General features: G+C 67.6%; 51 protein-coding genes and 1 pseudogene. 35 read left to right on the top strand and 17 right to left on the bottom strand.

The genetic code is table 11. The features are described from left to right. A partial coding sequence (locus tag M3B11_RS07715) for an IclR family transcriptional regulator (RefSeq protein WP_259876628.1) occupies positions 1-706 on the bottom strand: 706 nt, incomplete at its 3' end. A gap of 124 nt (positions 707-830) precedes the next feature. Between M3B11_RS07715 and leuC the strand changes: the two genes are divergently transcribed. The 7 genes from leuC (at position 831) to M3B11_RS07680 (ending at position 8,018) form a co-directional block, all read left to right on the top strand. Further along, the gene (leuC, locus tag M3B11_RS07710) at positions 831-2,261 is read left to right on the top strand and encodes a 3-isopropylmalate dehydratase large subunit (protein ID WP_259876626.1); all 1,431 of its coding nucleotides are present in this window, start codon (positions 831-833) and stop codon (positions 2,259-2,261) included. A gap of 10 nt (positions 2,262-2,271) precedes the next feature. Beyond that, positions 2,272-2,871: a 3-isopropylmalate dehydratase small subunit gene (gene leuD, locus M3B11_RS07705; RefSeq protein WP_259876616.1), complete on the top strand. Its 600-nt coding sequence runs from the start codon at positions 2,272-2,274 to the stop codon at positions 2,869-2,871. 174 nt (positions 2,872-3,045) lie between these two features. Beyond that, positions 3,046-4,365 carry a UDP-N-acetylglucosamine 1-carboxyvinyltransferase gene (gene murA / locus M3B11_RS07700; RefSeq protein ID WP_259876603.1) on the top strand — a complete coding sequence of 440 codons (1,320 nt, stop codon included), beginning with the start codon at positions 3,046-3,048 and terminating at the stop codon, positions 4,363-4,365. After that, the gene (locus tag M3B11_RS07695; RefSeq protein ID WP_259876596.1) at positions 4,362-5,213 is read left to right on the top strand and encodes a 1-acyl-sn-glycerol-3-phosphate acyltransferase; all 852 of its coding nucleotides are present in this window, start codon (positions 4,362-4,364) and stop codon (positions 5,211-5,213) included. The genes murA and M3B11_RS07695 overlap by 4 nt, the downstream gene beginning before the upstream one ends. Next, entirely contained in the window at positions 5,210-6,250 is a 1,041-nt protein-coding gene (locus M3B11_RS07690) for an NAD(P)H-dependent glycerol-3-phosphate dehydrogenase (protein ID WP_259876587.1), read from the top strand. Before M3B11_RS07695 ends, M3B11_RS07690 begins: the two co-directional genes overlap by 4 nt. Before the next feature lie 46 nt (positions 6,251-6,296). After that, on the top strand, positions 6,297-6,836 hold the full coding sequence (locus M3B11_RS07685) for a YbhB/YbcL family Raf kinase inhibitor-like protein (RefSeq protein WP_259876579.1): 540 nt from the start codon (positions 6,297-6,299) through the stop codon (positions 6,834-6,836). A 27-nt stretch (positions 6,837-6,863) separates the two neighbouring features. After that, the gene (locus M3B11_RS07680) at positions 6,864-8,018 is read left to right on the top strand and encodes a D-alanine--D-alanine ligase family protein (protein WP_259876577.1); all 1,155 of its coding nucleotides are present in this window, start codon (positions 6,864-6,866) and stop codon (positions 8,016-8,018) included. A gap of 6 nt (positions 8,019-8,024) precedes the next feature. Here M3B11_RS07680 and M3B11_RS07675 read toward each other — a convergent pair whose 3' ends face one another. Continuing rightward, a complete protein-coding gene (locus M3B11_RS07675) occupies positions 8,025-8,588 on the bottom strand; it encodes a DUF3515 domain-containing protein (RefSeq protein WP_259876576.1) in 564 nt (187 codons plus the stop codon). A 46-nt stretch (positions 8,589-8,634) separates the two neighbouring features. On the opposite strand from M3B11_RS07675, the gene thiL reads away from it, so the two are divergent. From thiL to rsmD (M3B11_RS07655), 4 genes are read left to right on the top strand one after another with little or no spacing between them, the layout of a single operon-like run. Then, a complete protein-coding gene (thiL, locus tag M3B11_RS07670) occupies positions 8,635-9,645 on the top strand; it encodes a thiamine-phosphate kinase (protein WP_259876574.1) in 1,011 nt (336 codons plus the stop codon). A gap of 39 nt (positions 9,646-9,684) precedes the next feature. Then, complete coding sequence (locus tag M3B11_RS07665; protein ID WP_259876567.1) at positions 9,685-11,373, top strand: DAK2 domain-containing protein; 1,689 nt, start codon at positions 9,685-9,687, stop codon at positions 11,371-11,373. A 9-nt stretch (positions 11,374-11,382) separates the two neighbouring features. After that, the gene (locus M3B11_RS07660; protein WP_259876546.1) at positions 11,383-13,569 is read left to right on the top strand and encodes an ATP-dependent DNA helicase RecG; all 2,187 of its coding nucleotides are present in this window, start codon (positions 11,383-11,385) and stop codon (positions 13,567-13,569) included. Positions 13,570-13,571: 2 nt separating this feature from the next. After that, positions 13,572-14,129 (top strand): 16S rRNA (guanine(966)-N(2))-methyltransferase RsmD, encoded by a 558-nt coding sequence (rsmD, locus tag M3B11_RS07655; protein ID WP_259876543.1) that lies wholly within the window; start codon positions 13,572-13,574, stop codon positions 14,127-14,129. A 359-nt stretch (positions 14,130-14,488) separates the two neighbouring features. Here the strand turns inward: rsmD (M3B11_RS07655) and M3B11_RS07650 are convergent. The 8 genes and pseudogenes from M3B11_RS07650 to M3B11_RS07615 form a co-directional block, all read right to left on the bottom strand. Continuing rightward, positions 14,489-15,187: pseudogene (locus M3B11_RS07650) on the bottom strand (transposase). A 108-nt stretch (positions 15,188-15,295) separates the two neighbouring features. Beyond that, on the bottom strand, positions 15,296-15,502 hold the full coding sequence (locus tag M3B11_RS07645; protein ID WP_259876537.1) for a hypothetical protein: 207 nt from the start codon (positions 15,500-15,502) through the stop codon (positions 15,296-15,298). A gap of 12 nt (positions 15,503-15,514) precedes the next feature. Next, positions 15,515-17,134 (bottom strand): NAD-dependent epimerase/dehydratase family protein, encoded by a 1,620-nt coding sequence (locus tag M3B11_RS07640; RefSeq protein ID WP_259876535.1) that lies wholly within the window; start codon positions 17,132-17,134, stop codon positions 15,515-15,517. Positions 17,135-17,217: 83 nt separating this feature from the next. Next, positions 17,218-17,502 carry a CDGSH iron-sulfur domain-containing protein gene (locus M3B11_RS07635; protein WP_175292892.1) on the bottom strand — a complete coding sequence of 95 codons (285 nt, stop codon included), beginning with the start codon at positions 17,500-17,502 and terminating at the stop codon, positions 17,218-17,220. Between the two features lie 752 nt (positions 17,503-18,254). Beyond that, complete coding sequence (locus M3B11_RS07630) at positions 18,255-18,767, bottom strand: iron-containing redox enzyme family protein (protein WP_259876527.1); 513 nt, start codon at positions 18,765-18,767, stop codon at positions 18,255-18,257. A 10-nt stretch (positions 18,768-18,777) separates the two neighbouring features. After that, positions 18,778-18,987 (bottom strand): hypothetical protein, encoded by a 210-nt coding sequence (locus tag M3B11_RS07625; RefSeq protein WP_259876525.1) that lies wholly within the window; start codon positions 18,985-18,987, stop codon positions 18,778-18,780. Between the two features lie 604 nt (positions 18,988-19,591). After that, on the bottom strand, positions 19,592-20,296 hold the full coding sequence (locus M3B11_RS07620) for a cation transporter (protein ID WP_311197735.1): 705 nt from the start codon (positions 20,294-20,296) through the stop codon (positions 19,592-19,594). Further along, the gene (locus M3B11_RS07615; protein ID WP_259876523.1) at positions 20,293-20,511 is read right to left on the bottom strand and encodes a hypothetical protein; all 219 of its coding nucleotides are present in this window, start codon (positions 20,509-20,511) and stop codon (positions 20,293-20,295) included. Before M3B11_RS07615 ends, M3B11_RS07620 begins: the two co-directional genes overlap by 4 nt. A 42-nt stretch (positions 20,512-20,553) precedes the next feature. Here M3B11_RS07615 and rsmD (M3B11_RS07610) point away from each other — a divergent pair, with 42 nt between their 5' ends. Beyond that, positions 20,554-21,120, top strand: a complete 567-nt coding sequence (gene rsmD / locus M3B11_RS07610; RefSeq protein WP_259876521.1) for a 16S rRNA (guanine(966)-N(2))-methyltransferase RsmD — start codon at positions 20,554-20,556, stop codon at positions 21,118-21,120. A 26-nt stretch (positions 21,121-21,146) separates the two neighbouring features. On the opposite strand, the gene M3B11_RS07605 is transcribed toward rsmD (M3B11_RS07610), so the two are convergent. From M3B11_RS07605 to ehuB, 4 genes are all read right to left on the bottom strand, one after another. Further along, positions 21,147-21,968 carry an amino acid ABC transporter ATP-binding protein gene (locus tag M3B11_RS07605; protein ID WP_311197734.1) on the bottom strand — a complete coding sequence of 274 codons (822 nt, stop codon included), beginning with the start codon at positions 21,966-21,968 and terminating at the stop codon, positions 21,147-21,149. Next, positions 21,955-22,611 carry an ectoine/hydroxyectoine ABC transporter permease subunit EhuD gene (gene ehuD / locus M3B11_RS07600; protein ID WP_259876514.1) on the bottom strand — a complete coding sequence of 219 codons (657 nt, stop codon included), beginning with the start codon at positions 22,609-22,611 and terminating at the stop codon, positions 21,955-21,957. The genes M3B11_RS07605 and ehuD overlap by 14 nt, the downstream gene beginning before the upstream one ends. After that, a complete protein-coding gene (gene ehuC / locus M3B11_RS07595) occupies positions 22,611-23,342 on the bottom strand; it encodes an ectoine/hydroxyectoine ABC transporter permease subunit EhuC (protein ID WP_259876511.1) in 732 nt (243 codons plus the stop codon). The genes ehuD and ehuC overlap by 1 nt, the downstream gene beginning before the upstream one ends. 119 nt (positions 23,343-23,461) lie before the next feature. Continuing rightward, positions 23,462-24,349 (bottom strand): ectoine/hydroxyectoine ABC transporter substrate-binding protein EhuB, encoded by an 888-nt coding sequence (gene ehuB, locus M3B11_RS07590; RefSeq protein ID WP_259876508.1) that lies wholly within the window; start codon positions 24,347-24,349, stop codon positions 23,462-23,464. Positions 24,350-24,567: 218 nt separating this feature from the next. On the opposite strand from ehuB, the gene coaD reads away from it, so the two are divergent. From coaD to mutM, 6 genes are all read left to right on the top strand, one after another. Then, the gene (gene coaD, locus M3B11_RS07585) at positions 24,568-25,065 is read left to right on the top strand and encodes a pantetheine-phosphate adenylyltransferase (RefSeq protein ID WP_259876503.1); all 498 of its coding nucleotides are present in this window, start codon (positions 24,568-24,570) and stop codon (positions 25,063-25,065) included. Between the two features lie 175 nt (positions 25,066-25,240). Beyond that, complete coding sequence (locus M3B11_RS07580) at positions 25,241-25,762, top strand: DUF177 domain-containing protein (RefSeq protein WP_259876496.1); 522 nt, start codon at positions 25,241-25,243, stop codon at positions 25,760-25,762. A 2-nt stretch (positions 25,763-25,764) separates the two neighbouring features. Next, positions 25,765-25,968, top strand: a complete 204-nt coding sequence (rpmF, locus tag M3B11_RS07575) for a 50S ribosomal protein L32 (protein WP_102162557.1) — start codon at positions 25,765-25,767, stop codon at positions 25,966-25,968. Between the two features lie 30 nt (positions 25,969-25,998). Continuing rightward, positions 25,999-26,709 carry a ribonuclease III gene (gene rnc / locus M3B11_RS07570; protein ID WP_259876490.1) on the top strand — a complete coding sequence of 237 codons (711 nt, stop codon included), beginning with the start codon at positions 25,999-26,001 and terminating at the stop codon, positions 26,707-26,709. 332 nt (positions 26,710-27,041) lie between these two features. After that, the gene (locus tag M3B11_RS07565) at positions 27,042-28,028 is read left to right on the top strand and encodes a DNA-formamidopyrimidine glycosylase family protein (RefSeq protein WP_259876487.1); all 987 of its coding nucleotides are present in this window, start codon (positions 27,042-27,044) and stop codon (positions 28,026-28,028) included. Then, a complete protein-coding gene (mutM, locus tag M3B11_RS07560; RefSeq protein ID WP_259876486.1) occupies positions 28,021-28,860 on the top strand; it encodes a bifunctional DNA-formamidopyrimidine glycosylase/DNA-(apurinic or apyrimidinic site) lyase in 840 nt (279 codons plus the stop codon). The genes M3B11_RS07565 and mutM overlap by 8 nt, the downstream gene beginning before the upstream one ends. 327 nt (positions 28,861-29,187) lie before the next feature. On the opposite strand, the gene M3B11_RS07555 is transcribed toward mutM, so the two are convergent. Then, positions 29,188-29,577 carry a heavy metal-responsive transcriptional regulator gene (locus tag M3B11_RS07555; protein ID WP_070436137.1) on the bottom strand — a complete coding sequence of 130 codons (390 nt, stop codon included), beginning with the start codon at positions 29,575-29,577 and terminating at the stop codon, positions 29,188-29,190. 104 nt (positions 29,578-29,681) lie between these two features. On the opposite strand from M3B11_RS07555, the gene merA reads away from it, so the two are divergent. The 6 genes from merA (at position 29,682) to M3B11_RS13305 (ending at position 34,308) form a co-directional block, all read left to right on the top strand. Continuing rightward, the gene (gene merA, locus M3B11_RS07550) at positions 29,682-31,103 is read left to right on the top strand and encodes a mercury(II) reductase (RefSeq protein ID WP_144588263.1); all 1,422 of its coding nucleotides are present in this window, start codon (positions 29,682-29,684) and stop codon (positions 31,101-31,103) included. Between the two features lie 49 nt (positions 31,104-31,152). Then, entirely contained in the window at positions 31,153-31,815 is a 663-nt protein-coding gene (gene merB, locus M3B11_RS07545; RefSeq protein WP_092107222.1) for an organomercurial lyase MerB, read from the top strand. A 29-nt stretch (positions 31,816-31,844) separates the two neighbouring features. After that, positions 31,845-32,141 carry a hypothetical protein gene (locus M3B11_RS07540; RefSeq protein WP_092107224.1) on the top strand — a complete coding sequence of 99 codons (297 nt, stop codon included), beginning with the start codon at positions 31,845-31,847 and terminating at the stop codon, positions 32,139-32,141. Further along, positions 32,138-32,665 carry a TlpA disulfide reductase family protein gene (locus tag M3B11_RS07535; RefSeq protein ID WP_259876478.1) on the top strand — a complete coding sequence of 176 codons (528 nt, stop codon included), beginning with the start codon at positions 32,138-32,140 and terminating at the stop codon, positions 32,663-32,665. Before M3B11_RS07540 ends, M3B11_RS07535 begins: the two co-directional genes overlap by 4 nt. A 3-nt stretch (positions 32,666-32,668) precedes the next feature. Beyond that, on the top strand, positions 32,669-33,586 hold the full coding sequence (locus M3B11_RS07530; RefSeq protein ID WP_259876476.1) for a cytochrome c biogenesis CcdA family protein: 918 nt from the start codon (positions 32,669-32,671) through the stop codon (positions 33,584-33,586). Between the two features lie 479 nt (positions 33,587-34,065). Beyond that, positions 34,066-34,308: a zinc finger domain-containing protein gene (locus tag M3B11_RS13305; RefSeq protein ID WP_311197733.1), complete on the top strand. Its 243-nt coding sequence runs from the start codon at positions 34,066-34,068 to the stop codon at positions 34,306-34,308. Positions 34,309-34,380: 72 nt separating this feature from the next. Here the strand turns inward: M3B11_RS13305 and M3B11_RS07525 are convergent, their stop codons facing one another. Next, positions 34,381-34,635, bottom strand: a complete 255-nt coding sequence (locus M3B11_RS07525; protein ID WP_170273404.1) for a Txe/YoeB family addiction module toxin — start codon at positions 34,633-34,635, stop codon at positions 34,381-34,383. Continuing rightward, positions 34,636-34,905: a type II toxin-antitoxin system Phd/YefM family antitoxin gene (locus tag M3B11_RS07520; protein WP_102162562.1), complete on the bottom strand. Its 270-nt coding sequence runs from the start codon at positions 34,903-34,905 to the stop codon at positions 34,636-34,638. A 404-nt stretch (positions 34,906-35,309) separates the two neighbouring features. Here M3B11_RS07520 and M3B11_RS07515 point away from each other — a divergent pair, with 404 nt between their 5' ends. The 11 genes from M3B11_RS07515 (at position 35,310) to rplS (ending at position 48,159) form a co-directional block, all read left to right on the top strand. Continuing rightward, positions 35,310-36,311 carry a hypothetical protein gene (locus M3B11_RS07515; protein ID WP_259876472.1) on the top strand — a complete coding sequence of 334 codons (1,002 nt, stop codon included), beginning with the start codon at positions 35,310-35,312 and terminating at the stop codon, positions 36,309-36,311. Between the two features lie 210 nt (positions 36,312-36,521). Beyond that, complete coding sequence (gene smc / locus M3B11_RS07510) at positions 36,522-40,112, top strand: chromosome segregation protein SMC (protein WP_259876471.1); 3,591 nt, start codon at positions 36,522-36,524, stop codon at positions 40,110-40,112. 130 nt (positions 40,113-40,242) lie between these two features. Continuing rightward, a complete protein-coding gene (locus M3B11_RS07505; protein ID WP_259876466.1) occupies positions 40,243-40,635 on the top strand; it encodes a hypothetical protein in 393 nt (130 codons plus the stop codon). A 146-nt stretch (positions 40,636-40,781) separates the two neighbouring features. Beyond that, positions 40,782-41,942, top strand: a complete 1,161-nt coding sequence (ftsY, locus tag M3B11_RS07500) for a signal recognition particle-docking protein FtsY (protein ID WP_259876464.1) — start codon at positions 40,782-40,784, stop codon at positions 41,940-41,942. A gap of 133 nt (positions 41,943-42,075) precedes the next feature. After that, a complete protein-coding gene (gene ffh / locus M3B11_RS07495) occupies positions 42,076-43,695 on the top strand; it encodes a signal recognition particle protein (RefSeq protein ID WP_102162566.1) in 1,620 nt (539 codons plus the stop codon). A 195-nt stretch (positions 43,696-43,890) separates the two neighbouring features. After that, positions 43,891-44,367, top strand: coding sequence for a 30S ribosomal protein S16 (gene rpsP / locus M3B11_RS07490; protein ID WP_259876456.1), 477 nt, complete (start codon positions 43,891-43,893; stop codon positions 44,365-44,367). Between the two features lie 2 nt (positions 44,368-44,369). Next, positions 44,370-44,600: an RNA-binding protein gene (locus M3B11_RS07485; RefSeq protein ID WP_102162568.1), complete on the top strand. Its 231-nt coding sequence runs from the start codon at positions 44,370-44,372 to the stop codon at positions 44,598-44,600. Positions 44,601-44,839: 239 nt separating this feature from the next. Next, positions 44,840-46,126, top strand: coding sequence for an amino acid permease (locus tag M3B11_RS07480; RefSeq protein ID WP_259876446.1), 1,287 nt, complete (start codon positions 44,840-44,842; stop codon positions 46,124-46,126). A gap of 23 nt (positions 46,127-46,149) precedes the next feature. Beyond that, positions 46,150-46,683, top strand: coding sequence for a ribosome maturation factor RimM (gene rimM, locus M3B11_RS07475; protein WP_259876444.1), 534 nt, complete (start codon positions 46,150-46,152; stop codon positions 46,681-46,683). Further along, positions 46,683-47,615 carry a tRNA (guanosine(37)-N1)-methyltransferase TrmD gene (trmD, locus tag M3B11_RS07470; protein ID WP_259876430.1) on the top strand — a complete coding sequence of 311 codons (933 nt, stop codon included), beginning with the start codon at positions 46,683-46,685 and terminating at the stop codon, positions 47,613-47,615. Before rimM ends, trmD begins: the two co-directional genes overlap by 1 nt. A gap of 202 nt (positions 47,616-47,817) precedes the next feature. Continuing rightward, positions 47,818-48,159: a 50S ribosomal protein L19 gene (rplS, locus tag M3B11_RS07465; RefSeq protein WP_175292871.1), complete on the top strand. Its 342-nt coding sequence runs from the start codon at positions 47,818-47,820 to the stop codon at positions 48,157-48,159. Positions 48,160-48,214: the final 55 nt, after the last annotated feature.

Below are 48,214 nucleotides of genomic sequence, written 5' to 3'. Positions count from 1 at the left end.
GCGCCTCGGTCAGGGCCTTGGCAGCTTCGAGGATCGACTGTGCGTGCAGCCGGCCGGGCTGGCGGGTCAGCCGTTCGACCGGCCCGGAGATCGACACAGCGGCCACCACCCGGTTGCTCGGACCGCGCACTGGGGCGGAGACGGAGGCGACTCCGCGCTCGCGTTCGGCGATCGACTGCGCCCAGCCGCGCCGACGCACACCGGAGAGCATCGTGGCGGTGAAGCGGGCGCCGCGCAGTCCCGAGTGCAGGCGGTCAGGCTCCTCCCAGGCGAGCAGCACCTGCGCGGCCGACCCGGCACGCATGCTCAGAGTGGCTCCGACCGGCACGGAGTCGCGCAGGCCCACCGGGCGCTCGGCTGCGGCCACACATAGGCGCAGATCACCTTGGCGACGGAACAGTTGAGAACTCTCACCGGTTCGGTCGCGCAGCTGGTTGAGGACCGGCCCGGCGGCTGCCAGCAGCCGGTCCTCCCCGGCAGCCGAGGACAGCTCCGCCAGGCGGGGGCCCAGCACGAACCGGCCCTGCAGATCGCGGCCGACGAAGCGGTGATACTCCAGGGCCACGGCCAGACGGTGTGCTGTCGGGCGGGCGAGGCCGGTGAGCGTGACGAGCTCGGCAAGGGAAGCAGGACCGGCTTCAAGTGCAGAAAGGACGAGGTCGGCCTTGTCGATGACCCCCACGCCGCTGCCAGTTTGAGTGCTCATGTTCAACATTCTGCAATCTCAAAAATCGAGATGCAAGTTCACCATGCAGAATGGAGCATTAACGTCGGTGGCCAACCCGCACCCGTGACCTGTCTCAGGCGCGAACCGCATATAGGAGGATCCAGTGGGCAAGACACTGGCCGAGAAAGTTTGGGCCGATCATGTCGTCGTACGCGGCGACGACGGCGCTCCCGACCTGCTCTATATCGATCTTCACCTCGTGCACGAGGTGACGAGCCCCCAGGCATTCGAAGGGCTCCGCCTCGCCGGCCGGCCGGTGCGCCGCCCGGACCTGACGATCGCCACCGAGGACCACAACACCCCGACACTCGACATCTTCAAGCCGATCGCCGATCCGACCTCCCGCAAGCAGATCGAGACCCTGCGGGCCAACGCCGAGGAGTTCGGCATCCGGCTGCACTCCCTCGGCGACGCCGACCAGGGCATCGTCCACGTCGTCGGCCCGCAGCTCGGACTCACCCAGCCGGGCATGACGGTCGTGTGCGGCGACTCCCACACCTCAACCCACGGCGCTTTCGGCGCGCTCGCCTTCGGCATCGGCACCTCCGAGGTTGAGCACGTGCTCGCCACCCAGACGCTGAGCCTCAAGCCGTTCAAGACGATGTCGATCACCATCGACGGCGAGCTGCCCGAAGGATCGACTGCCAAGGACATCATCCTGGCGATCATCGCCAAGATCGGCACCGGCGGGGGACAGGGCTACGTCCTCGAATATCGCGGCGAGGCGATCCGCAGGCTGTCGATGGAAGCCCGTATGACGATCTGCAACATGTCAATCGAAGCCGGCGCCCGCGCCGGAATGATCGCCCCGGACGAGGTGACCTTCGACTACATCCACGGCCGCCCGCACGCACCTGAGGGCGCAGACTGGGATGCCGCTGTGGAGTACTGGAAGACCCTGCGCACCGATGACGATGCAGTCTTCGACGCCGAGGTGGTGCTCCAGGCCGCAGACATCGAACCGTATGTCACGTGGGGAACCAACCCCGGGCAGGGTCTGCCGCTGAGTGCCAGCGTCCCGGATCCCGCCCAGATCGTCGACGAGAACGACCGTGCAGCCGCCGAAAGCGCATTGGCCTATATGGGCCTGACCCCGGGCACGCCGCTGCGCGACATCGCCATCGACACCGTCTTCCTCGGCTCATGCACCAACGGCCGGGTCGAGGACCTGCGCGCGGCTGCCGATGTCATCCGGGGCCGAACGAAGCACCCGGACGTGAAGTTCATGGTCGTGCCCGGCTCGGCGAAGGTCCGCCTGCAGGCCGAAGCAGAGGGGCTCGATGAGGTGTTCACCGACTTCGGCGCCGAATGGCGCTTCGCCGGCTGCTCGATGTGCCTGGGCATGAACCCCGACCAGCTCACCGAGGGAGAGCGCTGCGCCTCGACCTCGAACCGCAACTTCGAAGGCCGGCAGGGCAAGGGCGGGCGCACCCACCTCGTCAGCCCGCTCGTCGCCGCGGCGACCGCGGTGCGCGGCACCCTGTCGTCACCTGCCGACCTGACCGCCGACGACCGCACCGCGGTCAGCGCCTGAGGGAGGAACCATGGAGAAGTTCACCATACACACCGGCACCGGCGTGCCGCTGCGCCGATCGAATGTCGACACCGACCAGATCATCCCGGCCGTCTACCTCAAGCGCATCACCCGCACCGGTTTCGACGATGCACTCTTCGCCCGCTGGCGCAAGGACCCCGACTTCGTGCTGAGCCAGGAAGCCTACGCAGGCGGCTCCGTGCTCGTCGCCGGCCCCGATTTCGGCACCGGCTCCTCACGAGAACACGCTGTCTGGGCGCTCAAAGACTACGGCTTCAAAGCCGTGCTCTCCAGCCGCTTCGGCGACATCTTCCGCGGCAACGCCGGCAAGGAGGGCCTCGTGGCCGCCAAGCTGGAGCAGTCCGATATCGAGCTCATCTGGAAGATCCTCGACAACCAGCCCGGCACCGAGATCACCGTCGACCTCGAAAGCCGCACCGTGACCTGCGATTCGCTCACCGTGCCCTTCGAGATCGACGACTACACCCGCTGGCGGATCCTCGAAGGCCTCGACGACATCAGCCTCACCCTCGCACGCGCCGATGACATCGAGTCCTATGAGTCCTCGCGCCCGGGCTTCAAGCCGCAGACGCTGCCGGCGAAGGTCTGAGGCAGCGCACTGACCCTGAGCGCGTACTTCCTTTCTGGCAGTGTGGTGACAGGCTGACAGGCAGAGGATTCGCTAGGCTGGTTCACGCACGCCATGCCGCCGAGCCACCGCCTCGGCGCCGGCAACTGCGCCGAACCCTGCGTGCGCACAGTCGGAAGACGGCGAAGGAGGACAATGCTCGAGGTTGATGGCGGCACACCGCTGAGCGGCACCGTTCACGTCCGAGGTGCGAAGAACCTCGTGTCGAAGGCGATGGTCGCATCCCTGCTGGGATCCAGCCCGTCTGTGCTGCGGGGGGTCCCGCGCATCCGCGACGTCGAGGTCGTCACCGGCCTGCTCGAAGTCCACGGCGTGCGCGTCGAATCTCAGCCCGACGGCGACACTCCCGACGGACAGCTCGTCATGGATCCCTCGAACGTCGAACAGGGCTCCATCGTCGACATCGACGCCCACGCCGGCGCCTCGCGCATCCCGATCCTCTTCTGCGGCCCGCTTCTGCACCGCCTCGGAAAGGCCTTCATCCCCGACCTCGGCGGCTGCCGCATCGGCGACCGGCCGATCGACTTCCACCTCGACGTGCTGCGCCAGTTCGGGGCGACTGTCGACAAGACCCCCGGCGGCATCCAGCTCGAAGCCCGCCAGCGGCTGCAGGGCACCCAAGTCGAGCTGCCCTACCCCTCGGTCGGAGCGACCGAGCAGGTGCTGCTCACCGCCGTCACAGCAGAAGGCGTCACCGAGTTGAAGAACGCCGCGATCGAACCCGAGATCATGGACCTGGTCGCGATTCTGCAGAAGATGGGCGCGATCATCTCCGTCGACACCGACCGCTGCTTCCGCATCCTCGGCGTCGACGAGCTCACCGGCTACACCCACCGGGCGCTGCCTGACCGCATCGAGGCCGCCTCGTGGGCGTCTGCGGCCTTGGCTACCGGCGGCGAGGTGTTCGTCGAAGGCGCCCACCAGCCGGACATGATCACTTTCCTCAACGTCTTCCGCCAGATCGGCGGCACCTTCGAGGTCACCGAGACCGGCATCCGGTTCTCCCACCCGGGAGGCGATCTGTCCTCCCTGCCGCTGGAGACCGACGTGCACCCGGGCTTCATGACCGACTGGCAGCAGCCGCTCGTCGTCGCCCTGACGCAGGCGACAGGACTGTCGATCATTCATGAGACCGTGTACGAGAACCGCTTCGGCTTCACCGACGCGATCAACCGGATGGGCGGGACGATCCAGCTCTACCGCGAATGCCTCGGCGGCACCCCGTGCCGGTTCGGGCGCAAGAACTTCAAGCACTCGGCCGTCATCTCCGGACCCACGAAGCTGCGCGGCGCCGACATCGAGGTTCCCGACCTGCGCGGCGGCTTCTCCCACCTCATCGCCGCTCTCGCAGCTGAGGGCACCTCCCGGGTTTCCGGCATCGGCATCATCAACCGCGGTTACGAGGACTTCCTCGACAAGCTCGCAGCCCTCGGTGCGAAGGTCCAGATGGCATGACGCACAACGACAGCCGCGCTCACCCTGATGATACGCCGGCCGAAGCCCTGCACGCCGCCCACGACGGCACCGTCGACGTCACCGGGACCCCGCCGAAGTACCACGTCGACTTCGATGAGAAGAGCCTGAAGAAGCAGAAGTTCACCGCCGGTTTCGTCGCCCCGGCCGCAGGGGTGATCTTCCGCCTCTTCGGCCGCTGCCAGGTGCTCGGCGACGAACACATCCCGCCCTCGGGCCAGCCGGCGATCTTCGTCGCCTACCACGCCAGCTACCTCGACCCGGTCCTCATCGGGCTGGTCCTGTGGCACCGCGGGCGGCTGCCGCACTACCTGGCCAAGTCCCCGCTGTTCACCGGCGTGCTCGGCGCCGGACTCAAAGCGATCGGGCAGATTCCAGTGCTGCGCGACTCCGTGCACGCTGGCGGCAGCCTTGTCTACGCCAGGGCCGCACTCGAAGGCGGGCAGGCGATCGTCATCTACCCGCAGGGGACCCTGACGAAGGACCCCGACCTGTGGCCGCAGGCCTCGAAGTCAGGTGCCGCGCGCCTGGCCCTGTCGACAGGAGCCCCGCTCATCCCGGTTGCCCACTGGGGCCTGGACAGGTCGATGCCGGCCGGAGCGAAGATCCCCAAGCCGCGTCCGCGGGATACGCTGCGCGTCGCCTTCGGCCCGGCGATCGACTACAGCGACCTCGATGGGCTGACCACTGCCAACATCCGTACCCTGACCAACCGCGTCACCAGCCACATCGCAGCCGAACTCGCGGTGCTGCGCGGGGAAGGGATGCCCGAGCGCTTCCGCGCCGACTACCGGCCGGTCGCCGGGCGAACAGAAGGAGACACCGCATGACGATCGCCGTACTCGGAGCTGGATCCTGGGGTACGACATTCGCCAAGGTGATCGCCGACGCCGGCCACGAGGTGCTGCTGTGGGCCCGCCGCACGGAAGCGGCAGACGAGATCAACACCTCCCACTCCAACAGCCGCTACCTGCCCGGCATCGAGCTGCCTGATACGATCCGCGCCAGTGCCGACATCGCCGACGTGCTCGCCGCCGCCGAGGTGGTGGTGCTGGCGGTGCCCGCGCAGTCCCTGCGCGAGAACCTCATGGCCTGGGCGCCGCTGCTGCGCGAGGACACCGTGCTCGTCAGCCTCATGAAGGGCATCGAAGTCTCCACCGGCAAGCGGATGAGCGAGGTCATCGCCGAGGTCACCGGTGCCGGCCCGGAGCGCATCGCCGTCGTCTCCGGGCCCAACCTGGCCCGCGAGATCGCCGTCGGGCAGCCGACTGCCACCGTCATCGCCTGTGCCGATGAGGCTGTCGCCGACCGCATCGCCGAACTCACCGCCAACGCCTACTTCCGCCCCTACACCAACGACGACGTCGTCGGCGTCGAACTCGGCGGGGCCATCAAGAACGTCATCGCCCTGGCCGTCGGCATCACCGACGGACAGGGGATGGGGGACAACTCGAAGGCCTCGATCATCACCCGCGGCCTGGCCGAGACCACCCGGCTGGCACTGGCGATGGGCGCAGACGCCCACACCCTGGCCGGTCTCGCAGGCCTCGGCGACCTGGTCGCCACCTGCGCCTCACCGCTGTCGCGCAACCGGTCCTTCGGCCGGCTGCTCGGCGAGGGGCTGAGCCTGGAGGAGGCCACCACCCGCACCGCTCAGACCGCCGAAGGCGTCAAGAGCGCTGCCGCGGTGCTCGAACTCGGCCGCTTCCACGGCGTCGAACTGCCGATCACCCAGGGGGTGACCGCCGTGCTCACCGGCCGGCTGCATGTTGACGAACTGGGCGGTTTGCTGTTGTCTCGAAAGCGCAAGACCGAAAGCCCGATGAAGTACGACCAGACCCCGGGCCAGAGCCCGGCCGGCAGCTGAGAGACCTCAGCCGCCACCCGTCACTGCCACCGGCTCAGGAGGAAACATGATCGAGCACCAGAACTCACCCTTCGCCAAGCTCAATGAGGTCCCGCGCTTCGAGGTCACCAGCACCGACATCACCGAAGGAGCCGAACTCGACGCCGCCCAGCGCTCCGGCGCGATGGGCATCGACGGCGGCAGGGACATCTCCCCGCAGCTGTCCTGGTCCGGCTTCCCGGCCGAGACGAAGGCCTTCGCCGTCACCTGCTTCGACCCCGATGCCCCGACCGGCTCCGGATTCTGGCACTGGGTGCTCACCGACCTGCCGGCCGACGTCACCGAGCTGCCGGCCAACGCCGGTGATCCGGATGCCGGCCTGCTGCCCGACGGCGCGGTCATGATGCGCAACGATGCCGGTGAGCCGCGCTTCGTCGGCGCCGCCCCGCCGGAGGGCCACGGACCGCACCGCTACTTCTTCATCGTCCACGCCCTGTCCGAACCGCTCGAACTCGACGCTTCGTCCAGCCCGGCCTTCGTCGGCTTCAACATGTTCTTCAAGTCGATCGGCCGCGGTTGGATCGAGACCACCTTCGAAGTCAAGTGACCAACCCCGCCAGAAACAGCTGATCCCATGACACCAGTCTCCTCGCCCTCAACCGCCGGCGACACCCGGCCCGTTGTCGCCGTCCTGTTCGGCGGCCGCTCCTCAGAACACGCCGTGTCGTGCGTCTCGGCAGCCAATGTGCTCGCCGCGATCGACCGGAATGCCTACCGGGTCATCCCGATCGGCATCACGCGGCAGGGCACGTGGCGGATCGTCGAGGACTGGGAGAAGTTCACCTTCGATCCCGAGGCGATGCCCGAGGTGACCGACGACGGCACCTCGGTCATCCCCTCGATCTCCGAGCACCGCGAACCGCTGCTGCACCGAGGAGCCGACGGCACGCTGAGCGAGCTCGACGTCGTCGACGTGTACTTCCCGGTGCTGCACGGCCGCTACGGCGAAGACGGCACGATCCAGGGGATCTTCGAGCTGTCGAACACCCCGTTCGTCGGCGCCGGTGTGCTCGCCTCGGCGGTGAGCATGGACAAGCACTTTATGAAGGCCGTCATGGCCAATTCCGGGATCCCGTCCTGCCCGTTCGTCCTCGTCACCGAGGTGAAGTACGAACACGCCCCGGAGGTCATGACCGAACGGGTCGAGCAGCTCGGCTTCCCCGCCTTTGTCAAGCCCTGCCGTGCCGGCTCCTCGATCGGCGTGTCGAAGATCGACGACGCCTCCGAACTCGACGCCGCGCTGAGAGCTGCGTTCGAACACGACAACAAGGTCATCGTCGAACCGCTCGTCGACGGACGGGAGATCGAATGCTCCGTCCTCGGCTCCGTCTACGACCGCCGGGCGCGGACCTCGGTGCCCTCGGAGATCGTCGTCGGCGGCGACCACGAGTTCTACGACTTCGAGGCCAAGTACCTCGATCTCGACTCCGTCGAGCTCATCTGCCCAGCCGATGTCGATGCCGACACCACCGCGAAGATCCAGGACCTTGCCGCCCGCACCTTCAAGGCCTTCGAATGCACCGGCCTGGCCCGCGTCGACACCTTCGTCACCGCTGATGGTGAGGTGCTCATCAACGAGCTCAACACCCTGCCCGGCTTCACCCCGAGCTCGGCCTACCCACAGATGTGGGCGGCCTCCGGGCTGCAGTACAGCGAGCTGATCACCGAGCTCATCAGCATCGCGATGAGCGATCACGCCCGCCAGGCGGCCAACCAGTCGACGAGCTGAGCCGCATCACGGCGCTCCCGTCTCCTCGTCAGCCGGCCGCTCGTCAGCCGTCTCCTCGTCAGCCGGCTGCTCGTCGGGGCCGGGAGTCTCGACGGGCAGACCGTCCTCATCGAGATCCTCAGCTGCCACACAGGACCGCGTCTGCTCGATCGTCGACACCGACGGGGAGATCTCCGAGAGCACCGTGGCGCCGGCGATCCTGTCCGAGGCGACGAGCACCTCGACGGCGGGCTCACGGCCATAGGAGACGAACCGCCACGATGCGCCGGTCTCCTCAGTCGAAATCCAGTCGACGCCGTTGACGCTGACACACCGGTCAGTCGAGGGGCCCGGCGGTTCCACGCCGCACCGCAGCACCGCCACCGACGGGTCGCCCCACGCATCGGTGCCCTGCGAGGTCGTCGTGCGCGAGGCATGACCATCGATCTCATCGGGCATCCGCAGCATGACCGCCGCGCACTCCGGATTGTGGGCGTCGGCAGCGGGTTCGACGGACACGGCGGCAGCGCAGCCGCTGAGACCCAGGCCGATGACGGCGCAGGCGGCAGCGGCAGAGGGGAGGCGGTTCATGCCCTCCAGGTTAGTCGGTGTCCGTCCGGCTTGGCATACTGACCCCATGACATCACCTGCCCCTGGCACACCTCCGGTCCCACCTGGTGCCGTACTCGGCGACGTCGGTGAGGACGGCGTGCTCTCCGCGCTGCTCGCCGCCCTCCCTGCCGCCGGACCCGAGGTGCGGGTCGGGCCCGGAGACGACGCCGCGGTCTCGACGCTGAACGGAGCCCTCGTCTCGACGACCGACATGCTCGTCGAAGGGGAGGACTTTCTGCCGGCCTGGACGGACCCCCACCGGCTCGGCATCAAAGCCGCCGCCCAGAACCTCGCCGACGTCCACGCGATGGGTGCTGCCCCGCACGGCATGCTGCTGACGATCGGGGCACCAGCGGACACGCCGCTGTCGTTCGCGCGTGAGCTCATGACCGGGTTCGCTGAGGAGACCGCCCGCGGGGGAGCGCAGGTACTCGGCGGGGACCTGTCCGGCGGGCCGGTCGTCATCATCTCCGTCACTGCCCTCGGCACGCTGACCGCCCACCCGCCGGTGCTGCGCAGCGGTGCCCAGCCCGGCGATGCGATCGTGCTCGCCGGCACCGTCGGCAGGGCCGCCGCCGGCCTCGACCTGCTGCTGGCCGACCCGGACTTGGCCGACACCTCTGACCCGGCGCTGCGCGAACCCATCGACGTCCAGCGCAGCCCGCGCCCGGACTATGCCGCTGCCGCCCGGATCGCCGGGCGAGCACACGCGATGATCGACGTCTCCGACGGATTGGCAGGCGACCTCGGCCGGATCGCAGCCGCCTCCGGCATCACCGCCGACCTCGACCCCAGCGCTCTCGACGCACTCGCTGCACCGCTGCAGGCAGCCGCCGACCACCTCGGGACCGGTGCCAGCCCGCGGGACTGGGTGCTCCACGGAGGCGAGGACCACGGGTTCCTTGCCGCCGTGCCCGCCGGCCAGGTTCCGGTAGGCTGGATGCGCATCGGAACATGCCGCGCAGCCAACGACGGCGGCGGCGTGACGATGGCAGGGCAGCCGGTGACCGGAGGATCCTTCCGGCACTTCGGCTGAACGCTGACATCCGGGCACCATGATCGGGGAGGGGAGAGAGTGGACGAGCGCGACGCGCTGAACATCAACGGCCGGCTGGCCGCCCGATGGGCCCGGCGGACCGTCGAACGGCTGCGCCGCGAACGCAACGACATCAACGCCATCAACGTCTTCCCCGTCGCCGACGGCGACACCGGCTCGAACCTCTACCACACCGTCCGCTCGGCCTACCGCGCCGTCGAGAACCTGCGCGGAGCCGTCACCCTCAGCGACGTCATCGGCGCGATGGCCACCGGCGCGCTGCGCGGAGCCCGCGGCAACTCCGGGCTCATCCTGTCTGTGGCCCTGCGCGGGGTCGCCGATGCTCTCGACGGGGTCACCGACCTCGACGGCCCCACCTTCGCCGGCGCACTCGAACTCGCCGCCGCCCGTGCCCGCACCGCCGTCGCCACCCCCGTCGACGGCACCATGCTCACCGTGCTCGAGGCGATGGCCGCCGAAGCCCGCAGCCAGGCCGATGCCGGTGCCGACCTCATCGGGCTCATCGCCGCCGTGCGCGAATCCTCCCAGCAGGCGCTGCTGGAGACCACCGGACAGCTGCCGGCGCTGAGCGAAGCCAACGTCGTCGATGCCGGCTCCTCGGGCATCGTCGAGCTCTTCGACCTGCTCTACCTCACCATCACCGGTGAGGACCCCGCCGACCACCCCGCCCTGCACGCAGCCCACCTGACCGCCACCACCGGCGGATCCACCGCCTCGGGAACGGGCGCCGGGACTGAGGCGAACACTGCTGAGGAGTGCCGCGGGCCGAGCGCCCCGGCGCTGCTGCACACCGGCGAGCAGGGCTTCGAACTCGTCTTCTACGTCGCCGAGCGCCGCGACCGCACCCGGCGGGTGAAGAAGACCCTCACCGCCGGCGGCGGCGACTCGATCGTCGTGTCCTGGCCGATGATCCACGTGCACGTGCCGAGCGAGGACGCGGCCCTGGAGACCCTGCGCGCGTGTGCCGACCTCGGGATCGAACGGCTGCGCGTCGAAGACCTCTCCGTCACCGGCGGCCGAAGCCTGACCACTACCGTCATCGCCGCAGGCTCAGGGGTCGGGATGCTGTTCGCCTGCGCGCTGCAGGACGCCCACGCCGTCAACGCCGACGGTCCAGCAGTCGCCGAGCAGATCGATGAGCTCATCGCCGATGCCGGCGCACCTGTCATCGTCGTCCCCGACTCCGCGCACCTGCTCGGCGAGCTGCGCCGCCGCTACGGCCACGGCAGCGAGACCGCCGGCAGTCTCGGCAGCGCGGCTGGCGGGGCCCGCCAGCCGGTCTCGATCGTGCGCTCCCGCTCAGCTGCCGCGGTGCTCTCGGCACTGGCCGTCTACGACAGCACAGCCCCAGCCGCGGAAGCGTTTGAGGACATGGCCGAATCAGCCTCCGCCACCCGGGTCGGGGCAGTGGTGCGCGCCGAGCGCAGCTCAGCCGGCCCGCTCATCTACGACCGCAGCGACCTGCTCACCATCATCGACGGGCGGATCCGCAGCGTTGAGCAGAACCCGGCCGCCGCCGTCATCGCCTGCGCCGACCGGCTCCTCGGCGCCGGCGGCGAGGTCATGACGATCGTCACCGGCGCACAGCTGCCGGCCAGTGCTGTCGATGCGCTGCTGCGCCACGTCGAGACCCGCCACCCGCTCGTCACCGTCGACATCGTCCGCTCCGAGCACCCCGAGGGGTGTGCGGTGCTCGGCGTCGAATAGGCACCGGACATGTCCCGCGAACCGATCGACGTCTCCACCCTGCTCGACGATGAGCGCCTGTGCGCCGACCTGCGCTCCGTCGGCATCACCACCGTCGACGACGCACTGCGATACTTCCCGCGCCGCTACCTGCAGGCCGGCACCCTGAGCAACCTGGCCATGGTCATGGAGGAAGGCGCCGACGTCGCCTTCATGGCCCGCGTCGAATCCGTCACCACCCGGCAGATGCGCCAGCGCCGCGGCAGCATCACCACCGCCCGGGTCTCCGATGGGTCCTTCACCGTCGAAGTGCCGTTCTTCAACCAGCACTGGATCGCCGACAAGATGCTGCCCGGATCTGAGATCGCGATCAGCGGCAAAGTCGCCAAACAGAACCCCAAGTACGGCTCAGCAGCCCACTTCCAGATCAAGAACCCCGTATGGCTCAACCAGATCGCCGGCGACGAGCTGACCTTCGAGACCCGCAGCCACCCGATCCCGATCTACCGGGCCAGCAGCCGGATCGCCACCCACCGCATCGCCGCCGCCATCCGCACGATCCTCGACACCGCACCCGACGAGGTCTTCGCCGACCCGCTGCCCATCCAGGTGCTCAGCGACCGGCAGCTGCCGGACCTGCGCAGCGCCTATGCGCACATGCACCGGCCCGACACGATGGAGCAGGTCGAAGCCGCGCAGAAGCGCTGGAAGTTCGAAGAGGCCTTCGCCCTGCAGGCCCACCTGCTGGCGCAGAAGAGCCTGTGGAACCGGGAGGTCTCCCGTGAGCTTACCGGCCGGGACGACGGGGCGCTTGCCTACTTCGATGAGCATCTGGCCTTCCCGCTCACCGGCGCCCAGCAGCGGGCAGGTGCGCAGATCGCCGCCGACCTGGCCCGGGCGCACCCGATGAACCGCCTGCTGCACGGCGACGTCGGCTCCGGCAAGACGCTCGTCGCCCTGCGCGCGATGCTCCAGGCGGTCGACTCCGGCTGCCAGGCTGCGATGCTCGCCCCCACCGAAGTGCTGGCCGCCCAGCACTACCGCTCGCTCATGGCGATGCTCGGCCCCCAGGCCGAGGATCCCTCGCTGTTCTCCCACGGACGGCTCTCACACGAGCACACCCGGGTGCGGGTGGCGCTGCTGACCGGCTCGCTGTCGACGAAGGAGCGCAAGGAGCTGCTGTTGGCATTGGTCGCCGGGCAGATCGACATCATCGTCGGCACCCACGCACTCGTCTCCGAGACGACGCTCTTCAACGCCCTCGGTCTCGTCGTCATCGACGAACAGCACCGCTTCGGCGTCGCCCAGCGGGAGGCGCTGCGCCGCAAATCCTCCGACTACGCCCCGCACGCCCTCGTCATGACCGCCACCCCGATTCCGCGCACCATGGCGCTGACCGTCTTCGGGGACCTGGAGACCTCGGTGCTCGACGAGCTGCCGCACGGGCCCAAGTCCATCGCCACCCACGCGTTCTCTCTCAGCGAGCACCCCACATGGCTCGACCGGGTGCTCACGATCGTCGCCGAGGCGGCTGCGGCCGGGCAGCAGACGTTCATCGTCGCTTCGAAGATCGACTTCGACCCCGGCCAGGGCGACCCGCTGATCGCACCGATCGGCGTCGAGGAGCTCCAGCGCCGCCTCCAGGCCCACCCAGCCGTCGCCCATCTCGACATGGCGGTAGTGCATGGCCGGATGAGCATGGAGGACAAAGAGAAGGTCATGCGCGCCTTCGCCGCAGGCAAGCTCGATGTGCTCATCGCCACCACCGTCATCGAAGTCGGCATCGACGTCCCCCGCGCCCGCATCATGGTGATCTTCGATGCCGAGAACTTCGGCGTCGCTCAGCTGCACCAGCTGCGCGGACGCATCGGCCGCGACGGGCAGCCCTCGACCTGTTTTCTGCTCACCCACCAGCCGTCCGGCAGCGAGGCGATGGAACGACTGCGGACCGTCGCCGAGACCCTCGACGGCTTCGCTTTGGCGGAGTTCGATATGGAGAAGCGCCGCGAAGGCGATGTCCTCGGTCGCACCCAGTGGGGCCGCACTTCACTGAACCACCTGTCGGTCGCCCGCGACGCACGCGTCATCGAAGACGCCCGGACGGCAGCAGCAGACGTCGTCGACGCTGACCCGCTGTTCGAGGCCTACCCGCACCTGCGCGACTTCATCGACACGATCATCGGCCCCGAACGCAGCTTCGGCAGCACGGCGGACTGAGCATGCGCATCATCGCTGGCCGCTGCAAAGGCCACCGCCTCAACACCCCGCCCGGCGAGGGCACCCGCCCGACGTCTGACCGGGTGCGCGAATCTCTGTTCTCCTCACTCACCACCCTCGACATGCTCACCGGCGCCCACGTCCTCGACGTCTGCGCAGGCTCCGGCGGGCTCGGCTTCGAAGCTCTCTCCCGCGGCGCAGCACACGTCACCTTCATCGAACGCGCCGCCTCCGTGTGCCGCGTCATCACCGCCAACGCCCGCTCCCTGCGCGTGACAGGCGAGGTCGAGATCATCCAGGCGCCGGCCGCCGCGGGCGCGGGACGGCTGCCGGAAGGCAGCATCGACCTCATCTTCGCCGACCCGCCGTATCCCATGCCCGAGGCGGAGGTGACCGCGATCCTGGACGCGTGCGCGCCGCTGCTGCGCGACCCGGCAGCGCTCATCGTGTTCGAACGCTCCAGCCGGTCACCGGAGCCGAGGCTGCCGGAGCGGCTGGAGGTGTTCCGGCACAAGAAGGTCGGCGAGACCGCATTGTGGTTCCTGCAGCTGCGGGAGTGACGAACGTGCGGGGCTGAGGCCTGGGGTCAGTGCTCCAGCACCGCGGAGAGGAACTTCGCGGTGCGCTCATGCTGCGGGCGGGTGAAGATCTCGTCCGGTGGGCCGTCTTCGATGATCTGGTCCCTGCACGAACGACTCGGTCACCTCGACACCGGCATCCGGGTTGTTGTCGGCCATCCAGTTGAGCCAGATGCCGGCGAGTGCGAAGACATCGGCTCTGCCGGAGGTCACCATCTTAATACCGTCCTAGGGAGTGCCCACTTCAGTCGAGCCTTCAATGTCAAGATCTGCGGCGTCGTCCGATTCGATCGCACCGGCCATCGTGGCGAGCGTGACGTCGCCGTCGGCCTCCAGGGGCCTCACCGGCGAAGCCGACGGATCGCGCTGACCACGACAGCGGCTCGATATACGATCGCGGGCTTGTCAGACCTCGCTGCCAACCTTCGCCATCGCTTGAGGCAAGCAGATGAACGTCCCACCACGTCACGGTTCCGATAGGCGCCGGCATCAAAGGCCGGTGGCCCTCCACCATTGCTGCCGCGCTTTTCCCGAACCGCGATCTGATCCTTCTTCTCCGGGATTACGGCCCGGATGCCACCCGAACACAAGTATTCGCGATCGGCTTTAGGCCCATAGGACCGATCAGCCAGAACAGCGGCCGGGCATGTGAGGACGACCACCGTCGGCCCGTGGGACTCGAATGTCAGCCAGAATCTGCTGCAGAGAAACTCAATCAATGTCACCAGCAGCATCGGCATCACAGAGCACCCGGGCCAGCACACGAGCCCACGTGCCGTCAGCGGCGTAGCGGCGGTGACGCTTCCACACCGTCTGCCAGGGCCCGAAATGCTCACGCGGCAGGTTACGCCAGGCAATTCCTGCACGGTGCCGGTAGACGATCCCTTCGACGATCCGATCCTTCGCCGATCCGACGGCTGTTCTCAAACGGCCGGGCTCTCTTGCCAGCATTGCGAGGGCAACAGCGGTCCGATTCGCGCCCACTGCTCACCGTAAAGACTCGGTGTCGATGCTGTGTAGTCACGTCTCCACCGAGACAGCCCTCAAATGGTGAATAAAGGACACACGCCCTAGAACCCGGAAACTGTGCCGGCGGGCACCTTCCCGGTGTTCTGCCGGGTGACTGCTCGCACCTGTTCGCCGTCTTCTCAGTAGTTCGCCGGCGGGTCGCTGCCGGGGAAGGATTCCTTGCCCCATTCGTCCGCGACCTCGTCATCACTCACCAGGTGCTTATCTGCGGTGTTCTTAGCCTCCGCGGTCTGCGCGTCGGCCTTCTGCGCTTCCGTACTGCGGGGGTCTGTGTCCTCCGCGTTGCGGGACACGGCCGCCCGACGGCGGTCGTTCACGTCGTCCATGATGCCCCCTTCCTAGGTTCCCTGCGCGCCCACTGGGCTGTGGGCGCTGCGATGGTCGAAAGCGTCGCCGTCGTGGCGCAGCGCGCGAGTGCGCAGATACGCGTGGACGGCGTCGAGAGTCTCCAGCTGGGCGTGGGCGCGCGCTACGAGTTCGTCGAACTCGGCAGCTGCCAGGCCCCACGCCTCGGCGTTGGCGGCGAGCGTCTGCCACAGACCCAGTTTCCCGATGACCGCGCTGCGCATCAGCTCCGTCTCCAGCAGCGGGGTGAGGGGTGAGCGGCTCAGGATCGCTCCATTGCCCTTAAGTCTCCCGACGTGCTCTCCCGCCCAGGACACCGCCTGACGCAGTGGTTTGCGGGTCAGGCCGAGCGCCGGGATCAGAGCTGCGAGCCGCGCACGTTCGCGGTCGATCTCCATCGCCAGCTCCGACAGCGGAGCGAAGTACGGTGTATCGACGAAGTCGTCTGCCATCCGCTGCACGCGCTGCGCGCCGGCGGTCGCTCCCGTGAGGTGATCGTCCAGGTAGATCCCCAGCAGCTCCCTGTCAGCGGGAGGCACCGCTGAGGTGCGGGGTGCGGTGCCGGAGGCCCGGCGCGGTCGCAGAGGCACCGAATCGGTGCCGGTGCCCGCGATGAACCCGTTCAGCAGGTCCCGCAGCGCGTCAGCTGCGGAGACGCGCGGTTCCCATCCCAGTTCCGCCTTCGCCCGGGACGCATCCATGAGCGGGACGCCCACCGCCATGTCAATCCACCCTGTGTCGGCCGCGACCAGCCCGGTGCGATGGCCGATGCCCAGCCCTGTGCGCAGGGCCGCTGAGGGTAGTTCGACGAACCGACCGTGGTCGATGATGTCTGCGAGGTCCTTGAGCCCCATCGTGTCGTCGGCGCAGATGTTGAACGCTCCCGGTGCGCGTGCGAGAACTGCCGCCGCATATGCGCGGCCGATGTCGTCGGCGTGGACCGCTTGGACGCCGCGCAGGCCGCGGGGCACGGGGAGGAACGGCGGGCGCCCGTAGCGCAGGAGTTGCAGCGGTATCCAGGAGCCCAGGAAGTACCGCTGGATCTCTGAGGCGGCGCGGCCTCCGAAGATCAGTGCCGGGCGCAGACGGGTCACGGTGATGGAGGGGTGATGTGCGTCGAAATCGGCCAGCACCTTCTCCTGAGCGGACTTGTCCACGCTGTAGTGCGACGTAGCGATCCCATCCGTCGGCCACGACTCGTCACGGCGGGTCGCCTCATCGTCCGTGTCGTCCGGGGAGTAGGCCCCGACGGAGGACGCGACGACGAGGTGCGGGACGCCGGCACGGGCGACCGCCTCCGTCACCCGACGTGTGCCGTCGACGTTCACGCGGCGCAGCAGCTCGCGTTCCGTGTTGGGCTGAATGAGCCAGGCAAGATGGATGACCGCATCGGCCCCCTCGAACGCGTCGGCCAGTCGCGCGATCGCTTCACCCTCCGGACTGGCTGCTGCGACGTCGATGGAACGCCAGTCACATCCGTCGTACGGGGGGACCGTGGTGTCCGGCATGCGGCGCGCGATCCCGACCACCTCTGTCACCTCTGGGGTCGCCGCCAGCGCCTCCAGTACGGCAGTACCGGTATTTCCTGTCGCTCCGACAATTGCGACGCGCACAGTGCCTCCCTGGGGTGGGCTGCGCCCGGCTCTCACCGGGCCTGGCTTTCATCGTACGTGTGGAGACGGGGCGTGTCGAGGGATCATCCGACAGCGGGTCGTGGGGTTTGGTCTGTGTTGTCCGGCAGTCGCGCGGGGAGAACCTTCGACGCTGCCCCCGGGGCGTGGGAGCCGATGAGGTTGCGGGAGCCGTCGCACAGCGGAGGGATACCGGAGGCTCCGCACCGGCACAGGGCGACGACATTGGGCCGCGGCCGCTTCCATTGGCCGTCCTCTTCGCCTGCGAGTACGAACTCCCCGCGAACCAGCAGCGGACCGCCCGGGCACGGCGTGATAGTGGTGTTCACGAGCGTGGGGCTGATGGTCATCGGGTCTCTTCATCGTATGTGCGCGAGCGGATGGAAGGTGCGGATGCCGTGGAAAGGGGCGAAGCGGCGAGCACCGCCTCTCGTCGGCGAAAGGACCACGGTGAGTTCGCGGCCGTGTGCAGCCGCGTTCCGCGGTAGGGCACCTCGCCCCGCATTCGGGCGCCCACCACGACCTATGGGCACACGCCCCGCTCAGCGAGCCAGAGAGCGCCCAGAGTGCGGGGTCCGGCGGGACCACGGTGCGTCGTGATCACGCCAACGCCGCCTCTCGGCACAAAGGATCGCCGCAGCCGTCGCAAGGAGTCCGACGGCGCGCCAACGAACCGAGAGGGGCAGGACTGGGAGGATCAACAGGTCCGCGGCCAGCCGCGCCGGCTGCGCGAAGCTGTCGTATGTCTGCCGGACGCGCTGCCCGCGGAACGCGCGGGACGTGGGCGGGAGCCTGGCGACGAAGAGGTCGTCGGCGGCGGCGAGGACACCGCCTCGGGTTTGGGCTGTGCGCATGAGCTCAAGATTCGCAATGGGCACTCCCGGGTCGTAGCCAGCGCCCAGGTACTCCGACCGCACTCCCAGGGTGCCCCGGGTAGTCGGACGCCCACGCCCGGTTCACGAGGGCCCGGGCGGTGTCCCAGCGGACGTGGCACGGAGAAGGTGCCGAAGGGTCGATGACGGGGTGGTTCTGCGGACGCACGAGGCCCACCTCCTGGAGAAGGTCGCTGAGATGAAGGAGCGTCTCCGCCGAAAAACGGACGTCATCGTCCGCGATGACGACGCAGGAACCGACGAAGTGCGGGATCGCCGTAAGAACCGCATCGACCTTCCCATTGTGCCCGGCTGACGTGCTCGTCGAAGTACCAGGTGACGTGGGAGCTGTTACCGGTGCGGGCGAACGCCTGCGAATAGTGTCGGCCGGGGATCGATGAGGTCATCTCAAAGGCGGCGAGGTGGCCGACGATCGTCCCACAAAGCCTGCGGTGTAGCCCGAAGAGGTTCATGACGTCGAAGAGCAGGAGGGTGGCGGCCGGCACGCGGTCTGGGTGCGCCTGCGGTCGGTCGTCCAGTCCCATTGCTCGCACCGTGCCGGCGAAGACCTCCGCGTGGACCAGGTCGGGGCGGCCGCCTCCGTACTCGTCGGACTGGATCCCCAGGAGAGCGGCCTTCCCCGTCCCCGCAGGCGGGGATCGCCCAGCTGGAGGGGTCGGCCTCGCGCAGCGTGTAGATCGAGCGGTGGATGCGGCACTCGTGTAGCGGCGACGGCTCAGCATTGCGCGAAAGTCACGTCGTGAGCGTGGGAAACGCCGCGTTCGCTGTCATCTCGAACAGCAGCGCGGAAGTGCTGGCCCCGTCCGTCGGCAGATCTGTCGGCATTGAGACACGATCGCACAGGGCACTCTCAACCACCTTTTCGATCTTCGCGCGGCTGGCGAGAAGCTGCGGGCTCCATTCCCAGTGGCCGCGGATGTACTCGCCTGGCCCGTAGTGCATCAGGCAGAGGGGAACAACGTGAGCTGGATGCCCTCGTCGGTCAGCACACCCCGGGGCTCACTGAGCGCGAGATCGGCTGCGCGCGCGAACGTGTCGCCCCCGGGGCAGCCGATGTCGGGGTCCGCCTGGGATTCGTCGTCCCGGTTCGCAACCGGGGCGCTTCCCACTGCGAGGAGAAGGCCGAGCAGAGCGCGGCTCGCGGGCCCGCGGGCTCGGTGCTGGAACGTGCGGGCGTAATCCCCGGGTGGCTGTAGCCTCGTCGGCGGGAGTCATGACTCTTCCTTGCTGACGGTGGTGAGGAGGCGCGCACGCGGGCCGCGGGGCCCGCGGTCCTGCAGCTGGGGGGGGGGAGGAGTTCCTCAGGCAGCTTTTCGGCGACTGACAGGACGAAGTCCTGGGCCCGCCAGTCGAGTTCGACGCACCGTTCGCGCAGCTGTGCGGCCTCCTCGAGCGAGGGTGCCCTGCCGTCGACCGGGACGACGAACGCCTCGATGTGCAGAACGTGGCCTTGGTCGCGGATGCGGCATTCCGCCTCCGCCACCCACCAGGCGGAGCTCAGACAGTCCATCACGCGGTCGGTGAGAGGGTCGGGGCTCGTCCCGTCTTACTGGGTGGCCCGCGAGTCCATGAGATCACGCGCCGCATCACGGAGGTTCTTCCACCCGTCGCGTACGATGTCGATCGCGACGACGATGGCTGCGACCGAATCCGCCCACCACAGCCCCACGCCGATGCCGAGGATTCCGACGATGGTCGCAAGCGACGTCATCCAATCGGCCTTGTTCATTTGGGCATCCGCGTAGAGGACCTTGTCGTGCAGCAGAGGAGCCAGTTTGAGCTTCATGCGGCCGAGGATCACGGTCGGAGCACCGGTGACGATCATGACGGCGATCATGAGCCACCCCTGCCAGATGGGCGTGTCGAACAGGACGAGCACCCCGATCGGCGGATGCTCTGCTTCGAACAACCCAAGGCCGGAATCGATGATCAGGTAGAGACCCATGAGCAGGAGCGCGCACCCGGACACCAGATGGGCGATGCCGATCGCGCGGTGATAACCGTACGGCTTCGCCGCGGTCGGGGGCCTCCGGATGAGTCGTGCTGCGAGCAGGAACGCGATCGGCGGCAACAGGGACAGCGAATCCTCGATCCATGCGGCCTTCATCGCCTGCGAGCTGCCGGCGACGAGCAGGACGAGGACGACCGTCACCGCGATGACACCCAACGAGACACGTTCGAGACGGGTCGCCTTCTTCAGTGCCTGCGCCTGCTTGTCGGGCAGTTCCGTGTGGCCGAACCGAGCTGTCATCGGTGCGCTTCGGCGTGCACGAGCGCGTGGCGCTCGAGTGCAACCATGAAGGCGTTCTCACCCATAGGCACAGCTAGCACATGCTGCTCCGTGGTGCCGTCGTTTCCGGTCGCCTCCACGTACGCGGTCGTAAGCGCCGCGTGCGTCGTCCAAAGCGACTTGTCGGTGAGACCGCCGATCACAACATCGAGCCGGCCGTCGCGCAGCTGCTTCATGAGCGGCTCCTCCCCGCCCGTCTCCCAGACGACCCCGGCGTCGTGAGTCGAGGCGAAGTCTGCGATGAGCTCCGACTCAGTGCCGCCGGGTGTTCCCCGCCCGGCGAGGGCACCCGCCCGACGTCTGACCGGGTGCGCGAATCTCTGTTCTCCTCACTCACCACCCTCGACATGCTCACCGGCGCCCACGTCCTCGACGTCTGCGCAGGCTCCGGCGGGCTCGGCTTCGAAGCTCTCTCCCGCGGCGCAGCACACGTCACCTTCATCGAACGCGCCGCCTCCGTGTGCCGCGTCATCACCGCCAACGCCCGCTCCCTGCGCGTGACAGGCGAGGTCGAGATCATCCAGGCGCCGGCCGCCGCGGGCGCGGGACGGCTGCCGGAAGGCAGCATCGACCTCATCTTCGCCGACCCGCCGTATCCCATGCCCGAGGCGGAGGTGACCGCGATCCTGGACGCGTGCGCGCCGCTGCTGCGCGACCCGGCAGCGCTCATCGTGTTCGAACGCTCCAGCCGGTCACCGGAGCCGAGGCTGCCGGAGCGGCTGGAGGTGTTCCGGCACAAGAAGGTCGGCGAGACCGCATTGTGGTTCCTGCAGCTGCGGGAGTGACGAACGTGCGGGGCTGAGGCCTGGGGTCAGTGCTCCAGCACCGCGGAGAGGAACTTCGCGGTGCGCTCATGCTGCGGGCGGGTGAAGATCTCGTCCGGTGGGCCGTCTTCGATGATCTGGCCGTCGGAGAACATCATCACCCGCTGAGAGACGTCGCGGGCGAACTGCATCTCGTGGGTGACGATGAGCATCGTGATGTCGGTGGTCTCGGCGATCTCGCGCAGCGCCCCGAGCACATCGTCGACCAGCTCCGGGTCGAGTGCTGAGGTCACCTCGTCCAGCAGCAGCACCTCGGGATCCATCGCCAGCGCACGGGCGATCGCCACGCGCTGCTGCTGCCCGCCCGAGAGCTTCGTGGGATGCTCATTCTCCTTGTCGGCCAGGCCGACCCGCTTGAGCAGCGCCCGCGCCTTCTCCAGCGCATCGGCTCTCGACATGCCGAGCACATGGATCGGGGCCTCGATGATGTTCTCGGCGACCGTCATATTGGGAAACAGGTTGAAGTGCTGGAACACCATGCCGATGCGCTTCGTGTTGCTGCGGACCTGCTTCTTCGGCAGCGCCACCCGCCTGTCGCCGCGCTTCTCATGGGTCAGCGGCCTGCCGTGGACACAGATGTATCCATCGGTCAGGCTCTCCAGGGTCATGATGAGCCGGAGGATCGTCGTCTTGCCCGAACCGCTGGGCCCGATGAGCGTGACGCGCTCGCCTGGGGCGACGGAGAAGTTGAGGTCCTGAAGGACGACGTTGTCGCCGAAGCGCTTCTCGACATCGATGAACTCGATAGCCGGCTGGGCAGCTGCAGCGCCGTCCGCGCGGGACTGTGGGGTCTCGTCAGTACCGGGCAAGGGACTTCTCCAATCGTCGGATGAGCAGGGAGGTCGGATAGCTGGCGGCCAGGAAGATGAGGCCGGCGAGCGTGAACGCCTCGGTGTAGGCGAAATGACGGCCGCCGTACTGCTGGGCAGAGGTCACCAGCTCGACGACCCCGATGGCGAACAGGAACGGGGTGTCCTTGAACATCGCCACCGCGTAGTTGCCCAGCGAGGGGACGGTCGCCCGCAGCGCCTGGGGGAGGACGATCGAGCGGAACGCACGGGCCGGCGGCAGCGACAGCGCGCTGATCGCCTCCCACTGGCCCTTCGGCACCGAGTCGATCCCAGCCCGGTAGCTTTCGGACATGTACGTCGAATAGTGCACGCCGATGATGATGAGCCCGAGTGTCAGCGACGGGATACCGGCGAGCACCGGATGCTTGGCGAAGAGGAAGTAGATGAACAGCAGCTGCACCACCAGCGGCGTGTTGCGCACGAAGGCGACGGCGAGCTTGAGCAGCCAGTTGATCCACCGGGGGAGGACGCGCAGCAGAATCGCGATGACGAGTCCGAGCACAACCGCGATGAGCGTACCGCCGACGGTGGCGATGAGGGTGTTGCCGAAGCCTTTGAGCAGCAGCGGCAGCGCATCGAATGCGCGCGACCAATCCCACATCAGCCCAGCACCTCCTTCTTCGGTCGGTGCCGCCGGGAGAGCACGCTGCGCAGCCGTCCGGACTTCTCACGCCGGCCGAGTGCGACCGCCGCCCGGTGCTCGAGGGCATCCATGCCGACCTGCAGCAGCCAGGCGAGCACGAAGTACAGCAGCAGGCCGACGGTGTAGGCGAAGAAGGTGTCGCCGGTGGCCTGCCGCAGCTGGTCGATGCGGTCGGTGAGGTCCTGGAGGGTGATGAAGGAGACGACTGCGGTGCCCTTGAGCAGCTGGATGAGCAGCGTCGCCAGCGACGGGATCATGAGCAGCCAGGCCTGCGGGAAGATGATGCGCCGCATCATCCGCACCGGCGACAGGCTCAGCGCCGTCGCCGCCTCCCACTGGCCGCGGTCGACGTGTGCGATCGACGAGCGCACCACCTCTGCCGAATACGCCCCGTAGTTCAGTGCCAGGGCGAAGATGCCGCAGCTGAGCGGATCGAGATTCGCCCCCAGCAGCGGCAGCACGTAGAAGAGCCAGAACAGCTGCACGAGCAGGGACGTGCCGCGGAAGAACTCGACGACGATGCGCGCCGGGATGCCGAGCCAGCGGTACGGGCTGGCCATCGCAAGGCCGAGCACCAGGGCGATGAGCAGCGCACCGGCTGCGCCGCCGGCGGTGAGGAGGAAGGTGATCTTCAGACCGTCCCATAGTTGGGGTGCATAGCTGAAGAGCGTCGTGAGGTTGTCTGTCATGAGCGCGTGTCTGTCATGTGCGTGCCTGGATTTCGGGACGGAGGTGCAGAAGACGTGCGGTCACCGGCTGGCGGCCCGCGCCCGAGACGGGGGCCGCCCGCCGGCGACAGTCGACGTGATCAGCTGGGCAGATCACCCGAGCACAGCTGCTCAGTGGTGATGGACCCGTCAGGGCGCTCCTCGGCGGTGAAGCCGAACTCGCCGACGATGTCGAGGTAGCGCTGCTCGTCTTCGACGATCTCGTCGAGCTTCTCGTTGTAGGCCTTGAGCAGCTCTTCGTCGTCGGTGCGGAAGACGGTGCCGCCGGCACCGATCTGCGGCACGCCGTCGATCTCCTGCACGAACGACTCGGTCACCTCGACACCGGCATCCGGGTTGTTGTCCGCCATCCAGTTGAGCGAGATGCCGGTGAGTGCGAAGACATCCGCCCTGCCGGAGGTCACCATGTCCATCCCGTCCTGCGGAGTGCCCACCTCAGTCGAACCTTCAATGCCGAGATCGGCGGCGTAGTCCGATTCGATCGCACCGGTCATCGTGGCGAGCGTGACATCGCCGTTGGCTGCAACATCGTCGAGCGTCTTGAGGTTGTGTGGATTTCCCTCTTCAACCATGAGCGCGGTTGTGTACATGAATTCCGGATTGGAGAACGACGCCTGCTCGCAGCGGTCGGGCAGGATCGACATGCCCGCGGAGACGACGTCGAAGCGGTCGGCGTTGAGGCCCGGGATGAGGCCGCCGAACTCGGTGAGCACACCGTCGACCTCCTCGATGCCGAGCTCTTCGAAGATCTCACGGTGCAGGGCGACAGTGGCACCGGTCAGCTCGCCGTCGGCTTCGAAGCTGTAGGGGGCCTCACCGGCGAAGCCGACGGTGATCTTCTTGTCCTCCTGGGCCTTCTCCAGCGTGCTGCCCGCATCTGAACCGCCTCCGCCGCAGGCGGCGACGAGTCCGAGCGAGGCGATGGCGGCAAGGGCTGCCAGGGGGCGGGTGATTCTGTGGTTGCGCATAGATACTCCGTTTCGTGCGTACAGCAGGCGACGACCAGGCAAGAAGTGTCGACCGAGCCGGTATGGCCCAGGTCACTGTTAAACAACAGTATCGAGCCGCGTCTGCGCGTCTACGGCATTTCCGTCAGCGTTAAGACATCGTTACATGCCCCGGCCGCCGCCGAGGCGGTCCTGCGCTAGTCTGAGAGCGTCACCAGTCCCTGATGGAACGGATGCGTATGAAGGTCGTCTGCCCCGGCTCCTATGACCCGGTCACCGTCGGACACATCGACATCGCCGCCAGGGCCGCCGCACTGTTCGACGAGGTTGTCATCGCTGTGGTGCACAACCCGGCCAAGACCGGCCATTATCCGGTCGCTCAGCGCATCGAGCTCATCGAGGCTGCCCTGGCTGCCGATCCGCGCACCGCCGAGGCCACCAACATCGTCATCGACGACGTGCCCGGCGGGCTGCTCGTCGACTACTGCGCGCAGATCGGCGCCGCCGCAGTCGTCAAGGGGCTGCGCTCAGGCACGGATTTCGCCTATGAGCTGCCGATGGCCCTGATGAACCGGCACCTGACCGAACTGGAGACGATCTTCGTGCCCGGCGACCCGCGTTTTGAGCACGTCTCCTCCTCGCTCATCCGCGAAGTCCACGCCCTCGGCGGAGACGTCTCAGAGCTCGTGCCCGACGCGGTGCTCGAAGCGATGGACGCCAAGCGCCGGGCCGACTGACCGCCGGTTGTCAGCTGCCCCTGCCTGCTGTCCCTGTCTGCCGCCCGCACGCGGTCGGTGAGGTGCACGTCACCTCAAGTGGCAATCACTGGGCGAAGCCATTAGACTGTTTCCTTGCGTGTGATCCGTTGCGTGCCGACTTCACGGACAGCGTCCAAACCGGAGGTGAAGACACATGAGCAGCAATTCTAACCTCATCGTCGACCTTCGCTCGCTCGGCCTGGCAGACAGGCCTGGCGAATGGACACGGCTGGAACGTGACGTCCCGGCTCCGGCGGATCTGCGGATCGAGATGATCGGAGTGCCAACCGGTTCGCCGCTTCACCTGGACCTGCAGCTCGACTCCGTGGTGGAGGGGATCTTCGTCTCCGGCACCGTTGCGGCCACAGCCCAGGGACAGGATGCCCGCACGCTGGAGGACTTGGAGGTTCCGCTGAACGTGGAGCTGTCCGAGCTCTTCGCGTACGAGGTCGAAGAAGGCGACGAGGAGACATATCCGGTTGATCGCGATCGGATCGACCTCGAACCGGCGATCCGAGACGCACTCGTCATGGCTTTGCCGTTCCGTCCTCTCAAGGATGGGGAGGATGCGGACGAGTTCCGGTACACCGTCGGCGAGGACATCGTCGAAGAGACACCGGAAGATGACCCACGCTGGTCAGAACTGAAACGACTGTTAGAAGAGAAAGAGAGCTAGACGTGGCTGTTCCCAAGCGAAAGATGTCGCGCAGCAATACCCGCCACCGTCGTTCGCAGTGGAAGGCCAAGGTTCCGACCCTGGTCAAGACTGTGGAGAACGGTCGCGTTGTGTACTCGCGCCCGCACCAGGCCAAGGTGGTTGAGGACTCCGCCGGCACCCCGCTGTTCCTTGAATACAAGGGACGCAAGGTCGCCGACATCTGATTCGGTTCTGCACCGGAATCGCATCAGACAGTGGAATCAGCACCTGATCTGAACACACTCAACGAGCGTCTCGGGGTCGATATCGACCCCGAGACGCTTCGTCTTGCCCTCACACACCGCAGCTACGCGTTCGAGAACGGCGGCATCCCCACCAATGAGCGCCTGGAGTTCCTCGGCGACGCTGTCCTGCAGCTCGTCGCCACTGAGTCGCTGTTCCTTGATAACCCCGAGCTGCCCGAGGGCCGGCTGGCGAAGATGCGCGCCGCCGTCGTCAACACCCGCGCGCTGGCGCAGATCGCCCGGCGTCTGAAGATCGGCGAGTTCGTGCTGCTGGGCAAGGGCGAGGAGATGACCGGCGGGCGGAGGAAGGACTCGATCCTCGCCGACACCGTCGAATCCCTCATCGGCGCCTGCTTCATCAGCCGGGGCCGTGCAGAGGCCTTCGCACTCGTCCACCGGCTCATCGACGACATGCTCATCGACGCCGTCCGCCTCGGTGCTGGCATGGACTTCAAGACGACCCTGCAGGAAGCCGCCGCCGACCTCGACCTCGGCGCCGTTGTCTACGAGGTCACCGGCCGCGGGCCGGACCACGCACGCGTTTTCACTGCCCTCGCCCTGCTCGGCGGAACGGAATGGGGCGCCGGCGAGGGCACCTCGAAGAAGGCCGCAGAGGCAGTCGCCGCCGAGGCCGCCGTCACCGCGATCCGCGCCGCCCACCCGGACTACAGCCGGCACTGAGTTCCCCGTATCCCGGATCGATCGGCGCTGGTGAAGCCGGAGTACAATCCGCGTATGAGTTCCGTTCTTCCGGTCACTGGCGATCTCCTCATGCCAACCGCACACGACTTTGTGAGGTCGACGATGCTCCTCATCCCGAGCAGACTCGGCCTCGTCATCGCGAGCGTCGGATTCGTCGTCGCTTTCATGCTCGGTGACAGTGCGCCCAAGCGGCTGGTTCGGGGATCCTTCCTGCTCTTCACGTCGCCTGTCGGGCTCATCGTCGAGATGCCCCTGCACTGCAGCGGCCGCAGAACAGCGGCCGCAGAACAGCGGCCGCCTGAGCGAGCTCCGTGCCTGAGCTTCCCGAAGTCGAGTCTGTCCGCCGCGGCCTGGCCGACTGGCTGCCCGGCGCCTGCGTCGACGCAGTGCGTCTGTACGATCCGCGGATCCTCGGCACCACCTCCCAGCGCGCCATCAGTCCCGCCGCCGCCGAGGCGTTCGCCACCGGCATCACCGGTGCCGGTTTCGGCGTGCCCGCCCGCCGCGGAAAGTTCCTGTGGGTGCCGCTGGCCGGAACCGGAGAGATGCCGGAGCGTGCACTGTCGGTCCATCTGGGTATGAGCGGACAGTTCCGCATCCACGAGCCCGGCGACCCGGTCCACCGGCACACGCGTGCAGACTTCACCTGCTTCTCACCTGATGGCCGAGAGTTCGCGCTCCGGTTCGTCGACCAGCGGATCTTCGGCCACCTCGGCATCGATGAGCTCACCGTGCCAGGCCGATGGAGGAGCCGCCTGCCGGTGCCCGCACAGATGGCGCACATCGCCCCAGATCCGCTGGAGGAGAGCACTGATCTCGATGCGATCGCGCGGGTGGTCAAGACGAAGCGCTCAGCGATCAAATCGGTGCTGCTCGACCAGCGCGTGCTCAGCGGCATCGGCAACATCTACGCCGACGAGGCGCTCCATCGTGCTGGAGTCCATCCGCTCGCTCACGCCGCCCGGCTGCGGATCTCCCGAGTGCGGGCCGTGCTGGAGTCCGCGCGCGAGGTGATGCTCGAAGCGCTCGAGCAGGGCGGGACGAGCTTCGACGCCCTGTATGTCAATGTCAATGGCGAATCCGGCTACCTCGACATTGACGTAGAGCGAGTCGAAGGAAGCCGTGCACACGAAGGTCGCGATTGTCTGTGCCGGGCATCGGCCATGCGTCGACAAGCGATATTGCGGTCTGACCTGGCACGAAGGGCTCTGGACAAGCAGCTCAACGGTCCAGCCCATTTAGTAGCGCACCGACACAAAGTCGGGTCGCGGAGTCTGCGAGGTGTGGCCTGTGCCTGAATTGCCTGAGGTCGAGGTCGTGCGTCGGGGGATCGACGATCATGTCCGTGGCCGGACGATCGCCTCGGCGACTGTTCTGCATCCGCGTGCGGCGCGACGTCATGTGGGCGGTCCGGCGGATCTCGCAGCACGGATGGTCGGTGCGACGATCACGGGGACTGCGCGCCGCGGCAAGTACCTGTGGCTGATCCTGGACGGTGCAGATGCGTTGCTGATGCATCTGGGGATGAGCGGGCAGATGCTCATTTCGTCCCCTGATGCCGCAGTCGCCGCGCACGAGCGGGCGCGCTTCACCTTCACCGACGGAGGCCACGATCTGCGGTTCGACGACCAGCGCACGTTCGGCCATCTGCTGTACGACGAGGGCGGAGCGGTGCTGCCCTCGCTGATCGCCCACATCGCGAGGGATCCCTTCGACCCGCAGTTCGACCAGCCGGCGGCGGTCGCGCGGATCAAGGCCAGGAGCACCGGGATCAAGCGCGTGTTGCTGGACCAGACGGTGGTGTCCGGCATCGGGAACGTCTACGCCGACGAGGCACTGTGGGCTGCCAAGGAGCAGGGGGAGACGGCAGCCTCGTCGTTGAGCAAGCCAAGGATCTCAGCGCTGGTCGATGCGGCGCGGGAGGTCATGGCCGCTGCTCTTGCCCAGGGCGGTACATCGTTCGACTCCCTCTATGTCGACGTGGCCGGCAGCAGCGGCTATTTTGCCCGCAGCCTGAATGCCTACGGTCTTGCTGGCCAGCCTTGCATGCGCTGCGGGACGTCGATCGTGCGGGAGAAGTTCATGAACCGATCGAGTTTCTTCTGCCCTGTCTGCCAGCGGAAACGCTAGTTCGATCGGTCGCCTGCGACGCGATCACAAACAGGGGATCGGGCTACATCGCCATGGCGTCGCCTCGTTTCCCGATACGTCAATGTAGGACGATCACCGTCGCTCCAGAAGCGCTCCGGTCACGGTATTCTCTCGCACCGCGCGTGGGCGTCGATGCGGACACTGCAGTTCCACGGCACGAACCGGCAGTGGTGAGGACAGGGCGATTTGCCCAGTTCGGGGTGGGCACTGACTTGCAGCGGCGGTCCATGAGACCCGTTCAATCGACGAAGCCGTCGAGGCTGACTGACGGTCTTCCTTTCACAACTTTCGACGTCTGACGAGGACCTACAGGTAGCGACACACCTGATCGGCGCTGCAGGTCTCCGGCTCGGGGTGCGCTGCATCGTCCCGGAGGTCCGTGATGGTGTCGCGCAGTGCGGACAGCTGGGAGATCTGCTGCTCGATGTCGTGCAGGCGCGCGTCGAGCAGGTCGCGCACGTGGTCGCACGGGGCACGTCCGGCGTCGCGGATGTCCATGATCTGGCGGATCTGGGCGAGGGTGAGGCCGGCGGCCTGGCCGCGGTGGACGAAGTCGACACGTGCGATCGCGTCCGGCGGGTAGTCACGGTACCCCGACGACGTCCTGCCGGGCGGCGGTAGCAGCCCCTGCTCCTCGTAGAACCTCAGGGTCTTGGCCGTGGTGCCGGCCGCCTGTGCGAGCTCCCCGATCTTCACGCCGTCCTCCGATCGTGTCGCGGCCGTACTTGACCTTCCCCTGTACTGGAAGGTCCAGCATAGTTGATGACGGAACAGAAGACCAAGGACTGACAGGAGCAGGGATGCCTACGAAGTACGACCTCGCCATCATCGGATCGGGCGGCGGAGCGTTCGCCGCCGCGATCCGTGCGAACACGCTCGGCAAGTCGGTGGTGATGATCGAGCGCGGAACCTTCGGCGGCACGTGCGTGAACACCGGCTGCGTGCCGTCGAAGGCGCTCATCGCCGCCGCCGAGGCCCGCCACGTCGCCATGGACGCGTCTGGTCGGTTCCCGGGCATCGTCGCGGCCGCGGAACCGGTGGACATGCCGGCGCTGATCGGGAGCAAGCAGGACCTGGTCGAGAGCCTGCGAGGCGAGAAGTACGTCGATGTCGCCGAGGCGTACGGATGGCACGTCCGCAAGGGCGACGCCTCGTTCGCCGGCACCCCCGACGCGCCGGTCCTGGAGGTCGTCGGACCCGACGGGGCCGTCGGGACCATCGAGGCTGACCAGTACCTGGTCGCGACCGGATCCCGGCCATGGGCCCCGCCGATCGAGGGCCTGGAAGAGGCCGGGTACCTGACCTCGACCACGGCGATGGAGCTGACGGCGGTGCCGAAGTCGCTGCTGGTGCTCGGCGGCGGCTACGTGGCGCTGGAGCAGGCCCAGCTGTATGCGCGTCTCGGGGCGAAGGTGACCCTGCTGGTCCGTTCCCGGCTGGCGTCGAAGGAGGAGCTGGAGGTGTCCAATGCCCTGGCCGAGGTCTTCTCCGACGAGGGCATCCGAGTGGTCCGCCGAGTGGTCCCGACCCGCGTCGCCCGCGACGCGGACGGACAGGTCGTCGTCACCGCCGACGTGTCCGGCGGATCGCAGGACTTCCGCGCCGACCAGGTTCTGGTCGCGCTCGGCCGACGGCCGGTCACCGAGGGACTCAACCTCGAGGCGGTGGAGGTGAAGACTGGCGACGCCGGGCAGATCGTCGTCTCTGACCAGCTGCAGTCGTCCAACCCCCGGGTCTGGGCCGCGGGGGACGTCACCGGGCACCCCGAGTTCGTCTATGTCGCCGCCCACCACGGCACCCTCGTGGCTGAGAACGCGTTCACAGATGCCCAAAAGCCGGTGGACTACGCGAGGCTGCCCCGGGTGACGTTCACCTCTCCTGCCATCGGCGCGGTCGGGATGACCGAGAAGCAGGTCCTCGAGGCGGGGATCCGCTGCGACTGCCGCGTCCTGCCCCTGCACTACGTGCCCCGCGCGCTGGTCAATCGCGACACCCGCGGCTTCATCAAGATGGTCGCCGACGCGGACACCGGGGAGATCCTGGGGCTGACCGCGGTCGCCAAGGACGCGGGGGAGCTGGCCGCCGCCGGGGTCCACGTGCTCGGCAAGACCATCGCCGAGGTCGCCGACGCCTGGGCTCCGTACCTGACCATGGCCGAGGGCATCCGGATCGCCGCCAAGGCCTTCACCACCGACGTCTCGAAGCTCTCCTGCTGCGCGTGAGAACCCCGCGACAGCACACCGCCCGCATTCAGAACTGGAGGAACCCGCAATGTCCGACCTCAGTAAGCAACTTCCCGAGCGGCTCGGCCGCACCGAGGAGACGGGTCTCGACCCCGGCCTGCTCGTCCCGCTGCTTCGGCTTCTCGCCGACGGCGATCCCGTCACGGTCGAGCAGCTCGCCACGGCCGCGGGCCGCACACCCGAGCAGGTCAGGACCAGGCTGGCAGCGGTGCCCGACACCGAGTACGACGACCTGGGTCGGATCGTCGGCCAGGGCCTCACCCTGCGGCCCACCCCGCACCGGTTCACCGCGTCAGGAGAAGGGCTCTACACCTGGTGCGCGCTGGACACCCTGGTCTTCCCGGCGCTTCTCGGCCGCCCAGCGCGCGTGGAGTCGGTCTCCCCGGCCAGCGGCGAGATGATCCGCGTCGCCGTCGATCCGGTCGCCGGAGCCATAAGCATCGAGCCCGCCACTGCCGTGGTCTCGCTGATGAATCCGGACCAGATCACCTCGATCCGATCGTCGTTCTGCAACCAGGTGCACTACTTCACCTCTGTTGGCGACGCTGCCGAGTGGCTCGCCGAGCATCCCGGGGCCGAGGCGGTGCCGGTGGCCGAGGCGCATCGGATCGGAGCCGAACTCGCCGCGCGCCTGCTCGACCGGTCCCAGGGTGATGTCTCGGCGGCCGACGACTGCCGCCGCTGCTGCTGACCCAAGACTTCGAGAGATTCGAGATACAGATGACATCAGAACACTATGACCGGCCAGGTGGCGGAGGCCTGCTCTTCGGGGCAGGAGCCGTGCTGCTCATGGCCCTCTGCTGCGCACTGCCACTGCTCATAGCCGGGGGAGTGCTCGCCGGCGTCGGAGGCCTCCTCGGCAACCCCTGGGTGATCGGCGCGGGCATCGCGCTCGTCGCGCTCGTCCTGCTGGTCGTCGCCCGTCGCCGAGCCCACCACGGCCGCACCGGACCCGACTGCTGCCCGACCACCGACCCCGCCCAGCCCGCAGACCCGAAGGACGACCAGAACCGATGACGATATCCCTCACCCGCCGCACAACCCTTTCGCTCGCAGGCCTCCTGATCGTGGGTTCTCTGGCCTTGAGTGCCTGTGGTAGCGCCGACGAGGACGGGTCCTCCGCGGACGCCGGCTCGCCCGCACCCGTGACCAGTATCGACGGCCAGCAGGTCAGCCTGCCAGCCGCTGGGAAGCCCACCGCCGTGTTCTTCTTCTCCGTCGGCTGCGGCGAATGCGTCGGCGGCGTCCGGTCCCTCGGTGAAGCCGCCGCCAGCGCCGAGGACAACGGCACTGATGCACAGTTCCTCGCCGTCGACATGGATCCGCGCGAGCCCAAGGAGACCATTGAGGGCTTCATGGAGTACGTCGAGGCCGAACACGTCCCCGCCGCCATCGACGAGGGCGCGGTCCTGTCGCAGCGCTTCGACGTCGCCGCGCTGTCCACCCTGATCATCGTCGACGCCGACGGCAAGGTGACATTCCGCGCCACCGACCCCGCCGCCGGCACGATCGTCGCCGAGCTCGAGAAGGCCGGGGCCTGAGCCATGGGTGGACTTCTCGCGCTCGCTTTCGCCGCCGGGATGATCGCCCCGGTCAATCCCTGCGGCTTTGCCCTGCTCCCGGCGTGGATCACCCACGCGCTCGGGGACGCCTCCTCCTCCCCGGCACCGGTGCGACTCCTGCGGTCGCTGCGTGCCGGCGTCGCGGTGACCATCGGGTTCGCGGGAACGCTCGCGCTGGCAGGCATCGCTGTGAGCGCCGGAGCGCGGAGCCTGATCCAGGCCGCTCCCGTGCTGGGGCTCGCCGTCGGCGTCGTGCTCGTCCTGTTCGGCGCGGCGATGCTGACAGGCCGGTCTTTCTCGCTCCGACTGCCCAGCATCCCTTCCCGAGTCACGGACCGCCCTCCGAGCACCGCACGCATGGTCCTCTTCGGGGTCGGCTACGCCGTGGCGTCGCTGTCGTGCACCTTCGGCGTACTCCTGGCCGTCATCGCGCAGGCCCAGGCCACAGCCAGCTTCGCAGGGCTGCTCCTCGTGTTCGGCGTGTACGCCGCGGGCTCTGCCACCGTCTTGCTGATCGTCGCCGTTGCCGCCGCCGCAGCAGGTTCGGCGCTGTCGCGACGCATCGCATCGCTGGCGCGCTATGGGCCCAGGATTACTGCCTTCGTCCTCGTACTCGCCGGTGCCTATCTGGCCTGGTACTGGTACCCGGCCGCCACCGGCGACGCTGCCGCCTCCAGTCGCACCAACGCCGTCGCCGGAGTCGCCACTGCGGTGTCGGGCTGGGTCCAAGGACACGTCGGTGTCGTCACCGGAGTGTCCGTCGCCGCCGTGATCGTCGTGCTGCTGATCGGGACCCTCAGCCGTCGCCGCCGCGCCAGCCTCCGGAAGACTGAGGCAGACTGCTGCGCCCCGGAGCCAGCGCGCTCTGCCGACGACCGCCAGAGCGCAGAAACCGAGTGACCACAACCCTGGCCGATGGCCGTGGACGAATGGCTCGACGTCGCCGCCTCGGCAGAGCGCCACGGCTGCAGCAAGAGCAGCTGGCGGCGCGTCTGGCAGGGCAGGCTCCCAGCCCGGACCGAGAAGGTGGACGGACGCGACGGACGCATGGTCATCAAGACGCTGATCCGGGTCTCCGACCTGGACCCGGGCGTTCGGCCTGACCGCGCACGCCGAGCACGTCCGGAAGATCCGCCAGGCCGCGCCGCCGCTGACGCGGGAGCAGACGACGTTCATCGCCAAGGTCTTCACGGACCACCTGCTCGAACAGGACGCCAAGAGAAGAAGAGAAGGGGAGGCCGGCACTGCGTCGTAGCCGACGCAGTGCCCATCTTCGTTGGCGGAGGCATCCTGTGCGCACGGTCACGGATGCCCGATTCTTCCTTCGACCGGGCCGTTGACATGTTGAAGTCCTGAGGCCGTACTCTGGTGTGTAGGCAGTGCGCGTCCTTCACGCGTCGTCGCACCGTGAAGTATCCTCTGACCAGCGGAAACGCCACCTTCAGAGGCTCCTAGTTTTTCAATGTATCTATCGTGGGAAGTCGGGCTACTTCGACCGGTCGCTCGGCGTCTACGGCCGCACCGGGCAGCCGTGCCTGCGCTGCGGCACCCTCATCACCCGCCTCGTCGTCGGCGGCCGCGGCACACACATCTGCCTGCAGTGCCAGAAACCACAGCGCTGAGCCTGCACGTGAGGCCGGGCTCTGGCACGAGCGAGCCGCCCATGCCGAAGTCGAACTCTCCAGTGATCAAACTCAGTAGTGGTAGCGAGCCTGCAAGATCACCACGTCGTCACCGTCGACAAGATACACAAGCCTGTGCTCCTCAGTGATCCGACGCGACCAGGCCCCCTGAGCGCCGTACTTGAGCTGCTCCGGCTTGCCGATCCCGGCGAAGGGCTCGCGCAGGCAGGCATCGATGAGCGTATTGATTCGCTTGAGGACCTTCCGGTCAGCAGTCTGCCAGTACGTGTAGTCCTCCCAGGCGGACCTGTCCCAGACCAGGCGCACTCAGGCGCCCCTGTCCGCATCGTCGGTGCGGTCAAGTTCGTGCACCTCGGTCCTGCCCAAGGTGGCGCGCTCGTAGGAATCGAGCAGCCGACGGGCGTTTGCGGGCGAGCGGAACAGGTAGGCGGTCTCCTGCCATGCAGAGTACTCGTCGGCTGGCATGAGGACGGCGTTGCCCTTCCGGGAGACGATCTCCACGGCCTCCCGGTCATCGTTGACGCGCTGGATGAGGGGGAACAGGGTCTTGCGGGCTTCGCTAGCGCTGATGGACATGGGCCGCTTCCTTCCCTCGAATGAGTGGTACTGGTTAATGGTACCACGTAACAGAGGCTCTATAGAGCGTCAGTCCTCGCGCTCGCAGCGTTCGAGCAACCCACGCGGATCCGCGATCCTCCGAAGCTGTTGCGGCTGGTCAGGACCGGCGCGTCTGCTCAGAGGGCAGATTTTCACACAATGTCACCGCAGGCATGACACAGGCCCCGACCACAGAGAGGAGTTGAGGCGATGTACCTGAAGTCGCTGACGCTGCGCGGTTTCAAGTCCTCGAGCGGCTGGACTGCTGGCGTGATCGGTGCCGGCAAGGCGCATTGATCCCACTGAAGGGCAAGGCCTGCCCCGGGGATTCACCGAATACGGCTCGCGACCGCATATGATCAAAGATATGCACTCCACCCCTGATGTGCTGCCGTGCGCGCCGCCACCTGCACCGTAAGTCACTTGTCGTCGGCTCCCTGCTCGTCGCGATCCTCATCTTCATCATTGCGCTCGCGGTTGCATTCGCAGGTTCCGATAGAGGTGCCGCGGCACTGTTCGTCCTCTCGCCGACCTGGGTTGTGTGGGTCGTCGGTCTCATCCTCTTGCTGGTGGGAGTCACCAGTGAAATGCGGGCCAGGCGCATCAATCGCGATGACTGGGCAACTGCGAACTCACTGGCCGCTCATGCCGAGCAGCTTCTGGCACGAGCAGCGACAGAAGCGTATTCGTCTGACGCAGTGATGCGGCTCGATACTCATCGTGTGCTGGAGGTCGAGCGCCACTTCGACGAGAAGACCGCTGGTGAAGCTCGGGGGACCCTCGCGCATCAATTCAGCATGTTCGGCCAGTCCTTCGGCCTGGGCTACGCCGCGAACAATCGGACGTCAGTTGCAGCCGGGGTGCATTCCGCTGCGATCAACGGCATGTCCGATGTCCACCTGAGGCTGTCCTCGACGACGCGCCACGATCTGATGGGTGACGCTCTCTTCGCGCTCTTCGAAGTCCACGATGCGTCCGGCCAGCCCGACACGCTGCGTGTGACAGCGCTGTCCAACGGCGCTGTCACGGAGTGGATCCACGCCCTCGTCCTGCAGACAGCCGAGCAGCTCGGGATGGACACCCATTCCGGGGTCACAGTGGAAGCCTATGCGTCGCGAATCGCAGACCACTTCGCCCCAGCTGACGTCTCGTACCTCTCCGACCGTCTCCGGCTCGCTCTCGCCCAGATCGAACGTGGTGAGGAACCGCCGTCGATCTACGTTGAAGGTGTGCCGTCAGGGCGCGGTGCGATCGTGGCGACAAGTGCTCGCGTGGGCGAGGCGGATGCGCTTCGGATCTTTCCCACAGCGCTTCCCGCAATGTGGGGACACACCGTCGGCGGTGCTCTGGCCGCAGCGGTGCCGCCGAAGGAGATCAGCGCCTGACTCCCGCAGACAACAGCGTCTGCATCCCTCCACCGCGGAAGAGATCCCCGATCGCCAGCCCCCAATCAGACTGGTGCGGTCCGCCCCCAATCAGACTGGTCAGATCCCCGCTACCAGGCTGAACGGTAGACTTTCGGGGAGAATCCCCGCCTGTCCCCACCGGCAGGGTGGACGCAGGGGCACAACGGACCGTCGAGAGGAGCTGAGGCGATGTACCTGAAGTCGCTGACGCTGCGCGGTTTCAAGTCCTTCGCCTCAGCCACCACGCTCGCCTTCGAACCCGGCATCACCTGTGTCGTCGGGCCCAACGGCTCGGGCAAGTCCAACGTCGTCGACGCGCTGGCCTGGGTGATGGGGGAGCAGGGGGCGAAGAATCTGCGCGGCGGGAAGATGGACGACGTCATCTTCGCCGGCACCTCCTCTCGGCAGGCCCTCGGACGCGCCGAGGTGTCGCTGACGATCGACAACACCGACGGTGCGATTCCGATCGAGTACACCGAGGTGACGATCTCCCGGACGCTGTTCCGCACCGGCGGCAGCGAGTACGCCGTCAATGGTGCGTCGGCCCGGTTGCTCGACATCCAGGAGCTGCTCAACGACTCCGGTCTGGGCAAGGAGATGCACGTCATCGTCGGGCAGGGCCGGCTCGACCAGATCCTGCACGCCGACCCACTCGAGCGCCGCGGCTTCATCGAAGAGGCAGCCGGGGTGCTCAAGCATCGCCGCCGCAAGGACAAGGCGCTGCGCAAGCTCACCGGTCTGCAGACCAACCTCGATCGGGTCGCCGACCTGCGCGCCGAACTCGCCCGGCAGCTCGGCCCGCTCGGCCGGCAGGCCAAAGCAGCCAAACGCGCCGCCGTCGTGCAGGCCACCCTGCGCGACACCGCCGCCCGGCTGCTCGCCGACGACATCGTCCAAGTCCAGGCCCGGCTGGAGACCATCACCGGGCCCGAGGACTCCCAGCAGCGCCGCGAACAGCTGCAGGCCGCACTCACCGACATCGACGAGCGGATCCGCGCGGTCGAAACACAGCTGCGTGACCACGACTCCGGCGCCGAGGCGATCCGCACCCGGCTGCGCACCGCCGGCAACCGCGCCACCCGCGCCATCGCGCTGGCCCAGCGGGCAGGCGACCGGATCGGGTTCCTCGAACAGGCCCCGGTCGAACGCAGCGGCGGCGACAGCCCCGATGCGATCCGTGCCAGGGCTGCGAAGTTCGAAGAGGAACTCGAAACCGTGGCAGCCGATCACAAGCAGAAAGCCGCCGAACTCGCCGAGCTCACCACCCGGCGCGATGAAGCGGCGGGGAAGCTCGAGGAAGCCGAGCAGCAGCTCACCGTCCAGCGGCAGCGCATCGCCCAGCGGCTGCGGGAGCGCTCCAGCGTCGAATCCGCCCGCGATGTCGCCCGCAAGACCCTCGCCGATGCCCAACGCCAGCTCGCAGGCCTCGACGAACAGGAATCGTCCCTCACCAGCAGGCTCGACGAGGCGAAGACGGCACTGGCCTCAGCGCAGCAGCAGGCGCAGGACACCGAATCCGGGGAGACCGCGCTCGACGAAGCCCACGAAGCGGCACTTGAGAAGCTCAACGCTCTGCAGGAGACGAAGTCGCTGGACGAAGCTGAACGCGACGAGATCCGCACCGAACTCGGCCAGGCCAAGGCCCGGGTCGAGGCGCTGCAGATGAGCACCCGGCTGGCCGCCGAGACCGCTGAGCTGCTCGACAGCGGACTGCCCGGCATCCAGAGTGCCGTCGGCGATCAGCTCGACATCACCCCCGGCTGCGAAACCGCGATCACCGCTGTCCTCGGCGAACTCGCCGGAGCTGTCGTCGTCGACGACATCGATGCCGCGCTCGCCGTGCTCACCCACGTCGGCGAGGACACCGACGTCGACCTCGTCGTCGCCGGACCGCCGAACGCTGCCACGGGCAAGACGGGTGCACCGGCGACCACCGCCTCGGGAGCGGAAGCCTCCGATCTGAGCCGCGGAATGGCAGCACTCGACCTCGTCTCCACCAGCCACCCCGGCCTGGCGGCACTGCTGAGGGCCAGCCTCGGCGAGGTCATCGTTGTCGACTCCGCAGACACCGCCGCCGCACGCGCCCGCGACGCCGGCGGAAAGACCTTCGTCACCCCGGCCGGTGAGGTGTTCTCACCCTTCCGGGTGGCCCGGGCCAGCTCCGGTGAGGGCGCGCGCATCGCCTCACGCCAGGCGCTGGTCGAAACCGTCGAGAAGGTCGAGGCACTCGACCAGTCGCTGGCCGCCGTCGAGAAGCGCCTGGCTGATGCCGAACCCGGCATCAGCCAGGCTCAGACCGCAGTGGACGAGGCGCTGGAGAAGCTGTATGCCTCCGATGCGCAGATCGTGGCCGTCGGTCAGGAAGTCTCCCGCGCAGCAGAGGAAGTCCAGCGTCTGAGCACAACCCTCGCCGGCACCGGGGAGACCCGCAGCAGGATCAGCGACGACATCGCGAAGGCCGAAGCCGAACTCGAACGCGCCGAAACCGCTCTGCGGGCCAACACCGACCACGTCGAGGACGAACCGGACACGAGCGAACGCGACCGACTCGCCGCACGCGTCGCAGGACTTGGCGATGAGGTGATGGAAGCCCGCATCGCCGAACGCGGACTCAGCGACCGCGTCGGCTTCCTTACCGACCGGATCCGCGGCCTCGAACGGGCAGCCAAGCAAGAGGAGGACGCCCGCGCCCAAGCCGCCCGGGCCGCAGCACGGCGGCGCGCCCAGGCAGAATCCGCCCGCGTCATCGAACGACTCGCCGATGCGCTCGCCACCCGGCTCAAGGACATCGAAGCCCGCGCCGAGGCCGAACTGGCCGAATCGAAGACCCGGCACGAACAGCTCGACGACGAGCTGCGCCGGCTGCGCGAATCCCGCGTCAGCCAGTCCGAAGAGCTCGTCGCCGTCACTGATGCCGAACACCAAGCCCAGCTGGCACGCGAGCGGTTCGTCCTCGCCCTTGATGAGCTCAACCGCCGGGCACGCGAGGATATCGGCCTGTCCCCAGAGAACCTCGTCGACCAGTTCGGACCGCACATGCCGGTGCCGGTCCTGGACGAGACTGCCGGTGACGACGACGGCTCGGCCGGCGAGGTGCCCTATGTCCGCGCCGATGTCGAGAAAGCGCATGCCGCTGCCGAAAAGGAGCTGAAGAAGATCGGCGCGGTCAACCCGCTGGCGTTGGAGGAGTACGCCGCGCTCAAGGAGCGCCACGACTACCTCGAAAAGCAGATCAACGACATCGAGACGAGCCGGCGCGACCTGCTGGGGCTCGTCGACGACGTCGACGAGCACGTCCGTGCCGTCTTCGCCGAGGCATTCGCCGACACCCAGCGGGAGTTCGCCGACATCTTCTCCCGGCTCTTCCCGGGAGGCGAGGGCCGGCTCGAACTCACCGAACCCGATGACATGCTCGCCACCGGCGTCGACGTCTACGCTCGCCCGGCCGGCAAGAAGGTCAAACGGCTCTCGCTGCTCTCCGGCGGTGAGCGCTCCCTGGTGGCGATCGCGATGCTCGTGGCGATCTTCAAGGCCCGGCCGAGCCCGTTCTACGTCATGGACGAAGTCGAAGCCGCCCTCGACGACCTCAACCTCTCGCGCCTGCTCACGGTATTCCAGGAGCTGCAGGAGTCCTCCCAGCTCATCGTCATCACCCACCAGAAGCGCACGATGGAGATCGCCGACGCCCTCTACGGCGTCACCATGCACGGTGACGGCGTCTCAAAGGTGATCTCTCAGCGAATTCACCGCACCGAATCATCCGGCCCGTCAAGTGAGTAGGAGGCGGGGATATACACTGAAGAGGACGGACGCTCATCGCCGAGGTGCTGGGCGTTCACGAGTACACGGACACCGGTAGAAGAAGGAGCTCCCCGCCCATGCCCGCAGGTCAGCCCATTTCGGAGACGCCATGGGCATAGGCGGCGGCATCGCAGTCCTCATCGGCATGGGAGCCACGGTGCTCATCGGCCTCGTCATCGTGCTCGTCGTCGCGCTGCCGGGTCTGCAGTCCGAAGGCCGAATCAAAAGCGACCGGACCCAGCGTTTCCGGCTGCCGAACGAATGGACCGGATACGACGACGACGCCTACGGGTTCTTCGGCCACGACGAGGAGACCTCGCACCTGGCCACCCGCGAACAGGCTGCGGTCACGGCCATGCGCGAGCACTCCTATGTGCTGCGCCCGCAGCCGCGTCGCCACTGCGCTCCGCCGCTGCTGACCTTCCGCCCGCGCACCCGGCACTGGAAGGTGCCCGAGACCGGATCGGGCTTCCGCACTGCCATCACCCTGCTGTTCGGATAGGCCCGGGTGGCAGCTTGCCAGTCTCTAACGCGCATGGCACTGTGCACTGTGAAGCGCCCGACCTGGGCACCTGAGATCATGACCTTCCCCGCGACTGACCGCCGACCGACGCTGCCGCACATGGCCGGCCCGCTTACTGTTTGGAGATGAACGTGGACCTCCTGACCGGAGACTCACTGCTGTGGATCGTGCTCATCGGCGCCGCCGTGCTCATCATCGGCGGAGCCTTCCTCTTCGTCCCGAAGCGCCGCAAGCCAGCCCCGCCTGAAAGCGAGCTGCCGGACCTGGCCGAGGAGCCGGGTCTCGAACCCGGTGAAGAGCCCGCCGAGGCGCCGGTTGCCGTTGAGACGCCGACCGAACCCACGACACGGCTGGCCAAGCTGCGCAACCGGCTGTCGAAGTCGAACTCCACGCTCGGCCGCGGCCTGCTCGCCCTGCTCTCACGCGACACCCTGGATGAGGCGACGTGGGAGGAGATCGAGGACACCCTCATCATGGCTGACCTCGGCGTCGACACCACCACCGAACTCGTCGACCGGCTGCGCGAACGCGTCCGCGTGCTCGGCACCCGCGAACCCCACACTGTGCGCGAACTGCTGCGCGAGGAGCTCATCAATGTCGTCGACCCGACCATGGACCGCAGCCTCAACGTCGAACGCGAGAACTCCGACACGCCCGGCAGCGACCCGGCCGTCGTGCTCGTCGTCGGCGTCAACGGCGCCGGCAAGACGACGACGGTCGGCAAGATCGCCCGCGTGCTTGTCGCCGAGGGCCGCAGCGTGCGCCTCGGCGCAGCCGACACCTTCCGTGCCGCGGCCGCCGAGCAGCTGACCACCTGGGGTGAGCGCGTCGGCGTCGAGACGATCAGGGGAGAAGAGGGTGCCGATCCCGCCTCGGTCGCCTACGCCGCAGTCGAACAGGGCAAAGTCGACGGCACCGACGTTGTGCTCATCGACACCGCCGGGCGCCTGCAGAACAAGCGCGACCTCATGGACGAGCTCGGCAAGGTCAAGCGTGTGGCCTCCCGCCCGCTGAGCGAAGAGGGACACGACATCGACGAGGTGCTCCTCGTCCTCGACGCGACCACCGGACAGAACGGCATGCAGCAGGCCAAGGTGTTCTCCGAAGCCGTCCACATCACCGGCATCGTGCTCACCAAGCTCGACGGCACCGCCAAGGGCGGCATCGTCGTCGCCGTGCAGCGTGCCCTCGGCGTGCCGGTCAAGCTCATCGGCCTCGGTGAGGGCGCTGACGACCTCGCACCCTTCGACGCGGCAGGATTCGTCGACGCTCTGCTGGCCGGATAAGCGCGGAGCAGCCGCTGCGTCATGACCGGCACGCTGGCCATGCGGCGGGCGGCTGCCGTGCGTTATCCTGAGATGCCGTGCGTTATCCTGAGATGTTGACAAGTACTGACTCTGACGAAAGCTGAAGACCTTCGTGTTCAATTCACTCTCCGATCGTCTGACATCGACCTTCAAGAACCTGCGCGGCAAGGGCCGCCTGTCCGAAGCAGATGTCGATGCCACGATCCGGGAAATCCGGCGCGCGCTGCTTGACGCCGACGTCGCGCTGCCGGTGGTGCGCACCTTCACCGGCAATGTGCGCGAACGCGCGCTGTCATCAGAGGTCTCGGCGGCACTGAACCCGGGCCAGCAGGTCGTCAAGATCGTCAACGACGAACTCGTCTCGATCCTCGGCGGCCAGACTCGCCGCCTGCAGTTCGCCAAGCGCCCGCCGACGGTCATCATGCTCGCTGGCCTTCAGGGTGCCGGTAAGACCACCCTGGCTGGAAAGCTCGCCCACTGGCTCAAGTCCGAAGGCCACCGGCCGATGCTCGTCGCTGCTGACCTGCAGCGGCCCAACGCCGTCAACCAGCTGCAGATCGTCGGTGAGCGCGCTGGCGCCTACACCTACGCGCCCGAACCCGGCAACGGTGTCGGCGACCCCGTCAAGGTTGCAACCGATGCCATCGGAGTGGCCAAGTCGAAGCTGCACGACGTCGTCATCGTCGACACCGCCGGCCGGCTGGGCATCGACGAAGTCCTCATGCAGCAGGCCGCTGACATCCGCGCAGCCGTCAACCCCGACGAGGTCCTCTTCGTCATCGACGCGATGATCGGCCAGGATGCCGTGCAGACCGCTGAGGCGTTCCTCGAAGGCGTCGACTTCACCGGTGTTGTGCTCTCCAAGCTCGACGGTGACTCCCGCGGTGGTGCCGCGCTCTCCGTCGCCCAGGTGACCGGCAAACCCATCATGTTCGCCTCAACCGGCGAGGGCATGAAGGACTTCGAGCAGTTCCACCCCGACCGGATGGCCGACCGCATTCTCGACATGGGTGACATCCTCACCCTCATCGAGCAGGCCGAGAAGACCTTCGACCAGGAGCAGACGCAGAAGCTGGCGAAGAAGGTCCAGGCCGGCGAGGACTTCGACCTCAACGACTTCCTTACGCAGATGGCTGCGGTGAAGAAGATGGGCTCGCTGAAGAAGATGATCGGCATGATGCCGGGCATGAGCCAGTACAAGGAGCAGCTCGAGGCCTTCGATGAGCGCGAGGTCGACCGGGTCGAGGCGATCGTGAAGTCGATGACCCCGCAGGAGCGCACCAATCCCAAGATCCTCAACGGCTCCCGCCGTGCCCGCATCGCCAAGGGCTCGGGCACCACCGTCACCCAGGTCAACCAGCTCATGGAGCGCTTCGCGGCAGCCCAGAAGATGATGCGCCAGATGGGCAAGGGCGGTGGCATGCCCGGCATGGGCGGCCAGCCCGGCGGCGCCCCCGGCATGGGAGGCATGCCCGGTATGGGAGGCCTGCCCGGTGCTCCCGGTGGGCGTGGTCCCAGCCGGAAGAAGAAGGGCAAGAAGGGCAAGGCCGCCGGCAAGTCCGGCAACCCGGCCAAGCGCGCTGAGCAGGAGAAGCTCGCGCAGCTCAAGCGCGAGGGCAAGGAGCCGACCCCGACTGGCTCGGCCTTCGGCAACCTCGGCCTGGACAAGGACGAGGACATCGATCTCTCGAAGCTGCCCAAGGGTTTCGGCGGGATCTTCGGCAAGGACTGACACACCCGCCGGCCTGCCGGTTGACTCTGGTTGGCGCGGCGTGCGCATTTCTGGCAGAATATTCGCTTGTACTCGACTGTGCTCGGACCCTCTCAACCGCAGCGCAGTCCGGTCCACGCGCGCGTCTGCTGAGTCCATCCCCACGGATGCGGTGACGCTTGCAGCACCTAACATGCAAAAGGAGACACCACTACAGTGGCAGTCAAGATTCGACTCACCCGCATGGGTAAGATCCGTGCACCCTTCTACCGTGTTGTCGTTGCCGACTCCCGCACCCGCCGTGACGGCCGTGCGATCGAGGAGATCGGCATCTACCACCCGACCCGTGAGCCCTCGGTCGTCGAGATCGACTCCGAGCGCGCACAGTACTGGCTGTCCGTCGGCGCCCAGCCGACCGACCAGGTCAAGGCACTGCTGAAGCTCACCGGCGACTGGGCGAAGTTCACCGGCGAAGGCAGCACCGAGAGCTCGGTCAAGCCGCAGCAGGAGAAGGAGGGCTTCACCGCCCCCGCCGCCGACTCGGTCGTCAAGCAGACCAAGAAGGACGACGAGGCCGAGCAGGCTGAGGAGAAGTCCGACGAGGCCGCCGAGGCACCTGCCGAGGACAAGGCTGACGAGACCGCTGAGGCCCCGGCTGAGGAATCGGCCGAGGCTGGAAGCGAAGAGAGCTGATCATGCTCTCCCAGGCTCTCGACCACCTCGTGCGCGGCATCGTCGACAACCCCGATGATGTCTCGGTGCGTTCGCGCGGATCGCAGCGCGGCACCACGCTCGAAGTCCGCGTCCACCCCGACGATCTCGGTCGCGTCATCGGCCGCTCAGGTCGCACCGCCAAGGCGCTGCGCACCGTCATGAGCGCCCTCGCCGGCCGCGAACAGGTGCGCGTCGACCTCATCGAGGCATAAGCGCAGCCGCATACAGCTGAGAAGCCCCGGCACCACCCCAAGTGGGAGGTGCCGGGGCTTTCGCATCCGCTCCCGAGGCGGTGGCTGGGACCCGCAGGCAGGCCTGGCTGACGGCGGTGCTACAGTGCTGGTCAGCGCCGCGCACACGCGGCCGATGAGACAGCCGTGAACGAGCACGACTGACACCTGAACCAGGTGCGGTGCGTGCTCGTTCTCATTCACAAAGGACAACCCCGACGATGAGACCGCACGACACCGCCGGCACTGCTGCCGTATCCACTGCCGAACCCGCGACCACCACCGCCGTGACCACCACCTCGGGTGCGGAGGGCAGCCTCAAGCGGGTCTCGATCACGTTCTGGCAGGGCGTGGCGATGATCTTCGGCACGAACATCGGCGCCGGCATCCTCAGCCTGCCCTACGGCATGCGCGAAGGCGGGTTCACTGCCCTCGTCATCGCCCTCGTCCTCTCGGGCTTCCTCACCACCTGTTCGATGCTCTACGTCGCCGAGGTCGCCTTGCGCACCCGCAAGCCCATGCAGCTGGCCGGCCTCGCCCGCCGCTACATCGGCCAGGCCGGGTCCTGGCTCGTCTTCGCAGGCGTCCTGGTCAACGGCTACGGGGCGATGATCGCCTACTCGACCGGCTCCGGGGAGATCCTGTCGAACCTGCTCGGTATCTCACCGACGCTTGGCAGCCTCATCTTCCTCATCCCCGGCATCACCGTCATCTGGTTCGGTCTGCACGCCACTGGCCGGTCCGAGCAGCTCATCACCACCACGATGCTCATCATCTGCCTGAGCCTCGTCGCCTGGACGCTGTTCGGCCCCGGCATCGACATCGCCAACCTGACGTACTTCGAGCCCTACTTCATCATCCCGATCGTCAACCTCACCGTCTTCGCCTTCCTCGCCCAGTACATCGTGCCCGAACTCGCCCGCGGCCTGGCCGAACACAACCCGCGCATGCTCCCGCGCGCCATCGTCACCGGCATGGTCGCCACCGGCACGCTGCTCGCTCTCATCCCGCTTTCGGCGCTCGGGCTCATGGGCCACGACGGACTGACCCCGGTCGTCACCCTCGGCTGGGGCCAGCAGCTGGGCCCCATCGCCTACTATCTAGCGAACATCTTCGCCGCGCTGGCGATGCTCACCTCGTTCTGGGCGCTCGGTCTGACCCTGCACACGAACATCCTCGACCGCTTCAACCTGCAGGAGAGCAACTACCGACACCGCGCGATCTCGATCGCCGCAGCCTGTCTGGTCCCGTTCGCCATCGGCCTGATCGGGCTGGCCGGATTCGTCTCCGCTCTCGGCTACGCAGGCGCCTTCGCCGGTGCGGTCATGGCGGTCGTCCCCGTGCTCATGCTTACCCGTGCCCGGCGCACCGGCGACCTCGAACCAGCGTGGCAGGCCGGCTGGGTCGCCCACCCGGCCATCCGCATCGCCATGATCACCGTGTTCACCGGCGCCTTCGTCTGTTCGCTGCTGACGATCATCGGGCTCGTGCCCAACGGCTGGACGTGAGCGGCTGCGATACCGTTGGAATCATGAGCACAGTAGTCGCCCGCCTGGGCAAACCGCACGGCATCCGCGGCGAGATGACCGTCGAAGTCCGCACCGATGATCCAGATGAGCGCTTCGTCCCTGAGGCGGTGTTCGGCACCGAGCCCGATATCGGCCCGCTGACGCTCACCCGCGCCCGCTGGCACCGCGACCGGCTGCTGCTCAGTTTCGCCGAGGTGCCTGACCGGAACCGGGCCGAGGAGATCCGCAACACCCTCATCACCGTCGACGCCGACGACACCGATGACGACGATGAGGACGCCTGGTACATCGACGACCTCATCGGTGCTGAGGCGCTCATCGGCGAACACTGCATCGGGAAGGTCTCCGGGGTCAGCCCCGGAGCTGCGCAGGACCTGCTGCACATCACGCCATCCGCCCAGCAGGTCGAGCGCAGCGACTCCGATGAGGAGATCCTCGTGCCCTTCGTCGCCGAGATCGTCCCGGACGTCGACATCGACGCCGGGCGCATTGTGCTCACCCCGCCCGCCGGCCTCATCCCGGGATTCGACGACTGATGCGCATCGACGTCATCTCGATCTTCCCCGACTATCTCGCCCCGCTTGAGCTCTCGCTGACTGGCAAGGCGATGGCCGCAGGTCTCCTCGACGTCGGCATCCACGACCTGCGCGACTGGACGACCGACCGGCACCGCACTGTCGACGACACCCCCTACGGCGGCGGTGCCGGCATGGTGATGAAGCCCGAACCATGGGCGCAGACACTCAGCCACGTTGCTGGGCTGGCCGACCCGGCAGAGCGGGCCGGCCTGACAGGGGGGACCGACCTGGCAGAGCGGGCCGGCCTGACAGAGGGGACCGACCTGGCAGAGGGGACCGACCTGGCACGGTCGAGCGACGGCACCCAGGCGACCACCGCCTCGGCCACGGATGCCGCTGCCGAGGCGGGGGAGAAGCCGGTGCTCATCGTCCCCTCACCGGCCGGTGCCCCCTTCACCCAGGCCGATGCCCGCCGGCTGGCCGTCCGGTCGCATCTGGTGTTCGCCTGCGGCCGCTATGAGGGCATCGACCAGCGGGTCATCGACTGGGCAGGAGGCGACTTCGACGTCGAACTCGTCTCGATCGGCGACTACGTGCTCAACGGCGGCGAGGTCGCCGCACTTGTCATCATCGAAGCCGTCGCCCGCCTCATCCCCGGATTCATGGGCAACCCGGAGTCACTGGTCGAGGAGAGCTACGAAGACGGGCTGCTCGAATACCCCGTCTACACCAAACCCGCCGATTGGCGCGGACACCCGGTGCCCGACGTGCTGCTGTCAGGCAACCACGCTGCGATCGCGAGGTGGCGGCGCGACCAGCGGCTCATCCGCACCCAGCGCACGCGCCCCGACCTGCTCGCCGGTCTCCCCGACGAGGCACTCGACACCCGCGACCGTCAGGCGCTCACCGAGGCCGCACGCGAAGTTGAGCCCGGCGGACCCGGCGGCTAAGATAGGGCATTGCGTTTGTTGGCACTGATCTGCCCCGGGGGAGCAGGTGCCAGCGCCCACCGTTAGCCCATGAGGATCATGCCAGCAGGTGAGCGCAGCAGAGGAACAGCAGTTCCGGCAGACGAACCCATCTCATCACCGGCCGAGCGTCGGGCTGATCGAAGCTGTGCCGACCCGAGGCGAGCACACAGGAGAACACATCATGCAGAAGCTTGACATCGTCGACAAGAAGTCGATGAAGACGGACCTCCCCGAGTTCCGCGCAGGCGACACCGTTGACGTCGCCGTTCGCGTCATCGAGGGCAGCCGCTCGCGTATCCAGATGTTCAAGGGTGTCGTCATCCGCCGTCAGGGTGCCGGTATCTCGGAGACCTTCACCGTGCGCAAGATCAGCTTCGGCGTCGGCGTTGAGCGCACCTTCCCGCTCCACTCGCCGACCGTCGAGCGCATCGACGTCGTCTCTCGCGGCATCGTGCGCCGCGCGAAGCTGTACTACCTGCGCAACCTGCGCGGCAAGGCAGCGCGCATCCGCGAGAAGCGCTGATCACTCGCCACAGCGAGACCATGACACCGGTGAAGGGCGCGACTGCACAGTCGCG

This window comes from Brevibacterium sp. p3-SID960 (assembly GCF_025144725.1).
GTDB lineage: Bacteria > Actinomycetota > Actinomycetes > Actinomycetales > Brevibacteriaceae > Brevibacterium.
Note: the sequence above shows the minus strand (reverse complement) of the source record. Positions and strands in the feature narration are given on the sequence as shown.

Excerpts from the sequence above, each read along its gene's own strand:
- M3B11_RS07630 (WP_259876527.1), bottom strand. The coding sequence starts at position 18,767 with ATGCTGAGCCGTCGCCGCTACACGAGTGCCGCATCCACCGCTCGATCT.
- ehuC (WP_259876511.1), bottom strand. The coding sequence starts at position 23,342 with ATGACAGACAACCTCACGACGCTCTTCAGCTATGCACCCCAACTATGG.
- leuD (WP_259876616.1), top strand. The coding sequence starts at position 2,272 with ATGGAGAAGTTCACCATACACACCGGCACCGGCGTGCCGCTGCGCCGA.
- M3B11_RS07695 (WP_259876596.1), top strand. The coding sequence starts at position 4,362 with ATGACGCACAACGACAGCCGCGCTCACCCTGATGATACGCCGGCCGAA.
- M3B11_RS07580 (WP_259876496.1), top strand. The coding sequence starts at position 25,241 with ATGAGCAGCAATTCTAACCTCATCGTCGACCTTCGCTCGCTCGGCCTG.
- M3B11_RS07485 (WP_102162568.1), top strand. The coding sequence starts at position 44,370 with ATGCTCTCCCAGGCTCTCGACCACCTCGTGCGCGGCATCGTCGACAAC.
- M3B11_RS07680 (WP_259876577.1), top strand. The coding sequence starts at position 6,864 with ATGACACCAGTCTCCTCGCCCTCAACCGCCGGCGACACCCGGCCCGTT.
- rplS (WP_175292871.1), top strand. The coding sequence starts at position 47,818 with ATGCAGAAGCTTGACATCGTCGACAAGAAGTCGATGAAGACGGACCTC.
- coaD (WP_259876503.1), top strand. The coding sequence starts at position 24,568 with ATGAAGGTCGTCTGCCCCGGCTCCTATGACCCGGTCACCGTCGGACAC.
- M3B11_RS07685 (WP_259876579.1), top strand. The coding sequence starts at position 6,297 with ATGATCGAGCACCAGAACTCACCCTTCGCCAAGCTCAATGAGGTCCCG.
- merB (WP_092107222.1), top strand. The coding sequence starts at position 31,153 with ATGTCCGACCTCAGTAAGCAACTTCCCGAGCGGCTCGGCCGCACCGAG.
- M3B11_RS07535 (WP_259876478.1), top strand. The coding sequence starts at position 32,138 with ATGACGATATCCCTCACCCGCCGCACAACCCTTTCGCTCGCAGGCCTC.
- rsmD (WP_259876543.1), top strand. The coding sequence starts at position 13,572 with ATGCGCATCATCGCTGGCCGCTGCAAAGGCCACCGCCTCAACACCCCG.
- ehuB (WP_259876508.1), bottom strand. The coding sequence starts at position 24,349 with ATGCGCAACCACAGAATCACCCGCCCCCTGGCAGCCCTTGCCGCCATC.
- rimM (WP_259876444.1), top strand. The coding sequence starts at position 46,150 with ATGAGCACAGTAGTCGCCCGCCTGGGCAAACCGCACGGCATCCGCGGC.
- M3B11_RS07645 (WP_259876537.1), bottom strand. The coding sequence starts at position 15,502 with ATGGACGACGTGAACGACCGCCGTCGGGCGGCCGTGTCCCGCAACGCG.
- trmD (WP_259876430.1), top strand. The coding sequence starts at position 46,683 with ATGCGCATCGACGTCATCTCGATCTTCCCCGACTATCTCGCCCCGCTT.
- M3B11_RS07520 (WP_102162562.1), bottom strand. The coding sequence starts at position 34,905 with ATGTCCATCAGCGCTAGCGAAGCCCGCAAGACCCTGTTCCCCCTCATC.
- merA (WP_144588263.1), top strand. The coding sequence starts at position 29,682 with ATGCCTACGAAGTACGACCTCGCCATCATCGGATCGGGCGGCGGAGCG.
- M3B11_RS07675 (WP_259876576.1), bottom strand. The coding sequence starts at position 8,588 with ATGAACCGCCTCCCCTCTGCCGCTGCCGCCTGCGCCGTCATCGGCCTG.
- murA (WP_259876603.1), top strand. The coding sequence starts at position 3,046 with ATGCTCGAGGTTGATGGCGGCACACCGCTGAGCGGCACCGTTCACGTC.
- M3B11_RS07635 (WP_175292892.1), bottom strand. The coding sequence starts at position 17,502 with ATGACCATCAGCCCCACGCTCGTGAACACCACTATCACGCCGTGCCCG.
- M3B11_RS07690 (WP_259876587.1), top strand. The coding sequence starts at position 5,210 with ATGACGATCGCCGTACTCGGAGCTGGATCCTGGGGTACGACATTCGCC.
- M3B11_RS07660 (WP_259876546.1), top strand. The coding sequence starts at position 11,383 with ATGTCCCGCGAACCGATCGACGTCTCCACCCTGCTCGACGATGAGCGC.
- M3B11_RS07625 (WP_259876525.1), bottom strand. The coding sequence starts at position 18,987 with ATGCACTACGGGCCAGGCGAGTACATCCGCGGCCACTGGGAATGGAGC.
- M3B11_RS07515 (WP_259876472.1), top strand. The coding sequence starts at position 35,310 with ATGTGCTGCCGTGCGCGCCGCCACCTGCACCGTAAGTCACTTGTCGTC.
- M3B11_RS07540 (WP_092107224.1), top strand. The coding sequence starts at position 31,845 with ATGACATCAGAACACTATGACCGGCCAGGTGGCGGAGGCCTGCTCTTC.
- ftsY (WP_259876464.1), top strand. The coding sequence starts at position 40,782 with ATGAACGTGGACCTCCTGACCGGAGACTCACTGCTGTGGATCGTGCTC.
- thiL (WP_259876574.1), top strand. The coding sequence starts at position 8,635 with ATGACATCACCTGCCCCTGGCACACCTCCGGTCCCACCTGGTGCCGTA.
- M3B11_RS07615 (WP_259876523.1), bottom strand. The coding sequence starts at position 20,511 with ATGAAGCAGCTGCGCGACGGCCGGCTCGATGTTGTGATCGGCGGTCTC.
- smc (WP_259876471.1), top strand. The coding sequence starts at position 36,522 with ATGTACCTGAAGTCGCTGACGCTGCGCGGTTTCAAGTCCTTCGCCTCA.
- M3B11_RS07505 (WP_259876466.1), top strand. The coding sequence starts at position 40,243 with ATGGGCATAGGCGGCGGCATCGCAGTCCTCATCGGCATGGGAGCCACG.
- M3B11_RS07620 (WP_311197735.1), bottom strand. The coding sequence starts at position 20,296 with ATGACAGCTCGGTTCGGCCACACGGAACTGCCCGACAAGCAGGCGCAG.
- M3B11_RS07530 (WP_259876476.1), top strand. The coding sequence starts at position 32,669 with ATGGGTGGACTTCTCGCGCTCGCTTTCGCCGCCGGGATGATCGCCCCG.
- ehuD (WP_259876514.1), bottom strand. The coding sequence starts at position 22,611 with ATGTGGGATTGGTCGCGCGCATTCGATGCGCTGCCGCTGCTGCTCAAA.
- M3B11_RS07480 (WP_259876446.1), top strand. The coding sequence starts at position 44,840 with ATGAGACCGCACGACACCGCCGGCACTGCTGCCGTATCCACTGCCGAA.